We start from the raw sequence: 54,972 nt of genomic DNA, 5'->3' as shown, positions 1-54,972 counted from the left end.
GGTGACACCGTGAGCGTCTTCCCTCCGGTTGCAGGCGGATGAGACAGGAGAAGGCATTCCGCGGGATCAGCCAGCGGCTCGCAGCCCAGTATCTCCGCAATCTCGGCGGCGAGGGCGAATCCGACGACCGTATCGAAGGCGATGACTGGACCGCCGAACTCGACTCGGAGGTGGTCAACGTCGCGGGGTCGATGGAGCTGTCCGAGGTGACGATCGTCTTCGAGGGGCCCGAGGAGCGGCTGGAGCCGCTCATCGAGGACTTCTCGCGGAAGGCGATGCGCGCGGGCGGCTGAGCCGTGGCGGACGACGACCCGCTCGACGGCGGCGACGACCCCGCCCACCCGATTACCGGCACACCCTACATGCTGGCGGCCGCCCGCGCGAGCGTGCCGCCGACCCGCCTCTCGGAGCTGTTGACGGCCGCCCAGACGTTCCTTGCCGACCGCCGCGACCGCTACGAGCGCCAGTACGAGCAGCCGCTCGCAACCGACGACTACGAGACGTACCTCGTCGACGAGGGCCACTGGGCCGACGTGGGCGAACGACTCGACTGGCGTCGCCGCGACCACGAGGCTGTCGCGCGTGCCCATCGCCAACAACTGCTGCACGCCGGGAAGACGGCCGACCGGCACGCGGAGTTCGAGACGGCGCTGGACCTGCGGGAAGCGGTCGTCATCGGCCAAGAGTAGCACTTTTTTCGACGCTATCGAATCATGTTGTGTGTCTGTCTCGTCAGCCGAGCGCACGGGCATCGGCCCGACGTACGAGTTCGTCGTCGCGGTCTATCTCGGGGCAGTGGTCACGGTCACCGGGGTCGGTGTGTTGGCCATCCAGGGTCGACCGACCGAGCAGCTTGCACTCGCACTCGTCGCCGGGAGTGTGGACGCCGTCACCGGGGCAGGGCTGATTATCGGTGTGGCCGGCCTTCCACGCCATGTGCATCCACGGCCGCTCTACGCGAGCAGCGTCGCGTGGTTCCCGGCGGCCGTCGGTGGGCTCCCTGCGCTGGGCGGCCTCGCAGGGCTTGTCATCGGCGCTCCGATCAAGATTGTTGTCCCGGCGTTGTTTGGCGGGCTGATTGTCGCCGGTCTGGGCTGGATTTTGCTGGTGATGGCACGCAACGCCGAGGCCCGAGCTCGGCTTGCCGAGGCGGAACCTGCCGAATGGTCGGCTCGGCCTGGCCCCACTGGTCGCCGGCGGTGGCGTGCGGGCGCACTCGGCTGTGCCCTCGCCGCGGTGGCGCTTGCAGCCGGCACACGGCAGCCGGGCTTTCTCGCCTTCGTCGGTTCGAGTCTCGGGCTGTGGGGCCAGACGACCGAGCAACGGCAGTTCCAGCTGACTGACGACGTGCTGGTGTACGGCGGTCCGGAGGCGTACTATCTGCTCGACCGCGCGGCCGTGACAACGGTAACGCTGGATGCCGAGGAACTCCGGCTGGAGCGGCGTGGCTGGCGCCCTGCTATCACCTGTGCCACTGCCGACATGGAGGCCCCCGAGACTGTCGTAACGGCGCTCTCCGACACGCGTACCGCCTCAGTGGCGGGTCGCTGACGCCTCGCTGATGAACTCGCGCACGTCGGCGGTGAACCGGTCGGGATACTCGGCGTGGAGCCAGTGGGTGGCTTCGTCGTATCGGACCAGCTCGGGGTCATCGATGCCGCGACACAGCGCGTCGGCGACTTCCGGCCCGAGCGCGTCGTCCTGCTGGCCCCACAACACACGGGTGGGCACATAGATGCGGTCGGCCGCCTCCAGCGAGAATAGGTTGCGGACCGCCGCACGGCCGGCTGCCCGATAGTAGTTGAGCGCGGCCGTCAGGGCGCCGTCTCGCTCCCAGGCGGTCCGGTAGCGCTCGATGTCTGTCTCTGTGTACGCGTCCGGGACCGCCGTCTCTTCGTAACTCGCCCGGAGCGCGCGGTAGTCACCGGCGGCTGCCACCGTCTCGGGGAGCCACGGGAGCTGGAAGAACGCTGCGTACCACGACCGCAACAGCTGTGTGCCCCGCAATTGTGTGCGGAGCCGCTCGGTGTCGAGCGTGTTGGCGACCACAAGCCGGCCGACGTGGGCAGGATGGTGTCGGGCGAACGAGAGTGCGAGCGTGCCGCCCCAGTCGTGGCCAATCAAGTGTGCTTCGCCGCGCCCGAACGACTGGATCAGCTCGTACATATCCGTCCGAAGCCGGTCGAGTCGGTAGGCGTCGACGCCGCTCGGGCGATCGGAGCGGTTGTACCCCCGGAGGTCGGGCGCGACGACGCGATACTCCTCGGCGAGCGGCCCTAGCTGGTTGCGCCACGCATACCAGAACTCGGGGAAACCGTGCAAGAGGACGACCAGCGGCGCTGACCGCGGTCCCGCGGCGACGTAGTGGAGGCGCACCTCCGGCCCGTCGACGAAGCCGGTCTCGAACCCCTCCGCCTCCGCCCACTCCTCGGCGGTGTCCATACCCAAGCCGAGAACCTCCGGGGTCATAGGCGTAGCGTAGCACCGTCGCCCCGTCTCGGTAGGCTTGTTACCCGTCGTGTTGTCGAGGGTGTATGAACAAGGAAGGCCACGTGCTCAACGGGCTGTTGCTCGCAATCGGGCTCAGCTACGTGCTGGAGCCGGCCGGCGACATCGCGACGTTCCGCACCATTGCCGCCACGCTCGTTCCGGTGACGCTTGGCGCGCTGTTCCCTGACGTCGACACGGCCTTCGGCACACATCGCAAGACGCTCCACAACCTGCCCGTGCTCGCCGTCTTCCTCGCGTATCCCCTCTACTTCGGCAACCTCCAATACGTCTGGATTGGCGTACTCACACACTATGTGCTCGACGTCGTGGGGTCGACGCGGGGGATTGCCCTTTTTTACCCGCTCTCCACCCGCGAGTTCGGCTTCCCCACCGGTGTCACCACCTCCTCGAAGTACGCCAACCTCGTCACCGTCGTGATAACAGGCGCAGAACTCATCGCCATCGCCCTGCTCGTCCACGTCGCCCCGGGCGTGCTCGAAGCGGTGATTGCCGGCCTCCCGTTCGACGCGGGCGTCAATGCGACGAACGTCGTGCAGTGAACCGTCTCTGAGACAAGCCCCGGGACACTCGCCTTGGTCGTTAGTAGACGGCTACGTCGTCGAACCGGCCCTCGTAGGCGACGTTGTGCGGATGGGTCGGCTCCGCACCCGACAGAAACACGCGATCGAGCTTCTGCCAGGTGTTCTCGTAGCCGAGATGGGCGAACTCGACGTGCCGGCGGAGGGCGTGGGCCGGCCCATCGCGGTGGAACACGCGCCGGTCGGTCCCCTCCCGGAACGCCTGGACGATCGACTCGCGGCCGCGCAGCGGTGCATCCACCTCTGTCCACACCTCGCCGACGGTCCCCCGGAGATGGGCGTACGAGGAGCCGAACGCCGGCAAACCCGTCTCGCGGGCGATCGCCCGCGCCCGGTCGTTGTGCTGGCGGCGATGCTTGGGATTGTACGTCTCGACGGCATGCAGCCCTTCACGGTGACGTTGTATCTCGTCGGTCGAGAGGCTGACCGTCGCAAACTCCGGGTGCGGGACCAGCCCGACGCCGTCCTGGCGACGCAGTTCCGCCATCGCCCCCCTGAGTGTGATGAAGTCCGGGACAGGCTCCGACAACCCCAGCATGAGGACGTGCCGGCGGTTGCGCCACGTCCCCGTGAACACCTCGCGACCGGGGACGACTACGAGATCTTCGTCGGAGAAACGCCGTGCGCGAGCGCGAATTTCCGGCAGTCGGGTGAAGTGTGGCGCGTACACGAGCGCGTCGAGGCCCCGCCGTTTGGCTCGCTCGGCGACCCGCTCGCCGAGCAGCTTCACGTGTGGGTCGACGCGGAACACGCCCGAGGGAGGGCCGGTCGGGGTTTAGCGGTTCCGCTCTGGGTGCGGCCCCGACAGTTATGTATCCGCTCACCGTGTGTTGCCACGGCTCATGACAGAGCTCGATTCTCAGGTTGACACCGTGCTGGCGGAGATGGAGGCCGGAAACGTCCCCCCGATTCAGGCCCTTTCGACGGACGGAGCGCGCGCGTTATTGCGCGACTTGTTCGTCCGCGATGATCAGTCGTTCCTGCCCGACGAGGTGTCGATGCAGAACCTGACGATTCCGGGCCCCAAGTCAGAGATCCCCGTCCGGGTGTACCGCCCTGACGGCGACAGCCCGTTCCCGGCGCTCGTTTACTTCCACGGCGGCGGTTGGGTGGTCGGCGGCCTCAACGAGTACGACGACATCTGCGCGAAGCTGGCGGCCCGGGCCGGCCGTGTCGTCGTCAGTGTCGACTATCGGATGGCGCCCGAACACCCGTTCCCGGCGGCCGTCGAAGACAGCTACACCGCTGCCGAGTGGGTCGCCGACCACACAGACCTGCTCGATGTCGACCCTGACCGGATCGCTGTCGGCGGCGACAGCGCCGGTGGCAACCTCACCGCGGCCGTGACCCTGATGGCCCGCGACCGGGACGGGCCTGCCTTCGAGCACCAACTGCTGATCTACCCAGCCGTCGATTCGCTGGAACTCCATCACCACGACAGCTACGACGAGAACGGGGAGGGTTACTTCCTCGAGTACGCCGGCATGAAGTGGTTCTATGAGCGGTATATCGCCGACGCGGCGGACAACCGGAACGAGTACGCCTTCCCGCTGTTGGCGCGTGATCTCTCAGGGCTGCCACCGGCGACGGTCCTCACCGCAGGGTTCGACCCGTTACGCGATGAGGGGATGGCGTATGCCGAGCGGCTGGCGGACGCGGGCGTCCCTGTCGACCACCAACACCACGAGCGGATGATTCACGGCTTCGTCAGCCTCTCCGAGGAGGTGGACACCGGCGACGACGCCATCGACCACCTCGCCGCCCAGCTCAATAGCTGAAGTCGAGCGCTCGGCTCTCGTCGGTACGGTAAAGCGTCGTCTCCGCGGGTGCTGTTTCGGCGATCGGCTCGCCATCCCGGAGGACGAGCCGGCGGGGAGCCTGCCGACGGAGCGCGTCGAAGCCATCGGTCGCCTCGTAGACGACGAGCGATCCCTCGGTGCCGGCTGCCAGCCCGTAGTCGTCGGCACCGACCACTGCGGCGTTCGCCTCCGTGAGCATCTCCCACAGCGTTGCGACATCCTCGCGGCCGGCCATGTGCGCGTAGTGGATGAGAATGAACGCGGCGTCCAGCGGGTCGCCGACGCCGTAGTGATACCACGGGTCGAGCACGGAGTCGTGGCCCAGCCCGACGGTCACCCCCGCGGTCTGCAGTTGGTCGATGCGGGTGTGGCCGCGTCGCCGCGGGTAGTCGTCGTAACTGCCCTGTAGGACGGCGTTATCCGGCGGGTTCGTCACCACACTGACGCCGCTCTCGGCCAGCAGCGACACCACCTTCGCAGCATACGCGTTATCGTAGGAGTGCATCGCCGTCGCGTGACTGGCGGTCGTCCGGTCGCCGATGTCCCGCTTGATGGCCTCGCTCGCCAGCACCTCCGTGAACCGCGAGCCGGGGTCGTCCGTCTCGTCGATATGCAGGTCCAGCGGGAGGGCATGCTCCTCGGCGAGGTCACAGGCGAGCTGCACGCTCGCGACGCCGTCCTCGCGGGTGTGCTCATTGTGTGGGATGGCGCCGACGACATCGACACCGGCCTCGATCGCCTCGCGGAACAGTCGCTCGTTGCGCTCGCGCGTCAAGATGCCGTCCTGCGGGAATGCCACTACCTGCAGGTCAACGAGGTCGGCCACCGTATCGCGGAGCGCACACAGCGTCTTCACCGTCGTCAGTGACGGCTCGGTGGCGTCGGCGTGCGTGCGGATTCGGGTGACGCCGTGGGCGGCGTACCACTCGACGGTGCGGGTCGCCCGCTCGATGATGTCGTCGGCGTCAATCCCCTCCTTGTAGTCGGCCCAGATGTCGATTCCTTCCGCGAGCGTGCCAGACTGATTCCAACGCGGGTCGCCCGCGGTCCCCGTCGCGTCCAGATGGAGATGCGGCTCGACCAGCGGCGGCGTCACGAGTCGCCCGTCGGCGGCAAAGTGCCGGTCCGCAGGGACACTCCCGGGGTCTGCGACATCCGGGCCGACGGCGGCAATTGCGCCGTCGCGTATTTTGATATCCACACGGTCGCCCGCGAGCGTGCGGGCGTCAGTGACCACGTAGTCGGACATACCGACACGCCGCCCCCGACGGGCAAATAACCGGCGTCCCGCGGCGACCGGCGCACGAATGTGTGCATTCGTCGCAGACGATTCCGGAGTCCGACGACTTTTCTATCGGGGCCGTCCACGACCGACCGAATGGCAGCAGAAGACGACACTTCGGCGGTGCGGCGGTTCGTGTTCGGTGACGAGGCGCTTCCCGACCCGGACTATCCAATTGACCACGTGCCTGCGAATGAACGGAAGGGGCTCGTCAGCATCTCGGCGGTGCTGCTGGGCTTTGTGTTCTTTGCAGGCACTATCTGGGCCGGTGCGGACGTGGGCGCTGCCATCGGCTTCGTGCCGATGCTGTCGGCGATGGCCGTCGGTTACGCCGTCTTGGGGGTGTACGTCGCGGCGCTGTGTGGCATCGCCGCGAAGATGGGGCTGACGACCGTACTGCTCGCGCGCTACAGCTTCGGCCGCTGGGGAGCGAAGTTCGCCGACCTCCTGCTGGGCGGGACGCAGGTGGGTTGGTTCGGCGTTACCATCCCGCTGGTGGCGATTCCGACGGCGAAGTTTCTTGGCGTCAACACGCCGCTATTCACGACGGTCCTCGTCCTCGTGTGGGGCCTGCTCCACCTCGCGACGGCATACTTCGGCTACGACGGGATGGAGAAACTGTCACTGGTGGCGGTTCCAGTCCTCGTGATTGTCGGACTGGCGTCGATGGGGATTGCCGTCGGCGACGCCGGTGGCCTCGACGCGCTGCTCGGGAGTTCGGGCACCGGCGAGATGACGTTCGCCGCGGCCGTCACCGTTGTCATCGCGACGTTCATCAGTGGGGGGACACAGGCGCCCAACTGGGCGCGGTTCGCCAGCGACTCCCGGGTCGGCTTCTGGGCCGGCCTCGTGGCCTTCCTCGTCGGCAACGGCTTCCTGTTCCTGTCGGGGGCCGTCGGCGGCGCGGTGTACGATGTCACCCCTGCAGGCGATCTTTACGAGGTGCTCGCCGCACAGGGCCTGGCGGCCGTCGGTCTTATCGCACTCATCTTGAACATCTGGACGACCAACGACAACGCTGCCTACGCGTTCGGCGTCGCGGGCAGCGAGGCCTTCGAATTTGATCGCAAGCGGCCGTTCGTGCTTGCGGGTGGTACCGTCGGCATCCTGCTGGCACTCGTCGGCGCGGGGAACCTTCTCGTTCCGTGGCTGAGGACGCTCGGCAACTACGTCCCGCCGCTTGGCGGCGTCATCATCGCCGACTTCCTGCTCTGCTGGCGGCTCGCCGTCCCCCGGATGGACGATGTCGCGTTCACTGATGTCCGCTGGACGGCCATCATCGCCTACGCCGTCGGCAGTCTCGCAGCCGTGCTCACGGCCGGGCAGGTCGTGCCCGGCGTCGCGGCGCCCGCTGTGCTTCCGGGTCCGCTGGGTGCCGCGGTGAACGGACTCGTCGCGGGCTTCCTCGCGCAGGTGCTCGCCTACTACCTGCTTGAGCAACAGGGGCTGCTCCCCGGGCACGACGTCGCCGCGGGCGCTGAGCGGCTCTGACCGCGAGCCAGAACGTATATATTTAACACGGGTCACAGGTCGGGTATGTGGTCGTGTGCCATCGATGGGTGTGGGGTCGACGCCGAGCGGGTTGAGGACCTGCTCGTGCACCAGGCGACCGACCACGCCCGCGTTGAGTGTGCCGTCTGTGGCACGCTGCTTCCCGACGGGTACTTTGCTATCCGACACGCCTTCGACGAGCACTCGCGCGCCGAGTACGTCCGCGCCTACGACGCCGACGCCGACGATATCCGTTGCCGGGAGTCCATCATCGAAGCCGTCGAGACGACCGCCGATCTCGACGAGGTGGTCGCCCGTATCGACGACGGCGACCGCGAGCCAGCTGGCTCACACGCCTAACCGAAGGCCTGCGGCGACGGCCGCGAGCCCGCCGACAGCGAGGACGCCCAATCCTGCTGCGTACGTCCCTGTCAGGTCGAACAGCGCGCCAATCACGACCGGCCCGAGAAATCCACCCACCTCGCCGCCTGCAAAGACGAGTCCAACCGCCGCGCCAGTCAACCGTGGGCCAATGCCGTCGAGTTCTGGTGGAATCGCCCGGACTAGCGGCGACAGTCCGCCGACGCCCGCGCCGGCCAGACAGATGCCCCCGATTAACAGCGGCCCCACTCCGCCGGCGAGGATAGCGAGCAGGCCGGCGGTGACGGCGCCACCACAGGCGACCACCGCCCGGCCACGGGCATCGTAGCGGTCTGCAAGGGAAGGCACCGTCAATACGCCGGCAGCGTTCGCGACCACGAGCAGACTCGTCGTCCGCCCGGCGCGCCCGCTGGGGAAGCCCCGCGCTTCGAGTACCGTCGGCAGCCATCCTTGGAGTCCGTGGACGACCGACAGGTAGACGACACCGAGCACGACTACCAGTCGGAGCGGCCGGCTGGCGAGGACCGCTCGCAGGTCGCGCATCAGTGACGCCTGGTCGAAGCCGTCACTCGCCTCTCGAGGCAGGAACGCCCGTGCAACGAGTGCCCAGCCGGCGGCGTACGTCAGCACGACGAGTCCACTGTAGAGGAACAGCGGTCGCCAGCCGCCCACGGCCGGCCCGAGTATCGGCCGCCCGATGGCGAATGCGCTGGCCGTCCCAGCGGACGCGCCGAGCAGATACACCGACGAGGGCGGCCCCGTTGCGTCTGGCGGGAACAGCCGCGAGACCAACTTCGGTAGTCCGAACGTGATGGCTGTTCCGCCGACGCCGAGCAGTACCGTCGCCGCCAGCAGGCCGGGAAAGCCGGCCACGACCGACCGGCCTGCCTGCGCGAGCCCTACTATCCCGAGACCCACCGCCAAGCCGCGGCCTGCGCCGACCCGGTCGATCACCAGCCCGGATGCCAGCGCCACGGGGATGTACGTGGCTGGGACGGCGCCGGCAGCGAGGCCGGCTTCTGTCCCCGTCAGCCCCAGTTCCGCGCGTATCGTCGGCAGATAGGCGGGCAGCGTGAACCAGCAGAACATCAGCCCGGTGTACGTGCCCGCGGCGACGAGCGTGAGCGCGTAGGACCGCCGAGTCTTCATCGAGCGGGCCGACGACCGCCCCGGGTTTATCGGCGGCGGTTGTGGCTCGCAGCGTCGGCGAGTGCCCGAGTTCAGATGTGTGTCAACTAGGGTTTACACACTCGTCATAACGTTCGCATCGGTATCCAACGCGACGTCAACCTCCGCAAAACAGGCTCCTGTCAGACGACGATGGGCGGCTACCGTTCCTCGCTGTCGAGGACGCGAATCTGGTCGCCGCGCACGGTCACCGGGATTGGCACGGTGGCCTCGTACAGTTCGACGGTCACCTGGTCTTTCCCTTCGTCGATGCGCTGGACCTGTGCCTTCTCACCCTTGAACGGGCCGGCGACGAGCTCGACGATGTCGCCCTCGGCAATCCCCTCGACGTCGGGCTTTGGCGAGAGGAAATGCTCCACTTCGGAGATGTCCGACATCCCGGGGACGACGCCCCGCGAGTGGGGAATCTCGTCGAGGATGCGGTCGAACACCGACTCGTCGTCAGCCTCGACCATCACATAGGAGGTGAGCGAATCGGGCGCTAGCGCGGCGTGAATCGACGGCTCCTCCTTATTCATAATCATATCTGCGACGGTGCGCTCCTGGGAGGCCGTGGTTTTGACGGCGAAGATACCCATTAGGGACCACCCGGCAGGAACGACATCACGACGAAGATTAGGAATCCGATGATGCCGACGAGTACGACGCCGGCCCCTGCGATGAGCGCGACGCGGGAGAACTCCTCCCACGAGGGGGTGCTGGCCAGCTTCAGCACCCGCACGTAACTGCCCAAATCGTACGGAACGTCCATACTGACGGTTCTGCGGCGGGCTTTCTATACCTGTTGGTCCGTCGGTGCGTCGGTGCGTCGGTGTGTCGGTGTGTCGATCAGCCGTCCAGCCGGTTAGTCGATGAATTCCGTGTCGCTTTCGGCCGGCGACGGCGACCGGTCGCCCGCCTCGCGGGAGCCACCGATTTCGCCTTGGCCCTGCTGGACGGCCTTCTCGCGTTCGGCCTCGCTTTTGCCGTAGATCTGGGGCGACTCGACGCCCGTGACGACGATCATCGTCTCCATCTTTCCGTCGAAGCTCTCGTCGACGGACGCGCCCCAAATGATGCGGGCGTCGGGGTCGATGCGGTCGTAGATCTCCTCGACGACACCCTCCGCCTCCTCGATGGACATATCCGGGCCACCCACCACGTTGACGAGCGCGGAGTTAGCGCCGTCGAACTCCACGTCCAACAGCGGGGAGCGCAGTGCCGACCGGATGGAGTCTTGGGCCTTGTTCTCGGAGTCGGACTCGCCGAGCCCGATCATCGCGACACCGCCATTCTCCATGATGGTCTTCACGTCGGCGAAGTCGACGTTGACCAGCCCGGGTTTCGTGATGAGTTCGGTCATTCCCTTCACCGACCGCATCAGCACGCGGTCGCAGATTTTGAACGCGTCCTGCAGCGGGAGGTTCGGTGCGTAGTCGAGCAGCCGGTCGTTCGGGATGACGATGACCGTGTCGGCCACCGCGCGGAGCCGCTCGAGGCCTGCGTCGGCGTTCGCGCGCCGGCGCTCGCCCTCCGCCGTGAACGGGATGGTGACGATAGCGATGGTGAGTGCGCCCTGCTCCTGGGCGGCCTGGGCCACCACAGGGGCGGAGCCGGTACCGGTGCCGCCGCCGAGCCCGGCGGTGACGAACACCATGTCGGATTTGTCGATCGACGCCTGGATATCCTCGATATTCTCTTGGGCGGCCTCCTCGCCAATCTTCGGGACCGACCCCGCGCCACGCCCGCCCGTGCGCTGGCGGCCGATGAGAATCTTCGTGTCTGCTTCGACCTCGGTCGCGAGATGCTGGGCATCCGTGTTTGCGGCCACCAGCTTCGCGCCGTGAATCCCCTCGCGGGCCATCCGGGTGACGGTGTTACCGCCCGCGCCGCCACAACCCACGACGGTGATCTTCGTCTCGAGGTCTCTGACGACGCCTGCCAGTTCCTCGTCAGTCATCGTCCCCGAGGCGTTCGGGGCCTGGTTGGCCGACTCGTCCGGCTCCGCCTCGTGATTTCCGTCGACGGGCGTGTCTCCGTCTTCGGCCTCGTCGATGGCGTCGTCAATAATCGAATCCATTTGAAAACGGCTTACACACATGCGGGTATTGTATCTTTCCCTCGGTGTCTGACGCGCGTCGGACGCTCGTCGCCGGATTTTGCTGTGTCGGTCGACTGCGAGCCGCCGGCCCGATAAACCAATGACCGCGATACAGAACCACGGTCACGGTCGCGCCCGGTCGATGCCGACGAGTGCCGCAAGCACGCCCACGGTCAATCCCGCCCCGAGCAGGAACGGCGCAGCAATCGCGAGCACGTGCAGGCCTGTCATCAGCGGCGGGCCGATAGTGCGACCGAGCGAGCCGGCCCCCTGCGTGACGCCGAAGGCAGTCCCTTGTGTCGCCTCGCTCGCGCTCCGCGAGACGGTCGCCGCAAGCCCGACATTCAGGAGGCTGTTGCCCAGCGACAGCACCGCGAGGACGACAAGCAGGACGACCAACCGCGGTCCCTCACCGAATATCGAAAGCCACGGAGGCAGGCACGCCCCGTGGTCCGTCGCGAACGGGAGCGTCGCCAGCGCACCGACCAGCAGGCCGGCGCCGGCGGCTGCCAGCCGCGTGTCCCGGACGCGCCGCGAGAGCCAGCCGACGAGCACCCCCTGGTTGAGGACGCCGAGCGCGCCGATATAGGTGAGCAGCAGCCCGGCCGCCGACGCTGTGTACCCGAACCGGTCGGCGACGCACGGGATGAACGCCACCTGCACGCCGGAGAAGGCGAGGCTGGCGACGAAGAAGACACCCACAAGCGGCCGGAGCGTGACGTCAGCCAGCGCCGTGCGGAAGGGCGCAATCAGCCCGCGCGGCCCCGGCGCTGCCCGGGTACGGTCCGGCTCCGGGAGCACGAGCACCGTGGCCACGAGGGCCACCGCCGAGAAGCCCGCGGCTGCGAAGCTGGGCAGCGAGACGGCTGTCACCGGGACGACCGCCGGCAGCAGCCGGTCGGCTGCGGTGACGACGGGGTCGCTAGCGAACACGGCCCCAAGTGCCGGCTCGAAGACAAACCCCAATCCGAAGGCCGCCCCGACGAGTCCAAGCGCGCCCGCCCGCTCGGCGGCCGGCGTCACGTCGGTGACATACGCCTGCGCGGCGGCGATATTGCCGCCCATGGCGCCTGCGAGCGCCCGCGCAACGAACAGCGTCGCCAGCCCGGCAGCCGTCCCGAAGGCTGTCTCGACCGTGCCGCCAAGCGCGAGGACGAGCCACGCAAGCGTCGCGCCCGCGAGCGACAGCACCAGCACCGGCCGGCGGCCCCGCTCGTCGGAGAGCCGGCCGAGGGCCGGCGTGGATCCGAACTGTAACAGCGAATAGGCCGCCGCCAGCAGGCCGATAAACACGTCCGAGACGCCGAATGATCGGACATAGAAGGGGAGAATCGGCACGACAATCCCGAACCCGAGCAGGTCGATGAACACGATGGCGAGGACGGTCGCCAGCGCCCGCCGTCGTCCTCGGTCGGTATCGGGCACCGACCCTCGGCCCATCGTCGCAGCGCGGGTCAGCAGGCTCACCGCCCGCCCTCACGCTCTCTGTGGCGCACAGCCGTGCAGAGACTGCCTCGCCTCTTTAACGCGTCGCGTCGACGGGGAACCGCTGTTCCTCTCGCTCGTGCACCTCGGCCGGCTCTACCTGGCGACCGTCCCCCTCGACGGGTTCGCCGTCGGCCAGTTGTCCGAATGCCGGCCCCGGCTCCACACCCAGTTCCCTGGCAGTACCAGGGTCGAAGGTCTCGCGTATCGCGACCACGGCCTCCGACTCGACGCGGACGGTTTCATAGGTCGACTCGAGGACACCCGCCAGCCCCTCGACGATGGTTGCAAAATCCTCCTCGGCTGCGAGGGCGATGCGGCCGGCGGGCCGTGTCGCCCCTTCCTCCGTTTCGAAGGCGAGTGCCGCCGACGCGACGGCCCCGCGGGCAGCCGTTGCGTCCACGTTCGCCGCTTCAGCAGTCAGCTCGGCCGGCAGCTCACGGACAATGTGGTCTCCCTCGTACCCGCGCGCTGGGTCGCCGAACCGGAGCCCCGCATCGACCGGCGACAGTGCCGTCTCCAATCGGTCGACAGTCGGGAGCGGCACGCCAGCCGTCTCACGGGTCCACGTCTCGCTTACCACCTCGTAGCCCAGCTCCTCGATGACGTCTTGGAGCACGGGCCGGTCGCCCTCGACGACAGCGTGGCGGGCGCCCGACTGCTCGAAGGCCCGCTCGAGGACGGCCGTCGCCTCGCGCGGATGGGGCATTGCCTCGAGCACCCAGTCGGCGAGGACGTGCCCGACCGCCCAGTCGGTCGTTCGGCAGATTCGCTCGAACCGTGGTGCGTAGTGCCCACCGCCGAAGCCGACCAGCTGGCGCGCTCGCTCGGGGGCGACGGCTCGACAGTCGAGGACCGCCTGCGCTACCGCCCGCGCGCCCGCGGGGTCGTCCCACTGCTCGTCGCCCGACCCCAGCTCGACGAACAGCGAGGGAATCTCGAGGTCGGTCGGGCCGTGGTGGGTGCATTCCATCCCGACATCGTAACCTGCGGGCACGTGCTCGTTGAACGAGGCGAGCAGTGCTACGAGCGCGTTCGGCGCTGCTCGCGCGAACGCCCCTGGTTCGCCGCCGAAGTCCGCGGGCCCGCTGTTACCGGTCGGATGGGCGGTAAGCAGTGGGCCCGTCTCTCCAGAGTGGCGCGAGACGACAAATAGCAGATCCGGGTTATCGAACGGTTCAGCGAGCCCCTCCGCGTGGATGTGGAGCTCCGTGAACGTGCGAAGTTCGGCCGGCTGCTCGCCGTCGATTCGGTGGTAGGTGCCGCCACCGTCTGCGGGCGGCCGCGAGTCGTCTTTGTAGTCGGTCCAGTCGCCCAGTTCCAGCAATCGCTGGCCGATATGCTCGGAGGCTCGGTCGGCCTGCGAGACGACGACGGCAAGCATCTATCGATGCGTTCGGCTCCGGGCGCATAGCCCCTGCGACCTGTCGGCGGGGGCAGCTGTGCGCAGCTGTTCGCACGCTGGCCAGATTTGATATAGCGATATGTAGTGTACACGTTCGCCACGAGCGCGCCCTGACAGCGACGAGCGGGCGAATTTTACTCGTGGGGGCCGTCGGTTCGGGCAATGAAGGAGTACGAGCGGGAGATACTGCTCGAGCGCATCGGCCGCGAAGGGGCGACGGTCGGCGCCGACATTCCCGAGCGGATCGAGGTGCAAGGCGAGATGGTCGACCTCCAGGAGTTCGTCTTCGAGATCAAGCGCCGAGAGACCGTCCCGGCCGGCGAGCGCGAGCGGGTCGAGCAGGCAAAGAAGAACCTGCGTCGGGAGCGGCTCGAGCGGAAGCAGTTGATCGAGGACCGCGAGGTGGATTTTGAGGAAGGCGAGCAGATAGCCGCCGCGATTATCGGTATTGATCGGGCGCTGAACGCGCTGGAATCGCTCGGACCGACGGATATCGAGGGAGAACAGCAGCGCAAAGAGGCCGCGGACACCAAGCGGTGGATGAACTTCCTCAAACAGGCACTGGGCCGCGACGAGGGGACGGTCAACAGATGAGCCGGAACGCCGAGGTCGCAGACCGACTTGAGGAGATTGCCGATCGGCTGGAGGCAACGGGCGTCGACTACAAACCCCGTGCCTACCGACAGGCCGCGGATAACGTCCGCGGGCACACCGTGGCCATCGAGACGCTTGCCGCCGACGGCGAAGACGCCATCGCCGAGATCGACCGTGTTGGCGACGCGATCGCCGCCAAGATTCACGAATACATCGAGACGGGCGAAATCGAAGAGCTGGAGCGGCTCCGTGAAGAGCTGCCAATCGATATCGAGGCAGTGACGCGCGTTGAGGGCGTCGGCCCGAAGACTGCCGCCCGGCTGTACGAGGCACTCGGTGTCCAGGATCTCGACGACCTCGAGGCGGCCGCCGAGGCTGGCGAGATTCAGACAGTGAAAGGGTTCGGCCCCAAGACCGAGGAGAACATCCGCGACGGCATCGCGTTCGCGCGCCGAAGCCACGAGCGGACGCTCCTCGGGGACGCGCGGCCGCTGGCCGACCGGGCAGCCGCCCATCTCCGCGAGCACGAGGCCGTCGAGGCCGTCGAGCCAGCCGGGTCGCTGCGCCGATGGCGGCCAACCGTCGGTGACGTGGACCTGCTGGCAGCCAGCGACGCCGGCGCGGCTGTGGTCGACCACTTCACCGACTTCGAGGCGGACGTCATCGAGGCGGGGACCTCGAAAGCGAGTCTCCGTGTCGACGGCACCCGGGTCGACCTCCGGGTCGTCGCGACCAATGAGTGGGGAGCAGCACTCCAGTACTTCACCGGGAGCCGCGACCACAACATCCGTGTCCGGAACCGGGCAATCGAGCGTGACCTGAAGGTGAACGAGTACGGCGTCTTCGATATCGCCGACGTCGATGATCCCGACGCCGGCCAGCGGGTCGGCGAGCGGGTGGCCGGCGCCACCGAGCGCGCCGTCTACGACGCACTCGACCTTGCGTTCATCCCGCCGGAATTGCGCGAAGACCGCGGCGAACTCGCGGCTGCAGCCGATGGCATTCTCCCAGACCTGCTGGCGCCAGATGACCTACGCGGTGACCTCCACGTCCACACGGATGCCTCGGACGGGGACGCAAGCGTCACCGAGATGATAGCGGGGGCCGTCGACCACGACTACGACTATCTCGCGGTCACCGACCACGCGACCGGCCCGGGGATGGTCGGTGGCGTCGGGCTCGATGACGAGGCACTGCTGGCGCTTGCAGACCGGGTCCACGAGGCTGCGGCCGACACCTCGCTGACGGTCTTCACAGGCGTTGAGGCGAATATCGCTGCCGACGGGACGGTGAGCGTCGACGACGATGTCCTTGCGGCCCTCGACTGTGTCGTCGCCTCGCCACACGCCGGCCTCGACGGCGACGGCACCGACCGGCTGCTGACCGCCGTCGAACACCCCGAGGTGGACGTGCTCGGCCATCCGACGGGCCGGCTACTCAACCGCCGGGCCGGCCTCGATATCGATATGGAGCAGGTCGCGACCGCGGCCGCAGCCCACGATACTGCGCTCGAGGTGAACGCCAATCCCCACCGGCTCGACCTCCGGGGCGGTTACGTGAAACAGGCCATCGAGGCCGGCGCGACAATCGCGGTCAACACGGACGCCCACGCCCCTGCACGCCTCGATACCGCCCGGTTCGGTGTCCACACTGCTCGCCGCGGCTGGGCCGAACAGGCCGACGTACTCAATGCCTGGCCCGTCGAGGAGGTGGCAGCCTTCTTGGACGCGTGAGCGCCCCCACACCGCCGTTCCTGGTCGACGTCATGTGTGGGACCCTCGCCACTTACCTGCGCTTCTGTGGCTACGACGCCGCCTACGCACTGGACCGTGGCCTCGAGGCGGATGATGCACTGCTGGCGGCCGCTCGCGCAGAGGACCGTCGCCTGCTCACTCGCGATGCTGACCTCGCGGCGGACGCCGGTGACCGGGGCTTCCTGCTTACGGCGCGGGAGCCGACGGCACAGTTGGAGGAACTTGCGACCGCCGGGCTCGACCTCACGCTCGCCGACCAGCCGAGCCGCTGTGGCGTTTGTAACGGTGAGTTGGTGCGGGTTCCTGCCGACGCCGACGTCCCGGAGTACTCGCGTGATCCTGCGGAGACGACCGTCTGGCGGTGTCGTGCCTGTGGCCAACACTTCTGGAAGGGGTCACACTGGCAGCGGGTACAAGAGACGCTCTCGGGACTCTAGTCCGTGTTGGGGAGCCACTGGTCGCACGCCTCCATGTCGTCCATAGGTTCGTCGTAGAGCCCACAGTACGGCTGGAGTCCCTCGTCCGTGCGGACGTACCGGAATTTCGCGCAGTTGCCACAGTAAGCATCGTCGCCGGTCGGCACCGGGTCTGATTGCCCGCGGTCGTGGCCCGTCGGGTGGTCTTGCGTTCGGGTCGGGCGCGTCGAGACGGTGTCTGGGCCGGCCGGCTCGCTCTGGGTAGCGCTCCCGCCGCCGGTTTCCATCACCTCGGCGCCGCCGTCGGAGGCGGCTGTCCCGGTGGCGGGTCGGTCGCGGTTCGTCTGAGTCGCCGCCTCGCCGTCGGGACCGTCGCCGAGCAGACCGATGCCGCCAAGCCCCTGTCGGAGCCGCTCGTTAGACACTTCGACGACCTTCGTCCGGCCCGCCTTCGTCACCTCCAGCCGGACGGTGCCGCCGGGGTCGTTGCGCGCTTTGAAATTGGCGACGGCAACGAACAGACACCAGAACGTGGTGATGGCGCCGACGAAGTAGAGAGCGGTGACCGGTAGCGTGTAGTCGGGGGTCATCCCGAACCACTGACCGGGGTAGACGGCGACGAAGGCGACGACGCCCGCCAGTGCGACGGCCGCGCCCAGCCAGCCGGCTGCGCGGATGCGCCAGGAGGCCCGCGGAAGGACGGTCATCGCGCCGAGGAACGTCGCCGGCAGGCCCACCCCCGCAAGCACGCCCGCCAGTTCGCGAGCGCCGAACTTCCCCAGCCCGAGCACGCCGGTTGCACCTGCGGAGGTACCCACCAGAATCCCGACCACGGTCAGCGCGGCGCCGACGGCGAACAGCCCGACGCCGGCGTACAGCCGTCGTCGGTCGGCCCCGCCCGCGCCGCCCTCGTACACGTCAGCGAGGCTCGTCATACGTCACATTCCATGGCAACCGGCAAAAAACCGCGTCAGACGCATGACAGACGGCCGGTAGCGGCCCAGATGGAAAAAGGCCTTAACGACACCGTCGGTGGATTGTGAGCATGAAGGCTGTCGTCCTCGCCGGCGGGTACGCCACGCGACTCTGGCCGATTACCCGCCATCGTCCGAAGATGCTGTTGCCTGTCGGCGACCAGACGGTGATCGACCGTGTGTTCGCCGAGCTGGAGGCTGACGAACGGGTCGAAGAGGTGTTCGTCTCTACCAACGCCGCCTTCGCGGATACCTTCGAGACGTATCTCGCCGACAGTCCGTTCGAGAAGCCGACGCTATCCGTCGAGGAGACGACCGCGGAAGATGAGAAGTTCGGGGTCGTTGGCGCGCTCGCCCAGTTGGTCGACCGCGAGGGCATCGATGACGACCTGCTCGTGGTTGCGGGGGACAATCTCATCGGCTTCGATCTCTCGGCGTTCCTCGACCGATTTGCGGAGACAGGTGCACCGACGCTCGCGGCCTACGACGTGGGGAGCCGCGAGAAGGCGACCGCTTACGGGGTAATCGACGTCGACGACGGCCGTGTCGTCGACTTCGAGGAGAAGCCCGCGGACCCGCCGAGCACCCTCGTCTCTATCGCCTGTTACGCGTTCCCCAGCGAGTCACTCCGGTTCGAGGAGTACCTCGCGGACGGCAACAACCCCGACGAGCCGGGCTGGTTCGTCCAGTGGCTCGTCGAACGGGGGGACGTGTACGCGTTCCCCTTCGAGGAGGCGTGGTTCGATATCGGCACGCCCGACTCGTATCTTGAGGCCGTCGCGTGGGCGCTCGATGGCGATACGCTCGTCGCCGAGGACGCCACCGTGGTGAACAGCGATATCGGCCCGAACGTCCACGTCATGGGGGGCGCCCGTATCGTCGACTCGACACTCCGGAACACCGTCGTCTTCCCGAACGCGACGGTACTCGACTGCGAGATCCACGACTCTATCATCGACGAAGAGAGCCGTGTCGAGGATATCGACCTCGCGGGGGCGCTGCTGGGTGCTCACTCGAAGCTGACGAACGGCGAATGACATCCTCCGCGCCGTGAACGGCGCGGTTTCCCGAGCGGTGGGATATTATGGTTCGCGGCGCACCTGTTCTTGTGGGGCGACTTGCCCCGTGGATTTGTCGAACAGACGCACCGCTGGCTGTGCCATCCAGCCGTTATCCCTATCTCCCCCGTCGCAGGTGAGAGTCGGGAGTACCTTCTGTCGGATGTTCTCGGCTCCGTTCACGTCAGCGTTGGCGACCAGTCCACACGCCTCGCAGACGTACAGGCTGCGTTCAACACGTCCGGGATTCTCTCACTATGTCAAGATAGCCTCGCTCTCCAGGCGAGGCAGGTCGGGTGCCTCGGAATGTGCCCTTAGGGAGCTTTATAAAGCTCAAGGAGAATACCCGCGCCTTTAGACGCGGGATGAATCCGACACTCTAACCGATACCCCACCGACGCCACTCCAACCGGATATTCAACGTCCGGTCATTGGTTTTAGTACACATTTCTCATAACGTGTTATGAAGTCAGTTCGATGCTGGAGACAACCCGCACCTACGTCGGACGCATCACGAACCACGAACAGGTTCGTGACGATCTTGACCAATGTGGGTTCTCCGCATCGAAACTGTGGAACGTCGGTCGCTACTACATCCAAGGCCGATGGGATGAAGACGGTGAGATCCCCGACGAAGCCGAACTCAAATCGGAGTTGAAAGACCACGACCGCTACAGTGACCTGCATTCGCAGTCAAGTCAGCGAGTTCTTGAAGAGCTTGCTGAGGCGTTCACCGGCTGGTACAACTCCGACGACGGCAACAACCCACCCGGATACCGGAAACGTGGCGACGACCACCCGCGCTCCACCGTCACGTGGAAGAAACGAGCCATCAAGCACGACGACAAACACGGCCAACTCCGCCTCTCGAAAGGCTTCAATCTGAAAGAGTCACGGTCTGACTCCATCCTCGTGGAGTTCGAAACTCGCCCCGACGTAGAAGTCGAGAACATCCAGCAGGTGCGTGCCGTCTGGAACGACGACGAGTGGGAGCTCCACCTCGTCTGTAAGAAAGAGATTCCAGTCGGTGACGCACCCGGTGACAAGACGGCGGGTATCGACCTCGGTATCAGCAACTACCTCGCTATCGACTACGAGGACGGCCCCTCAGAGTTGTATCCGGGGAACGTGCTGAAAGAGGACAAACACTACTTCACCCGCGAGGAGTACCAGACCGAAGGCGAGAACGGCCCGTCGAAGCGAGCGCGGAAGGCTCGGCAGAAACTCTCCCGACGCAAAGACCACTTCCTTCACACCCTTAGCAAGCACATCGTTGAGCGGTGTGTCGAAGAAGGCGTGGGGCAGATAGCGGTTGGCGACCTCAGCGACATCCGTGAAGACGAAGACGGCGAGTCGCGGAATTGGGGTGTGTCAGGGAACAAGAAACTCCACGGCTGGGAGTTCGACCGCTTCACGAACCTGCTCGAATACAAGGCCGAGGAACACGGCATCCTCGTTGACCGAGTGGACGAGGAGAACACGAGCAAGACGTGTACATGTTGCGGACAGATTCGGGACAGTAACCGTGTGGAGCGCGGTCTGTACGTCTGTGAGTTCTGTGAGACGACGATGAACGCAGACGTGAACGGTGCGATGAACATCCGACGAAAGATAACTCAGAGTCCCCCGACGGGGGATATGAGTAACGGCTGGTTGGCACAGCCCGGAGTCTTCCTGTTCGACCGCGAGAGCGGCCGGTTCACACCGAGAGAACAGGGAGTCTGCAAACCGTAATCTCCCAACGCTCGGGATTCCTCCGCCTTCAGGCGGAGGGGGATGTCAATCGAGCGTCGCGTCGGTAATCTCGAGATGGCCGCGGTCGCCTTCCCAGACCGGTTCATACTCCAGTTCGACCCGGCGGTCCATATGCGGGCCATCGACGACGAACGTCTCGAATTCGCCCCCCTCGCCCAGCAGGTGGACGCCGTACGCCTCGCCGAGCTGCTCGAGTTCGCGGAACGCCGCGGCATCGAGGGTACGCCCGAGCCACGACTCGTCAAGCCCGTAGGCGGCCACCTGTAACACGATAATCTCGAAGCCCGCCTCGAGCATCTGGTCGGCGAGCGTCCGCGGGTCGACTTGCCAGAGCGGGGCGAACAGCTCTGCCCCCAACCGGTCACACATAGCCTCGATGCGGTCCGTCTGGTACGCGCTCTCGACGGCGCCGGCGGTCACGCCGCCGATGCCGCCCCACTCGTCGGCCAGCTCCGCGAGCGCACGCTCCAGTGGCTCGAGTTCCCGGTCGCCCTGTTCGCCGGCGTCGACGGCCGTCTCTGCATCGAAGTTGTCGGGCCGGACGGCCACTAAATCGATGCCGATGGAGTCGGCTGCGAGCGCCGCCAGCTCTGTTGCCGGTGTGTGGTACATGTAGGAATCGCCGGTCGGGTGGACAGTGACGAGTCGTTCGACGGGGTGGCCGGCCTCGAGCGCCTGATAGAGCGCCCACGCAGAGTCCTTGCCGCCGGAGAACAGCGACACCCACGGATGCATACGTCTGGTTCGCTGCCGGCTGGCTTACGGTTGGCGGTCCTCAGGGGCTCTGGAACTCCGGCGGCACGCTCCGGTCGGTGAGATATGAGGTGACGATGACACCCGCGACGGAGACGGCGATACTGGCGAAGACGAAGGCAGCGAGCCGCTCGAGCCCGCCCAGGGCGAACGGCGCCACCGAGACGGGGCCGGCCGACAGCGCGGGCACCTGCGCAGGCCCGACCACATCGCCGCGCTCGAGGAAGTACGCCGCGAAGCCGCGGACGACCAGGCCGACAGCGACGACACCGAAGGGGAGATTCAGGAGTGCAGAGCCGACGCCCCCGTCGCCGAGTAGTTCGTCGACCAGTCGGCCGGCCGAGGCGGCGAGTGCGGCTGCCGCCAGCCACGGTACCGCTGCGAAGACAAACTGCATCGCCGCGAGGAACGGCCCGACAGCCGCGACATCGACACTCGAGATGGCGACGGCGCCGACGAACAGCCCCACCGCCGCTAGCCCCGCGCCGACCACGTAGGTGACCAGCGACACCTGGCCGGAGTAGAAGGCGTCTCGGAGCAACCCCGGGAGTGCGGCGGCGACCTCGTCGACGCCGAGCCCCTTGTACAGCAGGAAGACGCCCAGCGCGGCGACCATCACCGCGACGGCGACGACCGCCGAGTCGACGAGGAACAACAACACCGGGAACGCAAGCAGCGTCGCGCCCAGCGGGACGAGTACCGTCGATCGTAGCTGTTCGTCCGCGAGGAACTGCTTGAGCACGTAGTAGGTGGACTCGATGTCGTGACTCTGGCGGACGATGACACGGTCGACGGCATCTACCCGGAGGCGCGACTCCACGATGGGGACCAGCCGTTCGGCCTCCGCGCTCGCAACCACGACCACCGCCGAGTCGGGGTCGTACCGCTCGATGATGACATCGAGCCCCCGCGCGACCGCCCGGTCGGCCCGGACCGCGTCGCCGCCGCCGGAGACGACGGCCACCTCCACCTCCTCGTTGTCGTCGCGGAGGTCGCGGGCTACCTTCAGCGCCTCCAGCAGCGAGTTCACACGGGAGTCACCGGGGTCATCGATTCCGGCGTCGGTGACGAGCGCGCGCACGGCCTCCCAGCCGACGACCGGCTCGTTGGCCAGTCCCCCGTCGCGGTCGACACACACCACCAGCGTGCTCACAGCCGGGGAACGCGACCCGACAGTAAAAGCCTTCCAGTCGGTTTGCCTACAGTCTGAACTCTGCGTCACCGTCGACGGCGTCCGCGACTCCCTGTCCGAGTGCGTAGGCGGCCGCCGCGGCGCCTCCACGTAGGCGGGCCAGCGGCGACTCTGCGGGCGTGAACTCCTCGACGGCTGGCTCGGCGTCGAGCCGCTCCTCGAGTCGCTCCTCGACGGCCTCGCGGTCGCCGAGCGCGTCCACCAGGCCCAGCTCCTCGGCATCCCGGCCGAGATACACCTTCGCCTCCGTCGACCGGACGAACTCGGGGTCCATGTCGCGGCCCTCCGCGACCCGTTCGACGAATTCCTCATAGTAGCCGTCGACGAGCCCCTGGAGATACTCCCGTTCGTCGTCCTCGAGGTCAGTGAAGGGGACGCCCGCTTCCTTGAACTCGCCGGCGGTCAACTGCTCGTAGGAGATACCCGCACGGTCGAGCAGGTCCGTCGCGGTGAACCGGGAGCCGCGGACGCCGACCGAGCCGACGATACTGCCCCGGCGTGCCCACAGTTCGTCACAGGCGCTTGCAATCCAGTAACCGCCGGACGCGCAGGTGTCGGTGGCGTACGCCACCGTCGGCCCGTCGAACCGCTCTGCAGCCAGTCGGATGTCGTCGCTGGGGACGACCGCGCCACCGGGCGTGTTCAGCTTTACCAGCAGCGCCTCGGCTGCGGGGTCGTCGTCGGCCTGCTGGATCTGCTCGACCACATCGTCGGCGCCGGGCGTCGTCGGCGAGCTCGGCACCGGCCCGCCGCCGCCGTCGCGCGTGATAGGCCCCTCGACGGTTACCTCCGCGACGTTGTACGTCGGGAACTGCGCACTTGCGATGTTGCCGGCGACGCGGAGCGCGATGCCGACCGTTGCCAGCAGCAGGAGGACGCCAAGCAGGTCTGCCAGGTCGCCTGGGTACCGTACGAACAGCAGCCAGCCCGCCACTGTCCCGACGACGAGCGCGAGCGCAACCAGCAGCCCCCGCCCGAGTGCGTCCGTCGTGTCGTTCATACGCCGGGTGGGGACGCGGCGCTGATAAAGTGCCGCCTCACGCCGTTCGGCCCCTGCGGCCGGCGCAGCCGCTGGCAGGCTGCGCCGCTGGTGTTGTCTTTGAGAAACGTAGAAGTGTAGTAACGTCCGGCTACAGCAGCCCCGTCTTCTGGAGCTTCATCAGGTCCTCGGTGTCGAGGGTCTCGCCTTCCTTGAACTTCTGGTAGATCTCCTCGGCTTCCTCCTTTGCGGCCTCGCGCTCCTCTGCGCGTTCGTCCTTGCGCTCTTCTTCCTCCTGCTTGTCGAGTTCGCGCAGGCGCTTCTGGACGCGGACGAAGTCCTCGTGGTGGCGGTCGGCCGCCTCCTGGGCCTCGACGAACTTCTCGTGCCACTCGTCGGCCTCGTCGCGAATCTCGTCGGCCTCACGGTAGGCCTCGATCATCTGGTTGTGGTGCTCCTGGGCCTTGTCGGCGAGCTCGGTCACCTCCTGGTGGTGCTCGGAGGCTTCGGCGCGGACCTCCTGGGCCTTCGCCTTCAGCTCCTCGAGCTCGCCCGACTGGTCGAGCTTCTCCTTGCGCTCGGCAAGTTTCTCACGTTTCTCCTCGATCTCTTCGATGAGTTCACGCTCGTCCTCGGTGGAGAGCACCTCTGTCTGCTGTTTGAACTCGAGGTCTTCGATTTCCTCTTTGAGCTTGTCGACGGATTTCCCCTCGTTCAGCTCGAGGTCGTCTTTCAGCTGGTCGACCTTGTCGAACAGCTCGTTGGCCTTCGCGTTGAGCTCGTTGCGCTTCTCCTTGTGTTCCTGGACCTGCTCGTTGAGCTCGTCGCGCTTCTCGCGGTGTTCCTGTGCCTCGTCGACCTTCTCGCGGGTCTTCGCGTTGAGTTCGTCACGCTTGGAGGCCCGCTCGGAGGCCATCTGGTTCAGCTCGTTACGGCGGTCACGCAGCTGTCCCGCCTTCTTGATAAGCTGACCTTTATTATCCGCCTCGAGTTCCTCGTCGGTGAGCGAAACGTTCTCGCTCTCGTCAATACTGTCTGCCATGGTTACGAATCTATCCCATTACCGCTCCGGATACAGCACCGGCTCGAAAGAAGTGAGCACCCTCGGACAAGTCGATTCCCTGTCATTCTGGCTGGCTAGCGATGCTGAACGCCGGACGCGTTCTGGTATTTGTTCATACAGAGTACCGCTATTTAAAACCTTCCCCCTGGCGAGACGGCTGGAAACGACTACCACGGCCCGCCTACCCCCGCGTTAAGCCGTGACACACCCCCAGTTCGCACATATAAATGTCGGCCCGAAGCCGCGGGCTGAAGGGGCCGCGCGGCGAGGCGCACACATGGACGAACACGTCCGTGCCCGCGGCCACGAGCATGTCCGCGCCGAGCACGCGAGCACGTGGGAGGTGACGAGCGACGACTGGCTGACGCCCGCCGGCGACTGCATCCTCGGGATCGAGGCCGACACCGTCCCCGCAGAGTTCGACACGGCGTTCACCGAGGCGTGTCAGGCCCACGATGCGACGATCGAGGCGACGCTCCGGGCCGGCGGCCACGAACAGGTGATCGTCGGCTCTGGCCACCCGGAGTTGACGTTCGCGAGCGACCGCTCGCTCGTCGCCCGCACCAGCGACTACGTCGACGACCGGACGGTGATGGTCGCGGCCGACACGGCAGCCGCCGACGTGGACCGGGAGCTGGTGGCGGCGCTCGCGGACGGCGCTGCCCTCGAGTGTGTGTTCCGGGTCAAGTAGCCACCGCCTCGAGAGCGCCCCGCAGCGACTCGCGCTCGAACGGCGAGTATGGCGTCCCGTCGACGACGAGCGTCGGCGTCCCGTCGGCACCGCTGTCGGCGAACGCCTCTGTTGTCGCGGTCAGCCGGTCGGAGAACTGGTCCGTCTCGACGGCGGCTCGCACCGGCTCAGACTCCTCAACGCCCGCGGCCATCGCGAACGCGACGAGCCGGTCGGCCGTTGCCCACCGCTCGGACTCGGGCGGCTGGTGCGCCGCGACACACTCGTGATAGCTCCAGTAGTCGTCGGGTGCCGTCTCCCAGACGGCAAGGCCAGCCTGCACTGCTCGCGGCGCGTCCGGGCCGAGGAATGGCTCACCGTCGGGGGTGTACGCCACGCCGCGGTAGCGGAGCCGGAGTCGACCAGGGCGGACGTACTCCGCGACGACTGCGGGGAGGGATAGTAGTCGGTCGGAGCCGAGGGCGAACTCCGCACAGTAGGGACACTTCGGGTTGCCGAAGTAGGTGACCACCGGCCCGGTCGAGCCGGTCGTCTGGTAAGGGACCGTCTCTGGGTCGGCCGGCAGGGGGGCATCCCCGAGTGGCCCGTGTGGTGGTTCGGGGGTGTTGGTGACGCGCTCGCTCGCGCCGGCGCCGGAGCCGCCGAGACAGCCCGCAAGCGCCGTCGCGGCGGCGCCCAGGCTCGCGAGGAGGCGTCGGCGGGAGGGCCGCATACCTGACCGTACGTACGCCAGCCGCGTGAGCCTGTCGGGCCGCTACTCGAACCGGAATGTCTCCAGGTTCTTGGGCGCGAACGTTCGCATGTTGAATTCGTGGTAGAGTGCGCTGGAGAAGTCCTGGACTGACGACTCGTCGCCGTGGACACACAGTACCTTCTCTGGGCGAGGGTTCATCGTACGGACGAAGTTCTCCAGCCCCTGGCGGTCGGCGTGGCCGGAGAAGCCGTCGACCGTCTCGACGTCCATCTCCAGTGTGAGCGTCGACGACCGCGAGCGGTCACCGCTCATCGGGATCTCGTCCCAGCCGTTCTGGATGCGACGGCCGAGCGTCCCCTGGGCCTGGTAGCCGACGAACACCATCCGGTTGTCGGGGTCGGAGCCGAAGTGACGCAGCCACGACATGATGGGTCCGCCGGTGACCATCCCTGACGTCGAAAGCACGATACAGGGGTCGCCATCGGCCACCTCTTGACGCTCCTCTTCGCCGCCGTCGATGTGATTGAACTGCTCGGCGAGGAATGGATTCTCGTCGTCGTGGAAGATGCGGTCCCGGAGGTCGTCGCGCAGATACTCCGGGTATGTGGTGTGGATGGCGGTCGCCTCCCAGATCATCCCGTCGAGGTGGACGGGCATCTCCGGGATATCGCCGGTTCGCATCGCCTCCTCGAGCACGAGCATCAACTCCTGTGAGCGGCCGACGGCGAACGCCGGGATGACCACCTTCCCGTCGCGCTCATACGTCTCGTTGATGACTTCCTTCAGCTTCCGTTCGGAGTCCTCCTGGTCAGTCTGGTAGTCGTTGCGGCCGCCGTATGTCGACTCCATCACCAGCGTCTCCACGCGGGGGAACTCGTTGACGGCGCCGTTGAACAGCCGGGTGTCGTCGTAGTGGATGTCCCCCGAGAACGCGACGTTGTAGAGGCCGTCGCCGATGTGGAAGTGACACACCGCCGACCCGAGAATGTGGCCGGCGTTGTGCATCGTGAGCTTCATATCCGGCGCAATGTCCGTCACGTCGCCGTACTCGATGGGGATGGTGTGCTTGATGGTTTCGCGCACCTGCTCGGATTCATACGGCGGCGCACGGCCCTCTTTGGCGGCCACGTCGAGGTAATCCAGCTGGAGCAGTCCCATCAGGTCACGCGTCGGCTCCGTACAATAGACGGGTCCGTCGTAGCCGTATTTAAACAGAAGCGGGATGAGCGCAGAGTGGTCGAGGTGGGCGTGGGTGAGGACGACAGCGTCGATGGTGTTTGCGCCCGCGCCGAGCGCTTCGGGTACCTGCAGGTACGGCACCTCGCCTTCGGCGCCGGGCTTGTCGCCACAGTCGATGAGCACGCGCGTCTCGGGCGTCGAGAGGATGAAGCTCGCGCGGCCCACCTCACGACAGCAGCCCAGCGTCGTCACGCGAACCCATTCGTCGTCGGCCATCTCTTCGCGGTGAATCTGCCGGCCAATCCGCTCGAGGACGTCTCGGCGTTCGTCGCGCTCCTGTTTGAGGAAGTTGCGCACGTTCGAGACGGTCGACGACTCGATGGGCGGTGTCCGCACCACCTCGGGTGTCCAGCCGACCGCCTGTGTGATCTCACGGAGTGTAGAGCCGTGTCGGCCGATAACCATCCCTGGCTTCTCTGCCTCGATGACAATCTCGCCCGTGTCGGCGTGGAAATCGAGATCGGTCACGCCCGCCTCATCGGGGATGATTTTGCGCACCTGTTCTTCGGCGTCGCGGGGATGTGACAGCACGTCCGGGTCCGGCCGGACGGTGATGCGCTTGCGAAGCTTCGAGGCCAGCCGCCGCACCAGGTCGCCGTCGCTGGCAAACTCCTTGGGGTCGCGCGTGTAGACCACCAGCTCTGGCCCCTCGTAGGTGACATCCGAGATGGTAATATCGCCGGGAACCTCCGCTTCGATCTCTGCCTGTAAATCGTCGAGTTGCCGCTCTACTGAGCTCATGTGTCGTATAGGGGATCCGGCCCACGGGGCGCGCGCGACGCTCCCGGATACACGCCCGGACTCGCCGTCCACGCCGTTACGTAGACAGTCATGCTCCGTCTTCGTCCTCCGTGCAATGCGCCGCCCGTCGCGGCGACTGCGGGACACTGTGCCGGAAAACCCGCTTGGTTTCGGTTTACCACTGTCCCTATAAAAGGCTTCGCAAACCAGACGGTACATGGAGCTCACACCGGCGACGGTCCGGGCCGAGCGCGACCGACTCCGCGAGAACGACCGCATCGTGCCGCTCATCAATGACACACGCGACCTGCTGGGCGATCTTTTCGAGACGGAGGTGGCTGCCGTCGACCGCGAGCAGTACCGCACGGAGGTAGACACAGTGTTCGCAGACGGCGACCAGGCAGTCAATATCGCGGCGCTTGCCGGGCTGCTGCGGGAGCTGGACGTGACGGACGACTATCCGGGGTTCGTGGTTGACGAGCTGCTGGGCCGAGAGCTGGCGGCCACCATCGCGGGTGGCCAGCCGCTGGGCCTGCTCGCGGAAGCCACCTTCCACGTCGCGGATGTCCACGTCCACCGCGAGACCGGGCCGGCAGGCGTCGACGATCTCGAGGCGGCGCTGGCGGCCGGCTTCCAGACGCGTCTGCCGGGCTGGCCGTGGACCGCCTCGCCGAGCCCGTTCGCCGTCGAGAGGTAAGCCTTCTAACCGTCCCCGGCGGACGGGGCGTATGTCCGAACGTCGTGACTTCTATGCTGGCGTCCGCGACGTCGCCCCCGTCGTCGTGGGCATCATCCCCTTCGGCCTTGTGGCGGGGGCGGCGGCCGTCGACGCTGGGCTCTCCGGCCTCCAGGCTGTAGGGCTGTCGGTCATCATCTTCGCGGGCGCCTCCCAGCTCGCGGCTATCGAACTGCTCGGCGAGGGGGCGCCGCTGGCCGTCGTTGTCGGCACCGTCCTCGTGGTCAACCTGCGGATGGTGATGTACTCGGCGTCGATCGCGCCGTACTTTCAGGGGCTGGCGGGTCGCTGGAAGGCGCTTGTCGCCTACCCACTCACCGACCAGGGATACGCGCTCGCGCTGACGACGTTCCGCGAGCGGGACGTCTCCCGGCGGGCCTATTTTCTCGGGACGGCTGCGCCGTTGTGGCTCGTCTGGCAGGCGTGTACTATCGTCGGCGTTGTCGTCGGCGCGCGGGTGCCACCATGGCTTCCGCTCGACTTCGCGCTCCCGCTGGTCTTCCTTGCGCTGCTGGTGCCTGCAATCGAGGACGCAAGTACTGCTGCAGCCGCCGGCGTCGGCGGCACGCTCGCCACGCTCGGTGCGGGGCTCCCGTACGAACTCGGCTTGCCGCTGGGGGCCGTCGCAGGCGTGCTCGCCGGCCTCGCCACGGCACCGGTCGCGCGGGTCGCTCGGGGGGTGGTCTCGTGACCGCCGCCGATGCCGTCATCTGGACCGTTGTCCTGCTGGGCGGGCTGGGGACCTTCGCCATCCGCGGCTCGTTCATCTTCCTGTACGAACGGCTCACGCTGCCGGAACTCGTCGAGGCAGCGCTTCGATACGTCCCCGCGGCCGTCCTCGCGGCACTTGTCGTCCCCGCGGTGCTCACCGTCGACGGCGTCCCCGTCGCGGAGACGGGTTTGGCACCGGCTGCGGCCGTTCGCACGCTCCTTGCGAGCGACCGCGTACTCGCGGGTGCGCTCGCGGCCATCGTCGCCTCTTACACCGAGGATGTCCTCGCCACCATCGTCGTCGGCATGGCCGCGCTGCTGGTGCTCGGGGCGGTGTAGTAACCACTTAAAATTACATCTGTTAGGAATGTAGCCATCAGTGGTTTCTTGTCGCCTCCGCGCCATGCACACGTTGTGGCCCTCCCACTCCGGACGCCGATTCAGGAACGGCGACGCGCGCTTGTGAAGACCGCCTGCTACCGGCTGGTGATGGTGTGCGTCTCTGTGGCGGTCGCCTTTCTCGTCGTTGGGGACGCGACGGCGGCGCTGTCCATCGGCGTCGCGACGAACGTCGTGAAGACTGCCACGTACTACGGCTACGAGCGACTCTGGGACCGTATCGCGTGGGGTATCTGATTGTCTGACAGCTGTCCGTCTCGTCGTATCCCGCCCGGCTGGGAGGACGGCCTGCGTGGCGCCCGGAACGCGTCGCGTTTAAGCGGCCGAGGAGTGACACACGCACATGAGCGACACCGAGAGCGACCAGGAGCTCGGCATCACCGAGCAGAAGGCGTACAACCCTGGCGACTGGTACGCCGAGGTTGTCCAGAAGGCCGGCCTCGCCGACTACGCGCCGATGGGCGGTTTCATCGTCGTTCGGCCACGCGGCTACGCACTGTGGGAGCGGCTCCAGTCGCATCTCGACGGCTGGTTCAAAGAGACGGGCGTCGACAACGCCTACTTCCCGATGATGATCCCCGAGTCGTACCTTGAGCGAGAGTCGGAGATCGTGGAGGGGTTCGACCCCGAGGTAGCGTGGGTGACCCACGGCGGCCACGAGGAACTCGAAGAGCGGCTGGCAATCCGGCCCACCAGCGAGTCCATCATCACGCCGTACATGGCCCAGTGGACCCGCTCGCACCGGGACCTGCCGCTCCGGTTGAACCAGTGGTGTTCGGTGGTTCGCTGGGAGGCGACGGACACGAAGCCGTTCTTCCGGACGAAAGAATTCCTCTGGCAGGAGGGACATACCGCCCACGAGACGCGTGAGGAGGCCTTCGAGGAGACGATGCTCCGGCTCGACCAGTATCACCAGCTCTACGAGGACGTCCTTGCGATGCCGGGGCTGAAGGGCCGCAAGCCGGAGCACGACAAGTTCCCCGGCGGCGACACGACGACGACGGTCGAGACGCTGATGCCCGATGGGAAGTCGCTCCAGGCGTCCACGAGCCACTATCTCGGCACCAGCTTCGCAGAAGCGTACGATCTCACCTATCGGGATGCCGACGAGCAGGAGCGGGTCGCCCATACTGCCTCGTGGGGCATCTCGTGGCGGGCGCTGGGTGGGCTCATCATGACGCACTCCGACGACCAGGGGCTCGTGCTCCCGCCGACCATCGCCCCTGAACAGGTCGTCATCGTTCCCATCTGGCAGGAGGATACCCGCGAGGCGGTACTGGACTACTGTGAGTCGCTGTACGCCGATCTCGAAGACGCCGGTGTTCGGGCTCGGCTCGACGACCGGGACGACCGCAACCCCGGCTTCAAGTTCAACGAGTGGGAGCTGAAGGGCGTCCCGCTACGCATCGAGATCGGCCCCAACGAGGTTGAAGACGGTGAGGTGACGATGGTTCACCGGCCGGACGGCGAGACGGAGACGGCCGCCCGCGAGGGCGTGACCGACACCGTCGAGGCGGCGCTCGATACGGTGTACGCGAAGCTGTACGCCGACGCCGAGGCAACCCTCGAAGAGAACATCCGGGAAGCCCACGGTCGCGACGACATCCTCGGCACCATCGGCCAGCACGGCGGATATGTGAAGACCGGCTGGTGTGGCGAGCAGGCCTGCGAGACGGAGATCAAAGAGCAGGTGGCTGCCGAGATTGTGATGCTCCCGCTCGAGGAGGGCACGGAGCCCGTCCACGATACCTGTGGCGTCTGTGGTGACCCGGCCGTCGAGACGGCCTACTTCGCGCGCAACTACTGATTCCCCGTCTCTTCGTCGACCGCCTCGCGCGACAGTCATGAAAGACCGGGACAAACATATAATGCACCTTAAGTGGGATATATGGACCCTTACCCCTTGAGGGGAAGTGTCATAAGTGGGTGAAGCCCCAACATTATCTAATGTCTGAGCACGCACGCGGGGATGCGAGCGACATGCTCGCGACCCCCGAAGAGAGCCGGTCGAACTGTGGGGTCGGCGTCGTATACGACCTTGACGGCGGCCGGAGCCACGAGCCTGTTGCCGACGGGCTGGAACTGCTGGAGCATCTCGAACACCGCGGGACGACGGGCGCCGACGAGAACACGGGCGACGGGGCGGGCGTTCTCCTGCAGATACCCGATGCTTTCTACCGTGACGTCCTCGATATCGACCTGCCGCCGGCCCGCGAGTACGCCGTTGGCACGCTGTTCATGCCTACAGACGACGAGGCAGCCGCGGGACTGCGTGACATCGTCGCCGAGGAGTTTGCTGCCTACAATCTTGAGGTACTGACCTGGCGGGATGTCCCGACGGATAACGCGGACCTCGGTCCGACTGCTCTGGAGTCAGAGCCAGATGTCCAGCAAGTGTTCGTCGCACCGACGGTCGAGATGGATGGCGAGTCGTTCGACCGACGGCTCTACGAGGCTCGCAGCGCGACGGAAAGCCGCATCGAGTCGGCATCGCCGGCTGGCGCTGCTCGGTTTTATGTCTGCTCGCTGGACCGCAAGACGGTCGTCTACAAAGGGCTCCTGAAGGCCGACCAGTTGCCCGGCTACTTCCCGGAACTCACCGACGAGCGGGTCGCCTCGACGTTTGTGATGGTCCACGCCCGTTTCTCGACGAACACGCTCGGTGCGTGGCATCTCGCACACCCATACCGCAACATCATCCACAACGGCGAGTTCAACACTATCAAGGGCAACATCAACTGGATGCGGGCCCGCGAGACCGACATCGAGCACGACGATCTCGATGTCGAGGCGGTCAAGCCCATCATCGACGATCCTGATCAGTCGGACACGGCCAGTGTGGACAACGCGCTCGAGTTACTGATGCAGGGTGGGCGCGAACTGCCGCATGCGCTCCGGATGCTGATTCCCGAGGCGTGGCGCGGCGAGGCCAATCAGGTCCCCGACGAGCGCCGCGAGTTCTATGACTACCACGCCTCGCTGGTCGAGCCCTGGGATGGACCGGCACTCGTCTGTGCGACCGACGGCGACCGTATTGGCGCCGTCCTCGACCGAAACGGCCTGCGCCCCTGTCGGTACGACGTGACGACCGACAACACACTGGTGATGGCCAGCGAGGCGGGCGCGCTCGACTTTGCCCCCGATGAGGTGCGCGAGCGGGGGCGACTCTCGCCGGGCCAGCTGTTCCTGGTCGACCCCGACGAGGGCCGGGTCGTCCCCGATGACGAGGTGTTCGACGACCTCGTTGACGAGAAATACGGCGAGTGGGTCGCTCAGAATCAACTCCGGCTCGACGAGTTGGCGGGTCATGACGAGCGGACGCCCCGCGACGGGGTGGAGAACATCCGCGCTCAGCAGGCGCTGTTCGGCTACACCCACGACGAACTCGAGCATATGCTGGAGCCGATGGCAACCGACGGGAAGGACCCCGTCGGCTCGATGGGCGATGACACGCCGCTGTCGGTACTCTCGGAGTTTAACCGGCCACTGTTCTCGTACTTCAAGCAGCTGTTCGCACAGGTGTCGAACCCGCCGCTGGACTACATCCGCGAGGAGCTTGTCACGTCGATGGAGACGCGGCTGGGCCACCAGCGCAACCTGCTCGACGAAACTCCTGACCATGCCCGCCAGGTCATCGCCGAGTCGCCCGTTCTGACGGACGCCGAGACGGCCGCACTGAAAGATCTCGACGGCTCCGACACCGTCAACGGCCTCTCGACGGCGACCATCGACATCACCTACGAGCGCGGTTCCGACTTCGAGGCGGCTGTCCGGCAGGCGCGGATGGACGCCACCGTCGCCGCCAAAGAGCACGATGTCATCGTGCTGTCGGACCGCCGCGCCGGCGAAGACCGGCTTCCAATCCCGTCGCTGCTGGCCGTCGGCGGCGTCCACCACCATCTCGTCCGCAACGGTCTCCGTAACCGGGTGGAACTCGTCCTGGAGTCGGGCGAACCCCGCGAGGTCCACCACGTCGCCGCCTGCATCGGCTACGGTGCCGGCGCGGTCAACCCCTATCTGGCCTACCAGACTGTGTCCGACCTCGTCGCCGGCCCCGACGGTGCCGACGAGGAGCAGGCCATCGGCGCGTACATCGAGGCGCTGGAGGACGGCGTCCTGAAGACGATGGCAAAGATGGGCATCTCGACGGTCGAGAGCTACCAGGGCGCGCAGATCTTCGAGGCGGTCGGGCTCGACTCCGATCTCGTTGCGGAGTACTTCGAGGGCACGCCTGCCCGCACCGAAGGAATCGACATCGAGGATCTCGAGCGTGACCTGCGGAAGCGCCATGCCGTCGCCTTCGACCCGGACGAGACGGAGGTCGACCTCGAGCACCGCGGCGAGTTCGAGCACCGCTCGTCGGGGATGTTCCACGAGTGGAATCCCGAGTCGGTGGGGACGCTTCAGCAGGCTGTCCGCCAGGGCGATTATGAGCAGTACCAGGAGTTCGCCTCGCTGATGAACGACCAGACCGAGCAGCTCCAGACGCTGCGTGGGCTGCTGGCGCTCGACTCCGACCGCGACCCCGTTTCGGTGGAGGATGTCGAGCCGGTGGAATCTATCGTGAAGCGGTTCTCGACGGCCCCGATGTCGCTGGGGTCGCTGTCACCGGAGGCCCACGAGAACAACGCCATCGCGATGAACCGGCTGGACGCGAAGGCCGGGACCGGCGAGGGTGGCGAGCCGCCCGAGCGGTTCGATACCGAGAAAGAGTGTGCCCAGAAGCAGGTCGCATCCGGGCGGTTCGGCGTCACCTCGGAGTATCTCGCCAACGCCGACGAGATACAGATCAAGATGGCACAGGGCTCGAAGCCTGGCGAGGGCGGCCATCTTCCCGGCGAAAAGGTCAACGAGATGATTGCCCACGTTCGCTTCTCGACGCCGGGCGTCGGGCTCATCTCACCGCCGCCGCTGCACGACATCTACTCCATCGAGGACCTGAAACAGCTCATTCACGACCTGAAGGCGGCGAACCCGGAGGCAGATATCAACGTGAAGCTGGTTGCAGAGGCAGGAATCGGCACCATCGCCGCGGGCGTCGCCAAAGCGAACGCCGATGTGGTCCACATCTCGGGGCACTCGGGCGGGACTGGTGCCTCTCCGAAGACCTCTATCAAGAACGCGGGGCTGCCGTGGGAGCTGGGGCTGGCAGAGGCCAACCAGATGCTCCGGTCGACGGACCTGCGCTCGCGGATTCGTGTCAGCGTCGACGGCGGCATGAAGACGGGCCGTGACGTGGCCGTCGCCGCCCTCCTAGGCGCCGAGGAGTACGTATTCGGTACCGCGCCGCTGGTCACCTCTGGCTGCGTGATGGCCCGGCAGTGTCACGAGAACACTTGTCCGGTAGGCGTTGCGACTCAGCGGGGGGTACTCCGCGAGCGGTTCCCCGGCGAGCCGCAGCACGTCGTCAACTACATGACGTTCATCGCACAGGAGCTGCGGGAGCTGATGGCCGAGCTCGGCTTCACGAGCGTCGAAGAGATGATCGGCCGCGCCGAGCATCTCAGCCAGCGGGACGATATCTCTCAAGAGAAGGCCCGGAAGCTGGACCTGTCGGCCATCGTCGCACAGCCGCCGGGCGACCAGCGGACGAAGACAGAGCCACAGACCCACGAGGTGGACGAATCGCTCGACTGGGAGCTGCTTGAGGCAGCCGAGCCGGCACTTGAGCGGGGCGAACCGGTCCATATCGACCGCCGCATCAGCAATAACCACCGCGCAGTGGGTGCGACGTTGTCGAACCGTATCTCCCGCGAGTACGGTGGCGACGGGCTGCCCGCGGACACGATACAGGTGGACTTCACTGGCGTGGCCGGCCAGAGCTTCGGCGCCTTCCTCGCGCCAGGTGTCTCGATGCGGCTCACCGGCTCCGGCAACGACTACGTCGGCAAGGGCCTCTCGGGCGGGAAGCTGTTCGTCGAGACGCCCGCGGATGCCCCCTACGAACCGGAGGAGAACATCCTCATCGGCAACGTTGCGCTGTACGGTGCCACCCGTGGCGAGGCATACATCAACGGGATGGCCGGCGAGCGGTTTGCCGTTCGCAACTCCGGCGTCAAGGCTGTCGTCGAGAGCGTCGGCGACCACGGGTGCGAGTACATGACTGGCGGTGTCGTTGCCGTGCTGGGCGAGACGGGCAAGAACTTCGCAGCCGGTATGTCCGGCGGCGTCGCCTACGTGCTCGACCGAAACGGCAACTTCGAGCAGAGCGTCAACCGCGGGATGGTCTCTGTCTCCGACACGCTCGACGAGACAGATCGCGCGATGTTGCGGCGACTCGTCGAGAATCACGTCGCCTACACGGATTCCGACCGCGGTCAGTACGTCCTCGACAACTGGGACGACGCCCTAGAGAATGTCGTGAAGGTGATGCCAGACGCGTACGCGGGCGTCCTCGCGGAGGGAGCCGACGACGTGCGCGAGGAGTTGCCGCCGCGACCGGACGCGACGGCCCGTGTCGGCAGCGAAGACACCGGTGTCGCCTCCAGCGACGACTGATACGTAGCAGGCGGCCGTCCACCCCTTCAGCAGTTGGCGGATGGCACCCGGCGGGGCGGTATTTCGACACGTCGAAGAGGGGGAGTCGCCTACCGACGTCCGATGACCGAGCTGTCCGACGAGGCGCGCGAGCGGCTGGCCGACGTGGTCGCTCTCCAGCCCACAAAGAACGGCGAGCTGCAGGAGCGGTGGGGGATGGACTCGGGCAGCGATGTCCACAGCTATCTTGAATCGGAACTGAAACGGTTCTACTACCGGGACGAGAACAGCCTCATCCGCGCGACCGACGAGGCTGCTCAGTTGGTCGATGCCGACCCGGGTGTCGAGGATGGCGAAGACGGCCGGGTCGTCCGCGTCCCGCGGCTCCAGGTCGGCATCCTCGAGGTACTGGCCGGTATCGACGAGGAGCCACAGAGCGTTGTGAGTGTGCTCCATGATGTTCAGGCGGCTGGCTACGACGCCGACGTGGACGCAGTCCGGTCGGGGCTGCGCTCCCTGGAGAGCAAGGGCGTCGTGACATCCATCCGGAAGACAGTGCCGACGTTCCGACTTGCGGTCGACCGCGCGGACCTCACTGTCGAGGAGCGAACCGACTGACACGTTGCGCGCGACCGCCCCACGTTAGTGATTGGTGGCTGTCACTCGCGCTGGCGTTCGCGCTGGCGCTCCAGCACGCGCCGGAGCCCCTTTCCCGGGCCGCCGTCGACCGGCCAGTTGTTGGCCCGCCACGCCGGCGGCTCCGGCGTGAATTCCGGACAAGCGCCGCGACACTCCGCGGCCGTGACGTGGCGCTCCTTCGCTGTGCAGTAGGGTAGCGGCACGTCTGGGTCGCGAAGCTCGAACCGACGACAGTCCGGGCGCATCGTGTCGAGAAAGGAGCGCCAGCCTCGCTCGTAGGCGCGCTCGGCGATCTCGCGCCGCTTCGCGGCCTTCCACGCTGGGTCGACATACTCGAAGCGGTCAGCCTCGTCTCCGCGCTCCTGTATTCGTGTGCCTGGTGCCGACGGGTCGAGCGCCGTGGCGTTCCAGGCCACATCTACCTCTTCATCAACGGCGAGGATCCCCGCCTCGACGGGGAGTCGCTCGTACAGTGCCGGCTCCACCGCTGCCCCCGTCGCACGGGTGGCCACCCAGACCTCGTCAGCCAGGCCGAGCGCCACGTCCCGCTCGAGTTGGTCGCCCAGCGCTCGCGCGGCGCTGGCGGTGAGGTCGGGCTTGTTCTCGATGGCGACGATACGGGTCACCCAGTCTGGGTAGCGGTACCGCCGCCGGAGCTGGATGCGGTTGCCGTCGCGGCGCGTCTCGACGAGCCCGCGGTCGGCTGCCCGGTGGACTGCTTCGCGGACGTAGCGCCAGGGGTAATCCGGCTCGGGCAGCGCGTCCCGGTAGTAGGTGTACGTCGCCGGCGCGTGTCGGACCACCCCCAGTAGATCGGCGTCGAGCCGGTCCTCGCCGAACACCGCCCGTGCCTCGAGCGCCTCGGCATCACACTCCACGACGAGTGTGTCCCAGCGGCGCGACTGCACACCCAGCTGGCGGGCGACAAGCACTGCCGTCTCGTCGTCGCGCTCGCCGCTGGGCGGCCACGCCTGCTCGGCCCAGCGGCAGACGCGCAGCTCGAAGAGAAACTCCGGCTCGTCGTCCGGGGCGGCGGTCACGGGTGGCCTCCGTGGCGGTCGGCGAGTGCCACGCCCTCAGGCTTCCTTGGCGTCGTCGGCGTCCGATTCCGCCCCGGAGTCCGACTCGGAGGCGCCATCCGTCTCGTACTGTTCGTCGAGAAATTCGTGGGCGTTCCGAAGGATGTCGCGGGGGCCGTCCTGGGTGATGGTATTGATGGCCTGTTCGTAGTCACGCCACTGCATGTCGCGGTGCTCTTTTGACAACTCTGCGGACGCCTCGAACGACTTCGCGACGAAGAGGTGGACCGTCTTGTGGATGGTGTCCCCACCTGCCTCGAACACGTAGTCGTAGTCCTCCCGGAACCCGTCGAGCAGGCGGAAATCCTCGATACCCGCCTCCTCTTTCACCTCGCGGATGGCGGTCTGCTGGAGTTCCTCTTCGCCCTCGATGCCTCCTTTGGGGAACTCCCAATCGCCCGGCCGAGACTTCAACAGCAGGTACTCTCGCCGGCCACGGGTATCCCGGAAGAGGATTGCGCCCGCACTCGTGGCCTCAATCATTAATGTCCGATACTTCGCCGCGGGTTAAATGGGTGTCGAACGTTCGCCTGCCCGGCCCGAAATTTGACGTGCACGCTCGCCGTGGCTCCCGTATGGAGGAGGCCGGCATCTACGCGCGGGCGGCGCCGTCGCTCGACTGTCACGTCCAACTCGGCGCCGCGTCGGGGAAATTGCTCTCCGTTTCCTTCCCCGACCAGCCGGACGAGGGGGCCACCGCGGAGCACCCGCTGTTGGACCGCATCGAGGCGTACCTCAACGGCGCCGAGGAGTCGTTTGCCGATGTCGATGTGGCGCTCACCCTCCCGACGGACCGCCGGGGCGTCTTGGAAACGCTCCGGAGCGTCGATTACGGCGAGAGTGTCACTGTCGCCGTGCTCGCCCGGACGACGCCCGGGCTGGCGGACACCGACGAGGACCACCGGCTGGTGCGAGAGGCGCTTGCCGACAACCCGACGCCACTTGTCATCCCCGACCACCGCGTGCGCGACGGGCCAAGCGCCGCGCCGCCGCCTGTCGAACAACGACTGCGCACGTTGGAGGGGCTGTAACACCTCCCAAGCGGACGCACACCCCTGAGGGGGTGGGCGGATGTCACACTCACCGCTCGCGGGCTAATAGTTCCACGGCATTGACGAGGTAGTGGGCAACGACGACGACCAGCAGACTGTCTGTGACGACGTAGCCGGCCGCCAGTGCGAACCCGAGTGTCCCGGTCACGAGGACGCCTACCGGGCCCTGTATCTCGTGCGCGATGGCGAACAGGGCCGACGAGACGACCGCTAGCGCCCACGGCGAGATGCCCAATCCGAGGGCGAAGGCGCCGATGAGTGCGCCGCGAAACAGCGCCTCTTCGAAGACGGCGACCAGCGGGAGCGTTCCGCCAAGCAGGAGCAGCCAGCCGGCCCGCGAATCGGGTGCGAGCAGTCCCCGGAGTTCGGCGCCGGGTGCGTAGCCGAGCGACTCCGCGAGCGATCCTGCCGCAGTGTTGAGTAGTGCCAGCGCGAGCCCGAAACCGACGCCAATCGCGATCTCGCGTGGGCTGGCCGATAGCCCGAACGCCGCAGCTGGGACGGCCGCGTAGATGGCTGCGGCTGTCAGCAGAACGAGGAACAGGCCGTGGCTGATGAGCACGTTGACGAACAGTGCCCCCGAGGACAGATCGACGGCAGGTGCTGGCGTCGGCGCCGGTGTGCCGCCGACCGCGAGGTGGTCAGCCTCGTCGGGAAGGCTGTCGAGCCACTCAACGTCCCCGCGGGTCGGCAGTGCGGCGCCGGCGCTGGTCGCACGCGCGAGTCCCAGAAGGAGGACCGTCAGGAGGGTCGCGACGCCGAGGAAGACGCCCCAGTCAGTCACTCGGACTGGGCGAGCCGCCCGGTCCGGGCCGCGACTCGCCGCTCTCCAGCGCCTTACCGGTGATGGAGCGGAGCCGGTCGACCAGCGAGTCCTTCTCCGGCTCGCCCGCCAGTGCCACCTCCAGCACCTCGGAGATGTGCGACACCGGGATGATCTCGATTTGGTCTTTGTACTCGTCTTCGATCATCACGTCCTGTTCGTTCGCCTTCGGAATGATGACCTTGTCGAGGCCGGTCTTGGCGGCGGCCTCGATTTTGTGGGTGACGCCCCCGACCGGGAGTACGTCGCCCCGGACCGACAGCGAGCCGGTCATCGCGACGTTCTGCTCGACGGGGACGCTCTCCAGTGCGGAGATGACGGCCGTCGCGACGGTCACGGACGCGGAGTCACCCTCGACGCCCTCGTAGGCCTGCACGAACTGGATGTGGATGTCCTTGTTCGAGATGTCCTCGTCGGAGAACTTCTTGATGATAGCCGAGACGTTCTGGACAGCCTCCTGGGCGATTTCCTGGAGTTTGCCGGTTGCGATGACCTCGCCGGCACCCTGTGCGGGTGCGACCTCCGCCATCACCGGCATCACGATGCCAGAGTCTTCGCCCATGACAGCCAGCCCGTTGACACGGCCGACGACACCGCCTTCGTTGACCGTCATGTCGTAGTCCTTCCGGCGGTCGATGTAGTTGTCCGCGAGCTGCTGTTCGATGGAGCGCGACCGGTTTTTCGCCTGCAGCACGTGTTCCCGGTCGGTGGTCTCCTCGTTCTCGGCGCGGGCGATGTCGCCCGCGACCCGGACGAGCCCGCCGAGGTTCCGCAGCTCGAGCGTGAGGTGGTCTTTCCGGCCGGCCCGCCGCTGGGCCTCCAGAATGACCTCCTCCATCGCGTCGCGGGTGAACGGCGGCAGCCGGCCGTCCTTGTCGACCTCTTGGGCGATAAACCGGGCGATCTTCCGGCGCATCTCCGGGGTATCTTCGATGGTGTCGTCCATGTACACCTCGTAGCCGTAGCCCTTGATGCGCGAGCGGAGCGCGGGGTGCATGTTCTCCATCGCGTCGAGATTGCCGGCCGCGACCATCACGAAGTCACACGGCACGGGCTCCGTCTGGACCATCGCGCCCGACGACCGCTCGCTCTGGCCCGTGATAGAGAATTTCCCCTCTTGGATGGCGGTCATCAGCTTCTGCTGGGAGCGGATATCCAGCGTGTTGATCTCGTCGACGAACAGCACACCCTTGTTCGCCTTGTGGATGGCACCAGCCTCGACGCGGTCGTGGCTGGGCGTCTCCATGCCACCCGACTGGAATGGGTCGTGACGCACGTCGCCCAGCAGCGCGCCCGCGTGGGCGCCGGTGGCGTCCTCGAACGGCGCCGTCTGCTGGTCGGCGTTGTTCACCAGCAGGTTCGGAATCATTGCGTCCGAGCCCCGCGAGGAGTAGCGGAAGGCGAGGTAGATAACACCCGCCGCCAGGATCCCCAACAGGAGCTGCTGGGCGATAAGTAGCGAGTAGCCAAAGACGACCGCAATGATGATCCACATCAGGAAGCTCCGCATCTGATTGCGCTTGCGGGCCTCCTCTTTGTGGGCTTCGACGATCTGCTCGCCCTTTCCGGCGGGGACTGTCCGGACCTTCGGCTCGTTGCCGTCGTCGGGGTTGTGGTAGACGAGGATATCCTGCAGCTCCTCGCGCGGCAGCAGCTGGCTCATCGCCTTCGCGAGCATCGACTTGCCTGTTCCAGGCGAGCCGATCATCATCACGTGGCGGCGCTGTTTGGCCGCCTTCAGGATGATGTCGCGGGCGTGGTCCTGTCCAATAACTTGGTCGACCAGCCGGTCGGGCACCTCGATGTCGCTGGAGGTGTCGAGCTGGAGGCCGCCGAGCAGGTTGTCCTCCTCGCTCTCGTCGACCTCGACGCCGGCGTCGGCGCCCACGTCGCTCCCGAGCTGGTCTCGGTCCTCGACGGGGGTGATGGTGCCGTCGTCGGGGTCGTTGGAGTTGTCGCGCCCGGACGGCGCGCTCGCGCCCTCCCCGGCGGGAACGTCGTCCGTGTCGGTTTCGTCGCTCATAGAACGGGGTTCCGTCACCAGATACCAAGGCCCGTCGACTGATATACTTTCTCCCAGCGACGACCGGCTGCATGCCGAAAACCGCCGGCAGAGACGCGGACGCGCCCACCACAGCCCGGCGGTCGCCGACTCGCTGACCTTATACGAGGCCCGACCCACCCCCCGGGTATGACACGCGGGTTCTATATCGGGCGGTTCCAACCATACCACGAGGGCCACCATGCGATGGTCGAGCGCATCGCGAGCGAGGTGGACGAACTCGTGTTGGGGATCGGCAGTGCCGACCAGTCTCACACCGCGCGCAACCCGTTCACGGCTGGCGAGCGTATCGAGATGCTCACCAAGGCGACGACCGACATCGGGGTCGTCACCTATGCCGTCCCCATCGAGGATCTCAACCGGAATGCAGTGTGGGTCAGCCACGTCCGGTCGATGTCTCCCCGCTTCGACGTCGCCTACTCGAACAATCCCTTGGTCGTCCGCCTGTTCGAAGAGGCCGGTGTCGAGGTCCGTCAATCACCGATGTTCCGCCGCGAGGAGTTCGAGGGGGCCGAGGTACGCGAGCGGATGGCCGAGGGCGATGACTGGGAGGAACTCGTGCCCGAGGCGGTCGCCGACACTATCGCGGACATTAACGGCGTCGACCGGCTGCGTGAGGTGATTGACTCAGATACATGATCACACTCGCGACTGACTTCGGTGAGCCGTATCCCGCGGCGATGAAGGGAGTTATCGCCCGCCGGACGGACGCCCACGTCGTCGATGTCGGCCATGAATTCCCCCGCCAGGCCCCCCGGGCGGCAGCCTTCTGGCTTCGGTTTGTTCTGCCGGAGTTTCCGCCCGCGGTCCACTGTGCGGTCGTCGATCCTGGCGTTGGGACCGACCGCGCAGCGCTGGTCGTCCGCGCCGGCGATCATGCACTCGTCGGGCCGGACAACGGCTTATTACTCCCGCCGGCCCGGGCGCTGGCCGACGACGACATCGAAGTGTTCAGAGTCCGCGTTGAGGACCCCGAAAGCGCGACGTTCCACGGCCGGGACGTGTTCGCGCCCGTCGCAGCCGACTGCCACGATGTCGGCGTCGCCGCGCTCGACCGACTCCCCGCGCTTACCCGGACCCGCGAGTACGACGATCTCCACTTCCCTGCCCCCGATATCCACGAGGACGGTGCGACGGGCGAGGTACTCGTCGTCGACGGCTTTGGCAACACCGTGACCAACGTCCCCGGTGATGTCCTTGCGGACCGCGAGCAGGTGACCGTCGATGGCGAACCTGTCCCAGTCGCCCGCTCGTACGCCCACGTTGAGGCGGGCGAGCGGCTCGTCACGGTCGGGAGTCACGGCAACGTCGAGTTCGCCGTCAACCAGGGGCGAGGTGACGAGGCGTTCGGTCTCGGTGTCGGCGACAGCGTCGTTCTGTCGTGGTGAGGGTTAGTCGGGGTCGAACCCATCGAAGGTCACGTCAGGCTCGACCGCACGGGGGAGCCGCATCGGCGTCACGCTCACATCGCCGTGGAGCACGGCGTGGCGGTCCGTCTCCGGGTCTGCCGGCGGTTCGCCCGCGAGAAATCGCTGCCAGCCGCCATCACGGAGTTCGACAGCGTCGGCGTCGACCCGCTGGGGCTCAAGATCGTATTCGCGAACTGGGCGGGTGAGGGTGACCTGGGGCTGTTCAGCGTAGGCGGGGACGTTCACATTGAGGAACTCCGCGACATCGAAGACGTCCGCAGATAGCGCTCGCTCGGTGACGAATGCCGCCGCCTCGGCGGGCATCTCGAAGGCCGCTGGATCTGGGTGAGGCGGCTCGGGGTCGGTGTGGTCGGCTGTCGAGACGGCGACGGCCGGCACGCCAAGGTGGGCGGCTTCCATCGCCGCGCCGACTGTGCCGGACCGCTCGATGATGTGGGCCGCGAGATTCATGCCGTCGTTCACGCCCGAGACGACGATGTCGGGGTCGATATCGAGGACCGATAACGCGACGGCAACGGCATCGGAGGGAGTCCCATCGACGGCGTAGCCGAACGATGTCTCCTCGATACCTGTCGGCCCGGCGTGCCAGGTCATATCGCGGCCCGCCCACGACTGGTTGTCGGCCGGCGCGACGACGGTCACGTCGCCGACGGTCTCCAGCGCGGTCGCCAGCGCGCGGATGCCATGGGCGTCGATGCCGTCGTCGTTCGTCACGAGGACGGTTGGGTCGCTCACTCCCGACCGGAGGCGACCGGCCCCGATGTGCGTTGTGCTTTCCACCGAAAAGCCCCACCGTTCTGTGGGGTCCGGCTGGTAGCCGCCCCGCCCATACCATGGTGTATGGCTGTTGAGACAGCAGGGACACGGACGGCGGCGGCGCTCCCGGCTATCGTCGGTGTGCGAACACAGGCGACAGTCGCCGGCCACGACGCTATCGTCATCCGGTTCGAGAGTGGCGCCCGGCTCCGCTACGTCGATGACGACCCGGTTCGCGAGGAGTGGCTCGCCCCCGGCGACGAGACGCCCACCCGGACGAACAGGCGGGAGACCCCGGTGCAGGAGGCCGCGCTCGGGGCCGTTGGCGCGTATCTCTCCTTCGATGACCGGGCCCACGCGTCGTTCGTCTGGGGCGAAGAGAACGTCGACGTGCTTGCGCCATGACAGGGCCACTCCTGAATCAGCGCGTCCCGGTCGTAGGCGGCGGCTTCGGCGGACTGGCGGCCGCCTGCTATCTCGCCGACGCGGGCGCCGATGTTCGACTTGTGGAGAAAAACGATCACCTCGGCGGCGTCGCCGGCCGCATCGAGCGGGACGGCTTCCAGTTCGACACCGGGCCGTCGTGGTATCTGATGCCGGACGTGTTCGAGCGATTCTTCGACCACTTTGATCGCGACCCGGCCGACTACTACGACCTCCAACGGCTCGACCCGAAGTATCGCGTCCTCTGGAAGGACGGTGACCGGGTCGACGTGCCGGACGACCCCGCGGCAGTGCGTGGACTGTTCGAATCCTACGAATCAGGCGCTGGCGAGGCGTTCGACGCCTACCTCGAGGAGGCCGCCTACACCTACGAGGTGGGAATGGAGCGGTTCGTCTACGAGGATCGCCCGCGGTTGCGTGATTTCCTCGATACCGACGTGCTCCGGTCGGCACGCGGGCTCAGCCTGCTCGGTTCGATGGACGAGCACGTCGCCGACTACTTCGATCACCCGAAACTCCGCCAATTGATGCAGTACACGCTCGTCTTCCTCGGGGGCGCGCCGCACAACACGCCGGCGCTGTACAACCTGATGGCCCACGTCGACCACGAGCTCGGCGTCTACTACCCCACGGGTGGCGTCCACAGCGTCGTCGAGGGGCTGGCCGACCTGGCCCGCGAACTCGGGGTGACCATCGAGACGGGTCGGCCGGTGACGGCACTTGAGCCAGCCACCGATGGCCTCACAGCGCAGACACCGACCGGTCCGGTGACGGGCGACGCCATCGTCGCGAACGCCAACCCCGCACACGTCGAGCAGGACCTGCTCACGGGAGCGAGCGATGGCCCGCTGGGTGGGTGGGAGTCCGCGACGTACGCCCCTTCGGCATTCATGCTGTATCTCGGCGTCGAGGGGTCTGTCGACCCGCTCGCGCACCACACGCTCGTCCTCCCTGAGGACTGGGACCCGCACTTCGCGGCCATCTTCGACGAGCCGCGGTGGCCGACCGACCCCGCCTACTACGTGAACGTCCCCTCGCGCACGGACGACACGGTCGCGCCCGACGGCTGTCACACGGTGGTGGTACTCGTGCCAATCGCGCCTGGACTTGAGGACGACGCCGACGCCCGCGCCCGCTATCGCGAACAGGTGCTGACCGATCTCGCGACGGACGCTGGTGTCGACCTTCGGGGCCGGATCCGCGTCGAGGAGACAGCCTGTGTCTCCGAGTTCGCCGAGTGGGTTAACGCCCCGCAGGGGACAGCCCTCGGGCTGGCACACACGCTTGGACAGACCGGGCCGCTCCGCCCGTCTCACCGCGGCCCGCTTGAGGGGCTCTACTACACGGGCGGCTACACGACACCTGGTATCGGGATGCCGATGTGTCTCATCAGCGGCGAGCACACTGCCGAGGCCGTCGCCAAGGACGCCCAATCAGCGCGGCCGCTCGCTCGGCTGGCGGAACTCGGTTGAGGGACGAGGGATGCCGACACGCCGCCGGGACAGGGACGGAAGGCGGCGTGGGCGGACCCGCACACCCGGATACCGCGGGGCGCGCCAGTAATCGCGCCCGCCAGCGAGTTCCGAGTGCGACTGGACGTGTGGACGGCAGGCCAGTGGGTGGATACCCACGATACGGCGGCCTTTTACGGGACATGCCAGATACCCCGGCCGCGGTCGAGAACACTCCCGATGAGCACGTGCGGGAGCGCGATGATACTGATGAGGACGCTCCAGAATGCGACGGCGCCGTACAGGAGTGGTGCGGTTCCGAGCGGGTTCGGTGCCAGCAGCCACAGCGTTGCCGCCACGCCACCCACGGAGAGCGCGCCGCCGACGAGCAGCCCCCAGGCTCGCAGGGCGGTGCCGGCCGTCGTCTCGGCTGCGAGCAGGTCCCATCCGTCCGTCCCAGCTGGGTCGACGGCTAGTTCGCGAGCGACCTGCCGTAGCGAGTACCATAGCGGGAAGTAGAGGCCAACGGCGACCACCACCGGGACCGTCGCAAAGTACGCGACCAGCAACAGCGTCTCACCGGCGTCAACGAGCCAACTTCCGGTTCCCTGCCGGCGGTGGAAGCCGAGCCCGAGGTGTGCAAGGAGGACGGCCGCGTACCCGCCCCCGATGAGGAGCCGCGTCGTCTCCAGCGGGACGCCGGCAGTCGCCAGCGCCCCGGGCTCAAACAGTCCGACAATGATGCCGCTGAACGTGCGGAACGTCGCCGGGAACGCGACTATCGGCACTGCCATCACAGGGCCACCGCGAGCGGCGACCGCCAGCAGCCGCTGAGCCCGCGTCTGCAGGTGATCGGCCCCACCCGTCGCGCGTAGCGCGTACAGGTCCCCACCGCCGCCCTTCGCACAGGCGACGGCGACGGCGATGAGCAGGCCGACGACGGGCGCGACCGTGAACAGCCAGAGATAGCCTGCCAACAAGAGGAGATAGCCGGCGACATAGCGGAGCCGGAATCGGTCGACCCGTCGCCGGAGGTTTGCGAGATGCTCGTAGCCGCCATGTGGGAGGTTAAGCGCGACCATTCCGACGAGGTAGACAAGCAACTGAACGCGTATCGGCACCGTCACGTGTGCGGCGCCGGCGAGCAGGAAGCCGGCCGTCAGTGCGCCAAGCGCGACTCGTGATCCGGTGACCGCAATATCTGCTGGCGAGCCCACTCTGCTGCCGACCCGTCTACCCGTGCCAGTCTCCATACGCGCGGCTACGCGCGTAACTGGGCTGAACGCGACCCCACAGAACTGTGGTGTTTTTATCCGTCGCCGTCAAGAACGGCGTCCAACAGCTTCGACTGGGCGGCCGCGAGGTGCTCGGCGAACGTCGACCGCGAGATGCCCAGCGCGTCGGCCACTTCCGTTGCGTTCGCGCCCTTTGGCCGAGCGAAGTAGCCCAGTTCGTGGGCCGTCTCCAGCACCTCGCGCTGCCGGTCGGTCAGCGCCGCCCGGTCGACCAGCACGAGATTGCGGTCACCGCCCGCGGTCGCCGACTGGGTGAGCCGCTCCAGCGAGACGCCACCGGTCGTCTCCCGAAGTTGTCCCACAAGCTCGCGCAGCGTCGCCACATCCTCGACATGGAAGGTAACATGGAGCCGACCGTCTTCGCCGCGCACGTCGCGAATCGGTGCGCCGTGCTGCTCGATGACCTCGCAGACACAGGCCTGATCGGCCGGTCGGTCGAAGCGGTAGACGCTCCGGTCACCGTCGGAGAACACCTCCTCCATTCCGTCCGGGTCGGCGTCAGATGGCAGCGTCACCTCTTCGGTCACCGTCGCACCATCGCCGCCCCACGTCACCGCCGCCGCGTCGCCCGCCGACTCCGTAGCCGCCGCCACCTGACAGCTCGGCGGCTCGCGAATCCGGAGTTCGGCGCGGAAGCCGGAGGTCATATGTCGGAGTCCGGGGGCAACGGGTTAGAGCGTTTTGCCTGGCCGACTTGTAGCCCCACGGTGTGGTGGGATGGCCCCCTTCAGGATTGGCCCCGTAGTCCACGTATGTCCGAACAAGTCGACCGGACGCGCGTTGAGCGGCCACCCGGTGAGCGTCGCGAGTGGGAGACGTTCTGCCGGTCGAGTGCCGATGCGCCGCTCAGACACGTCGGCAGCGTCACGGCCCCCTCGGAGTCGGTCGCCTATGAGCAGGCGGCGACACTGTTCCCAGACGCTGTTGACCTCTGGCTGTGTCCTGCCGAGTCAGTCGCCCGGTACGCTGCCCAACCGCTTGCTGATCGCGCCGAGGGTGATGTCTGAGTGATCTCCGTCAGCAAGCTGCTCTGCGGGCTGGCGGCCGAAGGGGACGGCCTTCGCTACGGCGACCCCTCCGAACCGGATCAGATACGCGAGCGCCGTCAGCGTCGTCCAGTCGTCGTCTGGAACGTCACTCGGCGGTGTAATCTCTCCTGTGTCCACTGCTACGCGGCCGCCGACCAGGAACCGGCGGCCGGCGAGTTTTCCACGGCGGAGGCGAAGCGGTTCCTCACAGACCTCGCCGACTTCGGGGTGCCGGTTGTCCTCTTTTCGGGTGGTGAGCCGCTGGTACGAGACGATATCGCCGAGCTGGTGGCACACGCCGCCGACATCGGCCTGCGCCCCGTACTGTCGACGAACGGCACTTTGCTAACCCGCGACCGGGCTGCCCAGCTCCGTGAGGCGGGGCTGGCATACGCCGGCGTCAGCGTTGACGGTCTTGCGGAGACGAACGATGCCTTTCGGGGCGAGGACGGAGCGTTCGACGCAGCCGTCGAGGGCATCGAGGCGGCGCTTGAGGCCGGCCTCAAGACAGGGCTTCGCTATACTGTCACCGAACGGACCGTCGACGACATGGAAGATGTCGTGGAGTTGTTGTGCTCGGTCGGTGTCGATCGCTTCTGTTTTTACCATCTTGACTACGGCGGACGGGCGGCCGACGCGCAGGCTGCCGACCTCTCGGCGGAGGAGCGCCGGAGAGTCGTCCACCGGCTCTGTGACCTGACTCGCGAGCGACACGCCGCCGGCGAGGAGATAGAGACGCTGCTCGTTGGCAATTATGCCGACGCCGCCTATCTCGTCGAGTACGCCCGTGCGGAACTTGGCGAGACGGCCGCTGCCCGCGTCTACGAGTATCTCAAGCGCAACGGCGGCGACCCCGCGGGCCGACGGGTTGCCGATGTCGACTACCGCGGTGACGTCCACCTCACGCAGTTCTGGCAGGGGTACGCGCTGGGCAACGTCCGTGATCGGCCCTTCGGCGACATCTGGACAGACACGAACCCACTGCTTGAGCGGCTCCGCGACCGAACGCCACACCTCTCCGGAAAGTGTGCTGACTGTCGATACCGTGGAGTCTGTGGCGGCGGGTCGCCGCTCCGCTCGCTTGCGGTCCACGGCGACCCATTTGCCCCCGATCCACAGTGTTATCTCACAGCCGCCGAGCGGCGCCGCGATCCGCCTGCCCCTGACGATCGCCAGCCCGCCGACTGAAGCGTCGAAAGGATTGTACCTGTATCAACATTCATGTGGGTTAGATTCGTGCATAGGGTACGGACTGCTTGAGCCGATTGCAGCCATCATTTCCGCAACGTGCATTATCTACCATTACATTTATCTGGTCCCCACGTGTTGGAGGTGATGTGATGCGAGGAAGCGAACCCGAGCCGATGGTGCCCGAGATGCCGACCGAGACGACGTCCACCGCCCCGAACCTCGTAGCCGACGGCGGTGAGCGGTCGGCGCTCGAGGAGTCCCCTGAGGCACCGCTCGTCCCCGACTACACGTAATCCGGCCCTTCTCCCGTCCTGTCTTCCACCCGGCGAGCACCAGCCAGTTGCCAGCCGGCCACGTAAAGCCCCCGCGTCCGCGGGGTCGCGACCCTTCCACTCGGCCCGAGAACTGCCGCCGATGCACAGTCGTGAACGCTCGACAGTCGAGGCAGTGGCGTCGGTCGGCGAACTCGTGGGGGACACGCCACTGGTGCGGTTAGACTCGCTCGCGGAGAACCTGTACGGCAAACTCGAGACGGCCAACCCCTACTCGGTGAAGGATCGCATCGCACGGGCCATCGTGGATGCCGCCGAGGCAAGCGGTGCGCTCGAACCGGGCGGCACCATCGTCGAGGCGACGAGCGGCAACACCGGGATTGGGTTGGCTGCTGTCGCCGCCGCTCGCGGCTACGACTGTGTACTGACGATGCCCGAGTCGATGTCGGCCGAGCGGCGTCGTCTTCTGCGCGCGCTGGGGGCCGACCTCAAACTGACGCCTGCCGATGACGGGATGACAGGCGCCCGCGAGCGGGCCGAGACGGTGCTCGCCGAGCGGGAGAACGCTGTTATGGCCCGCCAGTTCGCCAACGCTGCGAACCCGCAGGCCCACCGTGAGACGACGGGGCCAGAGGTCTGGGACGCAACGAACGGGGCCGTCGATGCCGTCGTCGCCGGCGTCGGGACCGGCGGCACAATTACCGGTGTGGGCCGGCATCTCCGGGGCGACCGTGACGCCGACGTGACGCTGGTCGGCGTCGAGCCGGCAGCCTCGCCGACGCTTACCGAGCAGAGTGACGCTGCCCACGACATCCAGGGTATCGGGCCAGGATTCCTACCGACGGTCCTCGACACTGATCTGATAGATGAGGTACGCGCCGTCGCGGACGACCGCGCGAAGGCGACCGCCCGCCGGGTTGCCCGAGAGATGGGGCTACTCGTTGGTATCTCAGCCGGCGCGGCACTCGCCGCGGGTGCCGATTACGCGGCCGACAATCCAGCGGAGGTCGTCGTTGCCGTCGTGCCCGATGGTGGCGAACGGTACCTCTCGACCGATCTGTATGGCAACTAATCCGACTCTGCTGCCCGTGGAATCCCCTCGGCGACCCATTCACAGAGCGGGTCGCTGGCCAGTGGGTCGCCCGTGACCGCGTACGCTCGTGAGCGAGAGCCGCCACACTGGCGACGGTGTGGACAGCGCCCGCAGGGGCCGTCGAACCCATCGGCATCGCGAAGCGCACACAGCAGGTCGGCCTCGCGGTATACCTCGGGTAGGGGGGTCTCGCGGACGTCGCCGGCAGCGACCGGTAGGAATCCCGACGGGTACACCTCGCCAGTGTGGCTGACAAAGACGAAGCCGCGGCCGGCACGGGTAGAGCCGACACGTGCGGGGCCGTCTCGCTCGGCAGCAGCAATGCGACGGTAGTGGGGCGCCTCGACAGTGATGACCCGATAGGGCGCCTCGCGGGCGTGTCTATGGAGCCACTGGAGCACGGACTCGGCCCGGGCGGGATCGAGCCCTTTGAGGGTGGCCCCGCGGCCCGTTGGGACGAGGAAAAACACCTCCCACATGACGGCCCCCAGCTCCGCTACCCGGTCGGCGATGGCCGACAGTTCGGGCGCCGTCGTCGCGGTGACCGTCGTGTTTACTTGCACGTCAAGGTCAACATCGGCAGCCCATGCTGCGGCCTGCTGGACGGCTGCGAAGGAACCGGACTCGCCACGGAACCCGTCGTGGCGGGCAGGGGTGGCGCCATCGAGGCTGAGCGCCATCCGACGGACGCCGAGGTCAGCGAACCGCGTGACGGTCTCGCGGTCGAGTGCGGCCGTCGGCGCCGGCGTCACTGCCGTCGGTACTCGCTCGGTGGCGTAGTCGAGCAGGTCGAACAGGTCTGGCCGCTCCAGCGGATCGCCACCAGAGAATACCAGCACCGGTGCGGGGTCGAACGCCGCCACTTGATCGATGAGGCGCTTCCCCTCGGCCGTGGACAGCTCATCGGGGTGACGCTGCTCTACGGCGTCGGCTCGGCAATGATCACACGCGAGACTGCACGCCTGTGTCACTTCCCAGGTGACGATAAGCGGCGTCTCGTCATAGTCGCGCCCGCGCGTGATAGCAGCGTCGGGCTTTCCTCCGCCGTCGGCGTTCGCCCGCGTCATCGGTCACGAGTACGGCCGCGCGGCGCTTGCCGCCGCGACCTCCATACAGGGGGCGTTGAAGTTGACCGGCGCTACTTCAATCCCCGCAGTACGGTGGCGCCATGCCGACGCCCACGCCGGCGCCAGAGCCGGCGATGGTTCGTTACGATGATTCCGAGCGAGCGCAAGAACTGGGCGAGCGGGCGCAGGCGTTCATCGACGAGGTAGTCATCCCTGCAGAGCGGGCGCTACCGCCGGGTGGCACTGTCTCACGGGGCACTATCTCCGAGCTCCGTGCCGAGGCCCGTGAGTACGGGATCTACGCTCCGCAGATTCCCGAGGCGTACGGCGGGATGGGCGAGCGGTTCCGCGACGTGCTCCCTGCCTTCGAGGCGGCCGGGCGGTCGCTGCTGGGGCCAACTGCGATGCGGGTGGATGCGCCCGACGAGGGGAACATGCATCTACTGGAACTCGTTGGTACATCCCTCCAGAAGGAACAGTATCTCGCCCCGCTGGTCGAGGGGTCGCTTCGATCGGGCTTCTCGATGACAGAGCCGCTCGACGGCGCCGGCTCTGACCCGACGGCCATCCGTACGACCGCCCACAGGGACGGCGACGGCTGGGTACTCGACGGCCACAAGTGGTGGACGACACAGGGTGTCGAGGCAGATGTGCTCGTGGTGCTCGCGCGAACAGACATAGATGTCCACCCGTACGAGGGGTGTTCACTGTTCCTCGTCCCCACCGAGGCCGACGGGGTCGAGGTAGTCCGCAATATCCCACATCTCGGCGGTGGGCCCCGCGGCGTGAGTCACGCAGAGATCCGCTACAACGAGGTGTACGTCCCCGACGAGCACCTGCTCGGCGAAGAGGGCCGCGGCTTCGAGCATGTCCAACAACGACTCGGTCCCGCCCGACTCACTCACTGCATGCGTTTCTCTGGGATGGCCGATCGTGCGCTCGATATTGCCGCGGCGTACGCCAGCGAGCGATCGGCTTTCGGTGAGCCGCTGGCCGAAAAGACGAGCGTCCGGGCACGGCTGGCCGAGGCGGCTACCGATCTCCACGCCGCACGAGCACTCGTTCGGACGGCTGCCGACGCCGTCGACGCGGGTCAGGAAGCCCGTCGCGCGGTGGCGATGGCCAAGTCGTTCACTGCGCCGGTCGTGAACGATGCTATCGACGCGGCGCTACAGACGTGTGGCGGCAACGGAATCGGCAAGGATCTGCCGCTGGCGGACTTTTACGCGACAGCGCGGCAGTTCCGTATCGTCGACGGTGCAGACGAGGTACACCGCCGGACGGCTGCCCGCGAGCTGTTCGACGACCCACCGACGGAAGAACTCGCGCCGCTGACCCGCTACGAGCCGTAGCAGTCGCTCGCGGCGTTAAAAAAGAATGGAGTGCGCCCGGTCAGTTCGCGGAGATGACGTCGTCGATGCGGGCGATCATCGTCGCAGCCTCGGTGGCGGATTCGACGGCCTCCCGCTTGACCGCGGCAGGGTCGAGCACGCCCGCCTCGATGGGGTCACCGACGCGGCCCGTCTGGCCCTCGGAGATGAGGCCAGCGACGCCCTCGCTCTCGTGGGTCGTGCGGAGGTCCACCAGCGCGTCGATGGGGTCCATGCCGGTGTTCTCTGCGAGCGTGCGCGGGATGACGTCGACGGCGTCGGCGAACGCCTCGACCGCCAGCTGCTTGCGCCCCTCGATGGACGCTGCGCCCGACCGGATGTGGTCGGCGATGGCAATCTCGGTCGCGCCGGCGCCGGGAACGACGCCGCCCTCGTCGAGCGCCGCGATGGCAACGTCGATGGCGTCATTGAGCGCCCGCTCCAGCTCGTCGGCGACGTGTTCGGTCCCACCGCGGGCGAACAGCGTCACCGTCTCGGCGTTCGTGCCGCCCTCGATGAAGGTGAGCTCCTCGTCGCCGAACCGCTCGACACGGACCGTCTCGGCAAAGCCAAGATCGTCTCCTTCGAGGTCCTGCAGCGAGCCAACCGTGCTCGCGCCGACGGCCCGCGCGATGCGGGTCGCCTCGTCGTCGGAGACGCTCTCGACGGCGAGCACGCCCTCCTTTGCGAGGATAGAGGCGACGCGGTCTTCGATATCGCCAGTGACGAACGCGACGTCGACGCCGGCGTCGACGATGTCCTCGGCGTAGCCGCGCAGTTCCTCCTCTTCGGCGGAGATGGCCTGTTCGAGTTGGTCGACGTCGGTGACGTTGTACTCGGCGTCGATTTCGGCCTCGCGAAGATCAAGATCCAGATCAAGGACGGCCACATCGGCGTCCGAGACATCCCGGGGCATGTCCGCGTGGACGGGCTCCTCCTCGGAGATGACGCCCTCGACGAGCCGGGTCGCGGAGGCGCCCGCGCCCGTCTGCGTTCGAACGGTAATATCGTCGCGAACGACACCGTCGTCGGTGCGGGCGTGCTGGACGGCCGCGACGACCGTCTCGGCAAGTGCTGCGGCGTCGATATCGCCGGTGCCCTTGCCGGTCATCGACGACTCGGTCACCTGCTGGAGCAGTTCGTCGTCGAGGTCCGCCTCGAGGGTGATCTCGTCGACGGCCTCCAGCGCCAGCCGGCTGGCCTCGTGATACCCCTCGACAATGGTCGTGGGATGAACATCGTCTTCGAGCAGGTCCTCGGCCTTGGCGAGCAGTCGGCCCGCAAGGACGGAGGCGGTCGTCGTCCCGTCGCCGACTTCCTCCTCCTGCGTGGAGGCAACCTCCACGATCATCTGAGCCGCGGGATGCTCGATGTCCATCTCATCGAGGATGGTCGCGCCGTCATTCGTGATGACGACGTCGCCGGAGTCAGAGACGAGCATCTTGTCCATGCCACGCGGGCCGAGCGTCGTGCGTACGGTCTCGGCGACGGCCT

The 54,972-nt window shown here is 67.0% G+C and carries 56 protein-coding genes and 1 pseudogene (2 of these 57 running past the window's edge); 31 read left to right on the top strand and 26 right to left on the bottom strand.

The features are described 5' to 3' along the window. The 4 genes in view from ABEJ63_RS01450 to ABEJ63_RS01435 are tightly spaced (at most 31 nt apart) and all read left to right on the top strand, a layout consistent with a single transcriptional unit that may run on beyond the window. Positions 1-42 carry the end of a ubiquitin-like small modifier protein 1 gene (locus tag ABEJ63_RS01450; RefSeq protein WP_375794560.1) on the top strand. Its footprint begins 231 nt before the window's first position, so 42 of the gene's 273 nt are visible here — the last part of the coding sequence; its start codon lies beyond the left edge, outside the window; it ends in the stop codon at positions 40-42. Then, on the top strand, positions 39-293 hold the full coding sequence (locus ABEJ63_RS01445) for a hypothetical protein (RefSeq protein ID WP_375794559.1): 255 nt from the start codon (positions 39-41) through the stop codon (positions 291-293). Before ABEJ63_RS01450 ends, ABEJ63_RS01445 begins: the two co-directional genes overlap by 4 nt. Positions 294-296: 3 nt before the next feature. Beyond that, complete coding sequence (locus ABEJ63_RS01440; RefSeq protein ID WP_375794558.1) at positions 297-689, top strand: hypothetical protein; 393 nt, start codon at positions 297-299, stop codon at positions 687-689. A 31-nt stretch (positions 690-720) separates the two neighbouring features. Beyond that, on the top strand, positions 721-1,551 hold the full coding sequence (locus ABEJ63_RS01435) for a hypothetical protein (protein WP_375794557.1): 831 nt from the start codon (positions 721-723) through the stop codon (positions 1,549-1,551). Here ABEJ63_RS01435 and ABEJ63_RS01430 read toward each other — a convergent pair. After that, on the bottom strand, positions 1,534-2,442 hold the full coding sequence (locus ABEJ63_RS01430) for an alpha/beta fold hydrolase (RefSeq protein WP_375794556.1): 909 nt from the start codon (positions 2,440-2,442) through the stop codon (positions 1,534-1,536). The genes ABEJ63_RS01435 and ABEJ63_RS01430 overlap by 18 nt on opposite strands. 92 nt (positions 2,443-2,534) lie before the next feature. Here ABEJ63_RS01430 and ABEJ63_RS01425 point away from each other — a divergent pair, with 92 nt between their 5' ends. Next, the gene (locus ABEJ63_RS01425) at positions 2,535-3,050 is read left to right on the top strand and encodes a metal-dependent hydrolase (RefSeq protein ID WP_375794555.1); all 516 of its coding nucleotides are present in this window, start codon (positions 2,535-2,537) and stop codon (positions 3,048-3,050) included. A 40-nt stretch (positions 3,051-3,090) separates the two neighbouring features. On the opposite strand, the gene ABEJ63_RS01420 is transcribed toward ABEJ63_RS01425, so the two are convergent. Further along, on the bottom strand, positions 3,091-3,840 hold the full coding sequence (locus tag ABEJ63_RS01420; protein WP_375794554.1) for a PHP-associated domain-containing protein: 750 nt from the start codon (positions 3,838-3,840) through the stop codon (positions 3,091-3,093). Positions 3,841-3,931: 91 nt separating this feature from the next. On the opposite strand from ABEJ63_RS01420, the gene ABEJ63_RS01415 reads away from it, so the two are divergent. Further along, positions 3,932-4,867 (top strand): alpha/beta hydrolase, encoded by a 936-nt coding sequence (locus tag ABEJ63_RS01415; protein WP_375794553.1) that lies wholly within the window; start codon positions 3,932-3,934, stop codon positions 4,865-4,867. On the opposite strand, the gene ABEJ63_RS01410 is transcribed toward ABEJ63_RS01415, so the two are convergent. Beyond that, the gene (locus ABEJ63_RS01410; protein WP_375794552.1) at positions 4,857-6,137 is read right to left on the bottom strand and encodes a cytosine deaminase; all 1,281 of its coding nucleotides are present in this window, start codon (positions 6,135-6,137) and stop codon (positions 4,857-4,859) included. The genes ABEJ63_RS01415 and ABEJ63_RS01410 overlap by 11 nt on opposite strands. 129 nt (positions 6,138-6,266) lie before the next feature. Between ABEJ63_RS01410 and codB the strand changes: the two genes are divergently transcribed. Together codB and ABEJ63_RS01400 are read left to right on the top strand one after the other, a co-directional pair. After that, the gene (gene codB / locus ABEJ63_RS01405; protein WP_375794551.1) at positions 6,267-7,661 is read left to right on the top strand and encodes a cytosine permease; all 1,395 of its coding nucleotides are present in this window, start codon (positions 6,267-6,269) and stop codon (positions 7,659-7,661) included. A 45-nt stretch (positions 7,662-7,706) separates the two neighbouring features. Then, positions 7,707-8,021, top strand: coding sequence for a hypothetical protein (locus tag ABEJ63_RS01400; protein ID WP_375794550.1), 315 nt, complete (start codon positions 7,707-7,709; stop codon positions 8,019-8,021). On the opposite strand, the gene ABEJ63_RS01395 is transcribed toward ABEJ63_RS01400, so the two are convergent. From ABEJ63_RS01395 to ABEJ63_RS01370, 6 genes are all read right to left on the bottom strand, one after another. Then, positions 8,010-9,191, bottom strand: a complete 1,182-nt coding sequence (locus ABEJ63_RS01395) for a CynX/NimT family MFS transporter (RefSeq protein ID WP_375794549.1) — start codon at positions 9,189-9,191, stop codon at positions 8,010-8,012. The genes ABEJ63_RS01400 and ABEJ63_RS01395 overlap by 12 nt on opposite strands. A gap of 179 nt (positions 9,192-9,370) precedes the next feature. Beyond that, complete coding sequence (locus ABEJ63_RS01390) at positions 9,371-9,808, bottom strand: transcription elongation factor Spt5 (protein WP_375794548.1); 438 nt, start codon at positions 9,806-9,808, stop codon at positions 9,371-9,373. Then, on the bottom strand, positions 9,808-9,981 hold the full coding sequence (locus ABEJ63_RS01385) for a protein translocase SEC61 complex subunit gamma (RefSeq protein ID WP_375794547.1): 174 nt from the start codon (positions 9,979-9,981) through the stop codon (positions 9,808-9,810). The genes ABEJ63_RS01390 and ABEJ63_RS01385 overlap by 1 nt, the downstream gene beginning before the upstream one ends. A 93-nt stretch (positions 9,982-10,074) precedes the next feature. After that, positions 10,075-11,289 carry a cell division protein FtsZ gene (ftsZ, locus tag ABEJ63_RS01380; RefSeq protein WP_375794546.1) on the bottom strand — a complete coding sequence of 405 codons (1,215 nt, stop codon included), beginning with the start codon at positions 11,287-11,289 and terminating at the stop codon, positions 10,075-10,077. Positions 11,290-11,433: 144 nt separating this feature from the next. Continuing rightward, positions 11,434-12,750 carry an MFS transporter gene (locus tag ABEJ63_RS01375; RefSeq protein WP_375794584.1) on the bottom strand — a complete coding sequence of 439 codons (1,317 nt, stop codon included), beginning with the start codon at positions 12,748-12,750 and terminating at the stop codon, positions 11,434-11,436. Between the two features lie 82 nt (positions 12,751-12,832). Continuing rightward, complete coding sequence (locus tag ABEJ63_RS01370) at positions 12,833-14,179, bottom strand: D-aminoacyl-tRNA deacylase (protein WP_375794545.1); 1,347 nt, start codon at positions 14,177-14,179, stop codon at positions 12,833-12,835. A gap of 183 nt (positions 14,180-14,362) precedes the next feature. Here ABEJ63_RS01370 and ABEJ63_RS01365 point away from each other — a divergent pair, with 183 nt between their 5' ends. Genes ABEJ63_RS01365 through ABEJ63_RS01355 form a run of 3 tightly spaced genes read left to right on the top strand, consistent with a single transcriptional unit; the run spans position 14,363 to position 16,985 of the window. Then, positions 14,363-14,794 (top strand): DUF5788 family protein, encoded by a 432-nt coding sequence (locus tag ABEJ63_RS01365; RefSeq protein WP_375794544.1) that lies wholly within the window; start codon positions 14,363-14,365, stop codon positions 14,792-14,794. Further along, entirely contained in the window at positions 14,791-16,527 is a 1,737-nt protein-coding gene (gene polX / locus ABEJ63_RS01360) for a DNA polymerase/3'-5' exonuclease PolX (RefSeq protein WP_375794543.1), read from the top strand. The genes ABEJ63_RS01365 and polX overlap by 4 nt, the downstream gene beginning before the upstream one ends. Then, positions 16,524-16,985, top strand: coding sequence for a Mut7-C RNAse domain-containing protein (locus ABEJ63_RS01355; protein ID WP_375794542.1), 462 nt, complete (start codon positions 16,524-16,526; stop codon positions 16,983-16,985). Before polX ends, ABEJ63_RS01355 begins: the two co-directional genes overlap by 4 nt. Here the strand turns inward: ABEJ63_RS01355 and ABEJ63_RS01350 are convergent. After that, a complete protein-coding gene (locus ABEJ63_RS01350; RefSeq protein WP_375794541.1) occupies positions 16,982-17,899 on the bottom strand; it encodes a ribonuclease BN in 918 nt (305 codons plus the stop codon). The genes ABEJ63_RS01355 and ABEJ63_RS01350 overlap by 4 nt on opposite strands. Before the next feature lie 110 nt (positions 17,900-18,009). Between ABEJ63_RS01350 and ABEJ63_RS01345 the strand changes: the two genes are divergently transcribed. Then, positions 18,010-18,975 carry a sugar phosphate nucleotidyltransferase gene (locus ABEJ63_RS01345; protein WP_375794540.1) on the top strand — a complete coding sequence of 322 codons (966 nt, stop codon included), beginning with the start codon at positions 18,010-18,012 and terminating at the stop codon, positions 18,973-18,975. Between the two features lie 45 nt (positions 18,976-19,020). Here ABEJ63_RS01345 and ABEJ63_RS01340 read toward each other — a convergent pair. Beyond that, positions 19,021-19,236 (bottom strand): annotated as a pseudogene (locus ABEJ63_RS01340) (zinc ribbon domain-containing protein); the annotation flags it as partial. 237 nt (positions 19,237-19,473) lie between these two features. On the opposite strand from ABEJ63_RS01340, the gene ABEJ63_RS01335 reads away from it, so the two are divergent. Beyond that, complete coding sequence (locus ABEJ63_RS01335) at positions 19,474-20,730, top strand: RNA-guided endonuclease InsQ/TnpB family protein (RefSeq protein ID WP_375794539.1); 1,257 nt, start codon at positions 19,474-19,476, stop codon at positions 20,728-20,730. 45 nt (positions 20,731-20,775) lie between these two features. Here the strand turns inward: ABEJ63_RS01335 and ABEJ63_RS01330 are convergent, their stop codons facing one another. The 4 genes from ABEJ63_RS01330 to ABEJ63_RS01315 form a co-directional block, all read right to left on the bottom strand. Then, positions 20,776-21,486 (bottom strand): diphthine--ammonia ligase, encoded by a 711-nt coding sequence (locus ABEJ63_RS01330; protein WP_375794538.1) that lies wholly within the window; start codon positions 21,484-21,486, stop codon positions 20,776-20,778. Between the two features lie 40 nt (positions 21,487-21,526). Next, positions 21,527-22,657 carry a DUF373 family protein gene (locus ABEJ63_RS01325; protein ID WP_375794537.1) on the bottom strand — a complete coding sequence of 377 codons (1,131 nt, stop codon included), beginning with the start codon at positions 22,655-22,657 and terminating at the stop codon, positions 21,527-21,529. A gap of 46 nt (positions 22,658-22,703) precedes the next feature. Continuing rightward, complete coding sequence (sppA, locus tag ABEJ63_RS01320; protein WP_375794536.1) at positions 22,704-23,696, bottom strand: signal peptide peptidase SppA; 993 nt, start codon at positions 23,694-23,696, stop codon at positions 22,704-22,706. A gap of 130 nt (positions 23,697-23,826) precedes the next feature. Then, complete coding sequence (locus tag ABEJ63_RS01315) at positions 23,827-24,717, bottom strand: coiled-coil protein (RefSeq protein ID WP_375794535.1); 891 nt, start codon at positions 24,715-24,717, stop codon at positions 23,827-23,829. A 298-nt stretch (positions 24,718-25,015) separates the two neighbouring features. Here ABEJ63_RS01315 and ABEJ63_RS01310 point away from each other — a divergent pair, with 298 nt between their 5' ends. Further along, complete coding sequence (locus tag ABEJ63_RS01310; protein ID WP_375794534.1) at positions 25,016-25,429, top strand: DUF371 domain-containing protein; 414 nt, start codon at positions 25,016-25,018, stop codon at positions 25,427-25,429. On the opposite strand, the gene ABEJ63_RS01305 is transcribed toward ABEJ63_RS01310, so the two are convergent. Next, a complete protein-coding gene (locus tag ABEJ63_RS01305; protein ID WP_375794533.1) occupies positions 25,422-26,141 on the bottom strand; it encodes a DsbA family protein in 720 nt (239 codons plus the stop codon). The two genes, ABEJ63_RS01310 and ABEJ63_RS01305, sit on opposite strands and share 8 nt — an antisense overlap. 42 nt (positions 26,142-26,183) lie before the next feature. Then, the gene (locus tag ABEJ63_RS01300; RefSeq protein WP_375794532.1) at positions 26,184-28,103 is read right to left on the bottom strand and encodes a beta-CASP ribonuclease aCPSF1; all 1,920 of its coding nucleotides are present in this window, start codon (positions 28,101-28,103) and stop codon (positions 26,184-26,186) included. Positions 28,104-28,320: 217 nt separating this feature from the next. On the opposite strand from ABEJ63_RS01300, the gene ABEJ63_RS01295 reads away from it, so the two are divergent. From ABEJ63_RS01295 to ABEJ63_RS01265, 7 genes are all read left to right on the top strand, one after another. After that, complete coding sequence (locus ABEJ63_RS01295) at positions 28,321-28,800, top strand: hypothetical protein (protein WP_375794531.1); 480 nt, start codon at positions 28,321-28,323, stop codon at positions 28,798-28,800. Positions 28,801-28,831: 31 nt separating this feature from the next. Then, entirely contained in the window at positions 28,832-29,530 is a 699-nt protein-coding gene (locus ABEJ63_RS01290; RefSeq protein WP_375794530.1) for an AzlC family ABC transporter permease, read from the top strand. Further along, the gene (locus ABEJ63_RS01285; RefSeq protein ID WP_375794529.1) at positions 29,527-29,889 is read left to right on the top strand and encodes an AzlD domain-containing protein; all 363 of its coding nucleotides are present in this window, start codon (positions 29,527-29,529) and stop codon (positions 29,887-29,889) included. The genes ABEJ63_RS01290 and ABEJ63_RS01285 overlap by 4 nt, the downstream gene beginning before the upstream one ends. Positions 29,890-29,964: 75 nt before the next feature. Further along, entirely contained in the window at positions 29,965-30,186 is a 222-nt protein-coding gene (locus tag ABEJ63_RS01280) for a DUF2061 domain-containing protein (protein ID WP_375794528.1), read from the top strand. 106 nt (positions 30,187-30,292) lie between these two features. Beyond that, positions 30,293-31,756, top strand: a complete 1,464-nt coding sequence (proS, locus tag ABEJ63_RS01275; RefSeq protein ID WP_375794527.1) for a proline--tRNA ligase — start codon at positions 30,293-30,295, stop codon at positions 31,754-31,756. Positions 31,757-31,896: 140 nt separating this feature from the next. Beyond that, positions 31,897-36,447 carry a glutamate synthase large subunit gene (gene gltB, locus ABEJ63_RS01270; RefSeq protein WP_375794526.1) on the top strand — a complete coding sequence of 1,517 codons (4,551 nt, stop codon included), beginning with the start codon at positions 31,897-31,899 and terminating at the stop codon, positions 36,445-36,447. Positions 36,448-36,549: 102 nt separating this feature from the next. Beyond that, positions 36,550-37,044, top strand: a complete 495-nt coding sequence (locus ABEJ63_RS01265; protein ID WP_375794525.1) for a DUF5797 family protein — start codon at positions 36,550-36,552, stop codon at positions 37,042-37,044. 41 nt (positions 37,045-37,085) lie between these two features. On the opposite strand, the gene ABEJ63_RS01260 is transcribed toward ABEJ63_RS01265, so the two are convergent. Together ABEJ63_RS01260 and ABEJ63_RS01255 are read right to left on the bottom strand one after the other, a co-directional pair. Then, on the bottom strand, positions 37,086-38,105 hold the full coding sequence (locus ABEJ63_RS01260) for a DUF5787 family protein (protein ID WP_375794524.1): 1,020 nt from the start codon (positions 38,103-38,105) through the stop codon (positions 37,086-37,088). Between the two features lie 36 nt (positions 38,106-38,141). After that, entirely contained in the window at positions 38,142-38,627 is a 486-nt protein-coding gene (locus ABEJ63_RS01255) for a bis(5'-nucleosyl)-tetraphosphatase (RefSeq protein WP_375794523.1), read from the bottom strand. Between the two features lie 92 nt (positions 38,628-38,719). Here ABEJ63_RS01255 and ABEJ63_RS01250 point away from each other — a divergent pair, with 92 nt between their 5' ends. Continuing rightward, entirely contained in the window at positions 38,720-39,175 is a 456-nt protein-coding gene (locus tag ABEJ63_RS01250; RefSeq protein ID WP_375794522.1) for an MGMT family protein, read from the top strand. Between the two features lie 49 nt (positions 39,176-39,224). Here the strand turns inward: ABEJ63_RS01250 and ABEJ63_RS01245 are convergent, their stop codons facing one another. Next, positions 39,225-39,980, bottom strand: coding sequence for a lysostaphin resistance A-like protein (locus ABEJ63_RS01245; RefSeq protein ID WP_375794521.1), 756 nt, complete (start codon positions 39,978-39,980; stop codon positions 39,225-39,227). Further along, entirely contained in the window at positions 39,973-42,042 is a 2,070-nt protein-coding gene (gene lonB, locus ABEJ63_RS01240) for an ATP-dependent protease LonB (RefSeq protein ID WP_375794520.1), read from the bottom strand. Before lonB ends, ABEJ63_RS01245 begins: the two co-directional genes overlap by 8 nt. Positions 42,043-42,210: 168 nt before the next feature. Here lonB and ABEJ63_RS01235 point away from each other — a divergent pair, with 168 nt between their 5' ends. Further along, positions 42,211-42,720 carry a nicotinamide-nucleotide adenylyltransferase gene (locus tag ABEJ63_RS01235; RefSeq protein WP_375794519.1) on the top strand — a complete coding sequence of 170 codons (510 nt, stop codon included), beginning with the start codon at positions 42,211-42,213 and terminating at the stop codon, positions 42,718-42,720. Then, positions 42,717-43,469 (top strand): S-adenosyl-l-methionine hydroxide adenosyltransferase family protein, encoded by a 753-nt coding sequence (locus ABEJ63_RS01230; RefSeq protein ID WP_375794518.1) that lies wholly within the window; start codon positions 42,717-42,719, stop codon positions 43,467-43,469. The genes ABEJ63_RS01235 and ABEJ63_RS01230 overlap by 4 nt, the downstream gene beginning before the upstream one ends. Positions 43,470-43,472: 3 nt before the next feature. Here the strand turns inward: ABEJ63_RS01230 and surE are convergent, their stop codons facing one another. After that, complete coding sequence (gene surE / locus ABEJ63_RS01225; RefSeq protein ID WP_375794517.1) at positions 43,473-44,246, bottom strand: 5'/3'-nucleotidase SurE; 774 nt, start codon at positions 44,244-44,246, stop codon at positions 43,473-43,475. Positions 44,247-44,351: 105 nt separating this feature from the next. On the opposite strand from surE, the gene ABEJ63_RS01220 reads away from it, so the two are divergent. Both ABEJ63_RS01220 and ABEJ63_RS01215 read left to right on the top strand, forming a co-directional pair. Further along, positions 44,352-44,672: a hypothetical protein gene (locus ABEJ63_RS01220; protein WP_375794516.1), complete on the top strand. Its 321-nt coding sequence runs from the start codon at positions 44,352-44,354 to the stop codon at positions 44,670-44,672. Continuing rightward, entirely contained in the window at positions 44,669-46,183 is a 1,515-nt protein-coding gene (locus ABEJ63_RS01215; RefSeq protein WP_375794515.1) for a phytoene desaturase family protein, read from the top strand. The genes ABEJ63_RS01220 and ABEJ63_RS01215 overlap by 4 nt, the downstream gene beginning before the upstream one ends. A gap of 173 nt (positions 46,184-46,356) precedes the next feature. On the opposite strand, the gene ABEJ63_RS01210 is transcribed toward ABEJ63_RS01215, so the two are convergent. Continuing rightward, positions 46,357-47,415 carry a Brp/Blh family beta-carotene 15,15'-dioxygenase gene (locus ABEJ63_RS01210; protein WP_375794514.1) on the bottom strand — a complete coding sequence of 353 codons (1,059 nt, stop codon included), beginning with the start codon at positions 47,413-47,415 and terminating at the stop codon, positions 46,357-46,359. 56 nt (positions 47,416-47,471) lie between these two features. Next, positions 47,472-48,104, bottom strand: coding sequence for a helix-turn-helix domain-containing protein (locus ABEJ63_RS01205; RefSeq protein ID WP_375794513.1), 633 nt, complete (start codon positions 48,102-48,104; stop codon positions 47,472-47,474). A 105-nt stretch (positions 48,105-48,209) separates the two neighbouring features. On the opposite strand from ABEJ63_RS01205, the gene ABEJ63_RS01200 reads away from it, so the two are divergent. The 4 genes from ABEJ63_RS01200 to cysK all read left to right on the top strand — a co-directional run bounded on the left by ABEJ63_RS01200 (position 48,210) and on the right by cysK (position 51,020). Then, on the top strand, positions 48,210-48,464 hold the full coding sequence (locus ABEJ63_RS01200) for an Htur_1727 family rSAM-partnered candidate RiPP (RefSeq protein ID WP_375794512.1): 255 nt from the start codon (positions 48,210-48,212) through the stop codon (positions 48,462-48,464). Further along, positions 48,465-49,673: a TIGR04347 family pseudo-SAM/SPASM protein gene (locus ABEJ63_RS01195; RefSeq protein ID WP_375794511.1), complete on the top strand. Its 1,209-nt coding sequence runs from the start codon at positions 48,465-48,467 to the stop codon at positions 49,671-49,673. A gap of 152 nt (positions 49,674-49,825) precedes the next feature. Then, positions 49,826-49,969 (top strand): hypothetical protein, encoded by a 144-nt coding sequence (locus ABEJ63_RS01190; protein WP_375794510.1) that lies wholly within the window; start codon positions 49,826-49,828, stop codon positions 49,967-49,969. Between the two features lie 121 nt (positions 49,970-50,090). Beyond that, the gene (gene cysK, locus ABEJ63_RS01185; protein WP_375794509.1) at positions 50,091-51,020 is read left to right on the top strand and encodes a cysteine synthase A; all 930 of its coding nucleotides are present in this window, start codon (positions 50,091-50,093) and stop codon (positions 51,018-51,020) included. Here the strand turns inward: cysK and ABEJ63_RS01180 are convergent. Then, complete coding sequence (locus tag ABEJ63_RS01180) at positions 51,017-52,108, bottom strand: radical SAM protein (protein ID WP_375794508.1); 1,092 nt, start codon at positions 52,106-52,108, stop codon at positions 51,017-51,019. The two genes, cysK and ABEJ63_RS01180, sit on opposite strands and share 4 nt — an antisense overlap. Before the next feature lie 134 nt (positions 52,109-52,242). On the opposite strand from ABEJ63_RS01180, the gene ABEJ63_RS01175 reads away from it, so the two are divergent. Next, the gene (locus ABEJ63_RS01175; RefSeq protein ID WP_375794583.1) at positions 52,243-53,460 is read left to right on the top strand and encodes an acyl-CoA dehydrogenase family protein; all 1,218 of its coding nucleotides are present in this window, start codon (positions 52,243-52,245) and stop codon (positions 53,458-53,460) included. A 40-nt stretch (positions 53,461-53,500) separates the two neighbouring features. Here ABEJ63_RS01175 and thsA read toward each other — a convergent pair whose 3' ends face one another. Beyond that, positions 53,501-54,972, bottom strand: the 3' portion of a protein-coding gene (thsA, locus tag ABEJ63_RS01170) for a thermosome subunit alpha (protein WP_375794582.1). The gene runs 88 nt beyond the window's last position; 1,472 of the gene's 1,560 nt are visible here — the last part of the coding sequence; its start codon lies off the right edge, out of view; it ends in the stop codon at positions 53,501-53,503.

Source organism: Halosegnis sp. (genome assembly GCF_042216475.1).
Classification (GTDB): domain Archaea; phylum Halobacteriota; class Halobacteria; order Halobacteriales; family Haloarculaceae; genus Halosegnis.
The sequence above is the reverse complement of the archived record's forward strand: the minus strand, read 5'-3'. Positions and strand labels throughout refer to the sequence as shown.

Coding starts and splice junctions, on each gene's coding strand:
- ABEJ63_RS01445 (WP_375794559.1), top strand. CDS start 39: ATGAGACAGGAGAAGGCATTCCGCGGGATCAGCCAGCGGCTCGCAGCC.
- ABEJ63_RS01430 (WP_375794556.1), bottom strand. CDS start 2,442: ATGGACACCGCCGAGGAGTGGGCGGAGGCGGAGGGGTTCGAGACCGGC.
- ABEJ63_RS01425 (WP_375794555.1), top strand. CDS start 2,535: ATGAACAAGGAAGGCCACGTGCTCAACGGGCTGTTGCTCGCAATCGGG.
- ABEJ63_RS01415 (WP_375794553.1), top strand. CDS start 3,932: ATGACAGAGCTCGATTCTCAGGTTGACACCGTGCTGGCGGAGATGGAG.
- ABEJ63_RS01410 (WP_375794552.1), bottom strand. CDS start 6,137: ATGTCCGACTACGTGGTCACTGACGCCCGCACGCTCGCGGGCGACCGT.
- codB (WP_375794551.1), top strand. CDS start 6,267: ATGGCAGCAGAAGACGACACTTCGGCGGTGCGGCGGTTCGTGTTCGGT.
- ABEJ63_RS01400 (WP_375794550.1), top strand. CDS start 7,707: ATGTGGTCGTGTGCCATCGATGGGTGTGGGGTCGACGCCGAGCGGGTT.
- ABEJ63_RS01395 (WP_375794549.1), bottom strand. CDS start 9,191: ATGAAGACTCGGCGGTCCTACGCGCTCACGCTCGTCGCCGCGGGCACG.
- ABEJ63_RS01390 (WP_375794548.1), bottom strand. CDS start 9,808: ATGGGTATCTTCGCCGTCAAAACCACGGCCTCCCAGGAGCGCACCGTC.
- ABEJ63_RS01385 (WP_375794547.1), bottom strand. CDS start 9,981: ATGGACGTTCCGTACGATTTGGGCAGTTACGTGCGGGTGCTGAAGCTG.
- ftsZ (WP_375794546.1), bottom strand. CDS start 11,289: ATGGATTCGATTATTGACGACGCCATCGACGAGGCCGAAGACGGAGAC.
- ABEJ63_RS01375 (WP_375794584.1), bottom strand. CDS start 12,750: ATGGGCCGAGGGTCGGTGCCCGATACCGACCGAGGACGACGGCGGGCG.
- ABEJ63_RS01370 (WP_375794545.1), bottom strand. CDS start 14,179: ATGCTTGCCGTCGTCGTCTCGCAGGCCGACCGAGCCTCCGAGCATATC.
- ABEJ63_RS01365 (WP_375794544.1), top strand. CDS start 14,363: ATGAAGGAGTACGAGCGGGAGATACTGCTCGAGCGCATCGGCCGCGAA.
- polX (WP_375794543.1), top strand. CDS start 14,791: ATGAGCCGGAACGCCGAGGTCGCAGACCGACTTGAGGAGATTGCCGAT.
- ABEJ63_RS01350 (WP_375794541.1), bottom strand. CDS start 17,899: ATGACGAGCCTCGCTGACGTGTACGAGGGCGGCGCGGGCGGGGCCGAC.
- ABEJ63_RS01345 (WP_375794540.1), top strand. CDS start 18,010: ATGAAGGCTGTCGTCCTCGCCGGCGGGTACGCCACGCGACTCTGGCCG.
- ABEJ63_RS01335 (WP_375794539.1), top strand. CDS start 19,474: ATGCTGGAGACAACCCGCACCTACGTCGGACGCATCACGAACCACGAA.
- ABEJ63_RS01330 (WP_375794538.1), bottom strand. CDS start 21,486: ATGCATCCGTGGGTGTCGCTGTTCTCCGGCGGCAAGGACTCTGCGTGG.
- sppA (WP_375794536.1), bottom strand. CDS start 23,696: ATGAACGACACGACGGACGCACTCGGGCGGGGGCTGCTGGTTGCGCTC.
- ABEJ63_RS01315 (WP_375794535.1), bottom strand. CDS start 24,717: ATGGCAGACAGTATTGACGAGAGCGAGAACGTTTCGCTCACCGACGAG.
- ABEJ63_RS01310 (WP_375794534.1), top strand. CDS start 25,016: ATGGACGAACACGTCCGTGCCCGCGGCCACGAGCATGTCCGCGCCGAG.
- ABEJ63_RS01305 (WP_375794533.1), bottom strand. CDS start 26,141: ATGCGGCCCTCCCGCCGACGCCTCCTCGCGAGCCTGGGCGCCGCCGCG.
- ABEJ63_RS01300 (WP_375794532.1), bottom strand. CDS start 28,103: ATGAGCTCAGTAGAGCGGCAACTCGACGATTTACAGGCAGAGATCGAA.
- ABEJ63_RS01295 (WP_375794531.1), top strand. CDS start 28,321: ATGGAGCTCACACCGGCGACGGTCCGGGCCGAGCGCGACCGACTCCGC.
- ABEJ63_RS01290 (WP_375794530.1), top strand. CDS start 28,832: ATGTCCGAACGTCGTGACTTCTATGCTGGCGTCCGCGACGTCGCCCCC.
- proS (WP_375794527.1), top strand. CDS start 30,293: ATGAGCGACACCGAGAGCGACCAGGAGCTCGGCATCACCGAGCAGAAG.
- gltB (WP_375794526.1), top strand. CDS start 31,897: ATGTCTGAGCACGCACGCGGGGATGCGAGCGACATGCTCGCGACCCCC.
- ABEJ63_RS01265 (WP_375794525.1), top strand. CDS start 36,550: ATGACCGAGCTGTCCGACGAGGCGCGCGAGCGGCTGGCCGACGTGGTC.
- ABEJ63_RS01255 (WP_375794523.1), bottom strand. CDS start 38,627: ATGATTGAGGCCACGAGTGCGGGCGCAATCCTCTTCCGGGATACCCGT.
- ABEJ63_RS01250 (WP_375794522.1), top strand. CDS start 38,720: ATGGAGGAGGCCGGCATCTACGCGCGGGCGGCGCCGTCGCTCGACTGT.
- lonB (WP_375794520.1), bottom strand. CDS start 42,042: ATGAGCGACGAAACCGACACGGACGACGTTCCCGCCGGGGAGGGCGCG.
- ABEJ63_RS01235 (WP_375794519.1), top strand. CDS start 42,211: ATGACACGCGGGTTCTATATCGGGCGGTTCCAACCATACCACGAGGGC.
- ABEJ63_RS01230 (WP_375794518.1), top strand. CDS start 42,717: ATGATCACACTCGCGACTGACTTCGGTGAGCCGTATCCCGCGGCGATG.
- ABEJ63_RS01220 (WP_375794516.1), top strand. CDS start 44,352: ATGGCTGTTGAGACAGCAGGGACACGGACGGCGGCGGCGCTCCCGGCT.
- ABEJ63_RS01215 (WP_375794515.1), top strand. CDS start 44,669: ATGACAGGGCCACTCCTGAATCAGCGCGTCCCGGTCGTAGGCGGCGGC.
- ABEJ63_RS01210 (WP_375794514.1), bottom strand. CDS start 47,415: ATGGAGACTGGCACGGGTAGACGGGTCGGCAGCAGAGTGGGCTCGCCA.
- ABEJ63_RS01205 (WP_375794513.1), bottom strand. CDS start 48,104: ATGACCTCCGGCTTCCGCGCCGAACTCCGGATTCGCGAGCCGCCGAGC.
- ABEJ63_RS01200 (WP_375794512.1), top strand. CDS start 48,210: ATGTCCGAACAAGTCGACCGGACGCGCGTTGAGCGGCCACCCGGTGAG.
- ABEJ63_RS01190 (WP_375794510.1), top strand. CDS start 49,826: ATGCGAGGAAGCGAACCCGAGCCGATGGTGCCCGAGATGCCGACCGAG.
- cysK (WP_375794509.1), top strand. CDS start 50,091: ATGCACAGTCGTGAACGCTCGACAGTCGAGGCAGTGGCGTCGGTCGGC.
- ABEJ63_RS01180 (WP_375794508.1), bottom strand. CDS start 52,108: ATGACGCGGGCGAACGCCGACGGCGGAGGAAAGCCCGACGCTGCTATC.
- ABEJ63_RS01175 (WP_375794583.1), top strand. CDS start 52,243: ATGGTTCGTTACGATGATTCCGAGCGAGCGCAAGAACTGGGCGAGCGG.